The sequence below is a fragment of the Methanothermobacter tenebrarum genome (genome assembly GCF_023167465.1).
Classification (GTDB): Archaea; Methanobacteriota; Methanobacteria; order Methanobacteriales; family DSM-23052; genus Methanothermobacter_A; species Methanothermobacter_A tenebrarum.
Map to the genome: position 1 here is coordinate 857,712 of NZ_AP025698.1, position 57,671 is coordinate 915,382.

The 57,671-nt window shown below is 41.7% G+C and carries 59 protein-coding genes, 2 tRNA genes and 1 pseudogene (1 of these 62 only partly in view); 26 read left to right on the forward strand and 36 right to left on the reverse strand.

What is annotated here, in order from left to right; translation table 11 throughout:
• Nucleotides 1–2: 2 nt before the first annotated feature.
• The 5 genes from MTTB_RS04775 (at nt 3) to MTTB_RS04795 (ending at nt 5,861) form a co-directional block, all read left to right on the forward strand.
• A complete protein-coding gene (locus MTTB_RS04775) occupies nt 3–2,489 on the forward strand; it encodes a DEAD/DEAH box helicase (RefSeq protein WP_248563899.1) in 2,487 nt (828 codons plus the stop codon).
• A gap of 188 nt (nt 2,490–2,677) precedes the next feature.
• Nucleotides 2,678–3,547 carry an ABC transporter substrate-binding protein gene (locus MTTB_RS04780; RefSeq protein ID WP_248563900.1) on the forward strand — a complete coding sequence of 290 codons (870 nt, stop codon included), beginning with the start codon at nt 2,678–2,680 and terminating at the stop codon, nt 3,545–3,547.
• Between the two features lie 49 nt (nt 3,548–3,596).
• Nucleotides 3,597–4,283, forward strand: coding sequence for an ABC transporter permease (locus MTTB_RS04785; protein WP_248563901.1), 687 nt, complete (start codon nt 3,597–3,599; stop codon nt 4,281–4,283).
• Between the two features lie 6 nt (nt 4,284–4,289).
• Complete coding sequence (locus tag MTTB_RS04790; protein ID WP_248563902.1) at nt 4,290–5,333, forward strand: ABC transporter ATP-binding protein; 1,044 nt, start codon at nt 4,290–4,292, stop codon at nt 5,331–5,333.
• Nucleotides 5,334–5,396: 63 nt separating this feature from the next.
• A complete protein-coding gene (locus MTTB_RS04795; RefSeq protein WP_248565335.1) occupies nt 5,397–5,861 on the forward strand; it encodes a hypothetical protein in 465 nt (154 codons plus the stop codon).
• A gap of 415 nt (nt 5,862–6,276) precedes the next feature.
• Here MTTB_RS04795 and MTTB_RS04800 read toward each other — a convergent pair whose 3' ends face one another.
• Genes MTTB_RS04800 through dps form a run of 3 tightly spaced genes read right to left on the reverse strand, consistent with a single transcriptional unit; the run spans nt 6,277 to nt 8,865 of the window.
• Complete coding sequence (locus MTTB_RS04800; protein ID WP_248563903.1) at nt 6,277–8,040, reverse strand: thiamine pyrophosphate-binding protein; 1,764 nt, start codon at nt 8,038–8,040, stop codon at nt 6,277–6,279.
• A gap of 15 nt (nt 8,041–8,055) precedes the next feature.
• Complete coding sequence (locus tag MTTB_RS04805) at nt 8,056–8,286, reverse strand: cytochrome b5 domain-containing protein (RefSeq protein WP_248563904.1); 231 nt, start codon at nt 8,284–8,286, stop codon at nt 8,056–8,058.
• Nucleotides 8,287–8,313: 27 nt separating this feature from the next.
• Nucleotides 8,314–8,865, reverse strand: coding sequence for a DNA protection during starvation protein (gene dps / locus MTTB_RS04810; protein WP_248563905.1), 552 nt, complete (start codon nt 8,863–8,865; stop codon nt 8,314–8,316).
• Nucleotides 8,866–9,291: 426 nt separating this feature from the next.
• Between dps and MTTB_RS04815 the strand changes: the two genes are divergently transcribed.
• The 3 genes from MTTB_RS04815 to MTTB_RS04825 all read left to right on the forward strand — a co-directional run bounded on the left by MTTB_RS04815 (nt 9,292) and on the right by MTTB_RS04825 (nt 11,140).
• Nucleotides 9,292–10,044 carry a hypothetical protein gene (locus MTTB_RS04815; RefSeq protein WP_248563906.1) on the forward strand — a complete coding sequence of 251 codons (753 nt, stop codon included), beginning with the start codon at nt 9,292–9,294 and terminating at the stop codon, nt 10,042–10,044.
• A 122-nt stretch (nt 10,045–10,166) separates the two neighbouring features.
• Nucleotides 10,167–10,709 carry a flavodoxin domain-containing protein gene (locus MTTB_RS04820; protein WP_248563907.1) on the forward strand — a complete coding sequence of 181 codons (543 nt, stop codon included), beginning with the start codon at nt 10,167–10,169 and terminating at the stop codon, nt 10,707–10,709.
• A gap of 290 nt (nt 10,710–10,999) precedes the next feature.
• Complete coding sequence (locus MTTB_RS04825) at nt 11,000–11,140, forward strand: hypothetical protein (protein ID WP_248563908.1); 141 nt, start codon at nt 11,000–11,002, stop codon at nt 11,138–11,140.
• A gap of 276 nt (nt 11,141–11,416) precedes the next feature.
• Here MTTB_RS04825 and MTTB_RS04830 read toward each other — a convergent pair whose 3' ends face one another.
• Nucleotides 11,417–12,304, reverse strand: coding sequence for a sensor histidine kinase (locus MTTB_RS04830; RefSeq protein WP_248563909.1), 888 nt, complete (start codon nt 12,302–12,304; stop codon nt 11,417–11,419).
• On the reverse strand, nt 12,280–12,687 hold the full coding sequence (locus MTTB_RS04835; protein ID WP_248563910.1) for a hypothetical protein: 408 nt from the start codon (nt 12,685–12,687) through the stop codon (nt 12,280–12,282). Before MTTB_RS04835 ends, MTTB_RS04830 begins: the two co-directional genes overlap by 25 nt.
• A gap of 184 nt (nt 12,688–12,871) precedes the next feature.
• Here MTTB_RS04835 and MTTB_RS04840 point away from each other — a divergent pair, with 184 nt between their 5' ends.
• The 3 genes from MTTB_RS04840 to MTTB_RS04850 all read left to right on the forward strand — a co-directional run bounded on the left by MTTB_RS04840 (nt 12,872) and on the right by MTTB_RS04850 (nt 14,667).
• Nucleotides 12,872–13,042, forward strand: a complete 171-nt coding sequence (locus MTTB_RS04840; RefSeq protein WP_248563911.1) for a hypothetical protein — start codon at nt 12,872–12,874, stop codon at nt 13,040–13,042.
• 146 nt (nt 13,043–13,188) lie between these two features.
• Nucleotides 13,189–13,749 (forward strand): hypothetical protein, encoded by a 561-nt coding sequence (locus MTTB_RS04845; protein WP_248563912.1) that lies wholly within the window; start codon nt 13,189–13,191, stop codon nt 13,747–13,749.
• A gap of 105 nt (nt 13,750–13,854) precedes the next feature.
• Nucleotides 13,855–14,667 carry a hypothetical protein gene (locus tag MTTB_RS04850; RefSeq protein WP_248563913.1) on the forward strand — a complete coding sequence of 271 codons (813 nt, stop codon included), beginning with the start codon at nt 13,855–13,857 and terminating at the stop codon, nt 14,665–14,667.
• A 484-nt stretch (nt 14,668–15,151) separates the two neighbouring features.
• On the opposite strand, the gene MTTB_RS04855 is transcribed toward MTTB_RS04850, so the two are convergent.
• A complete protein-coding gene (locus tag MTTB_RS04855; protein WP_248563914.1) occupies nt 15,152–15,325 on the reverse strand; it encodes a hypothetical protein in 174 nt (57 codons plus the stop codon).
• Between the two features lie 167 nt (nt 15,326–15,492).
• Between MTTB_RS04855 and MTTB_RS04860 the strand changes: the two genes are divergently transcribed.
• Nucleotides 15,493–16,167 carry a glycerophosphodiester phosphodiesterase gene (locus MTTB_RS04860; protein WP_248563915.1) on the forward strand — a complete coding sequence of 225 codons (675 nt, stop codon included), beginning with the start codon at nt 15,493–15,495 and terminating at the stop codon, nt 16,165–16,167.
• A 5-nt stretch (nt 16,168–16,172) separates the two neighbouring features.
• On the opposite strand, the gene MTTB_RS04865 is transcribed toward MTTB_RS04860, so the two are convergent.
• On the reverse strand, nt 16,173–16,904 hold the full coding sequence (locus MTTB_RS04865; RefSeq protein WP_248563916.1) for a ZIP family metal transporter: 732 nt from the start codon (nt 16,902–16,904) through the stop codon (nt 16,173–16,175).
• Between the two features lie 84 nt (nt 16,905–16,988).
• Nucleotides 16,989–17,762 carry an exodeoxyribonuclease III gene (gene xth / locus MTTB_RS04870; protein WP_248563917.1) on the reverse strand — a complete coding sequence of 258 codons (774 nt, stop codon included), beginning with the start codon at nt 17,760–17,762 and terminating at the stop codon, nt 16,989–16,991.
• Nucleotides 17,763–18,049: 287 nt separating this feature from the next.
• Between xth and MTTB_RS04875 the strand changes: the two genes are divergently transcribed.
• On the forward strand, nt 18,050–18,490 hold the full coding sequence (locus MTTB_RS04875) for a VIT1/CCC1 transporter family protein (protein WP_248563918.1): 441 nt from the start codon (nt 18,050–18,052) through the stop codon (nt 18,488–18,490).
• 722 nt (nt 18,491–19,212) lie between these two features.
• Nucleotides 19,213–20,031: an FkbM family methyltransferase gene (locus MTTB_RS04880; RefSeq protein WP_248563919.1), complete on the forward strand. Its 819-nt coding sequence runs from the start codon at nt 19,213–19,215 to the stop codon at nt 20,029–20,031.
• A 512-nt stretch (nt 20,032–20,543) separates the two neighbouring features.
• On the opposite strand, the gene MTTB_RS04885 is transcribed toward MTTB_RS04880, so the two are convergent.
• Both MTTB_RS04885 and MTTB_RS04890 read right to left on the reverse strand, forming a co-directional pair.
• On the reverse strand, nt 20,544–20,696 hold the full coding sequence (locus MTTB_RS04885) for a hypothetical protein (RefSeq protein ID WP_248563920.1): 153 nt from the start codon (nt 20,694–20,696) through the stop codon (nt 20,544–20,546).
• A gap of 40 nt (nt 20,697–20,736) precedes the next feature.
• Complete coding sequence (locus MTTB_RS04890) at nt 20,737–21,540, reverse strand: type II CAAX endopeptidase family protein (protein ID WP_248563921.1); 804 nt, start codon at nt 21,538–21,540, stop codon at nt 20,737–20,739.
• A gap of 204 nt (nt 21,541–21,744) precedes the next feature.
• On the opposite strand from MTTB_RS04890, the gene MTTB_RS04895 reads away from it, so the two are divergent.
• Nucleotides 21,745–22,266 carry a CARDB domain-containing protein gene (locus MTTB_RS04895; protein WP_248563922.1) on the forward strand — a complete coding sequence of 174 codons (522 nt, stop codon included), beginning with the start codon at nt 21,745–21,747 and terminating at the stop codon, nt 22,264–22,266.
• A 294-nt stretch (nt 22,267–22,560) separates the two neighbouring features.
• Here MTTB_RS04895 and MTTB_RS04900 read toward each other — a convergent pair whose 3' ends face one another.
• From MTTB_RS04900 to MTTB_RS04910, 3 genes are all read right to left on the reverse strand, one after another.
• Nucleotides 22,561–23,748 (reverse strand): M24 family metallopeptidase, encoded by a 1,188-nt coding sequence (locus tag MTTB_RS04900; RefSeq protein WP_248563923.1) that lies wholly within the window; start codon nt 23,746–23,748, stop codon nt 22,561–22,563.
• Between the two features lie 96 nt (nt 23,749–23,844).
• Nucleotides 23,845–24,351: a hypothetical protein gene (locus MTTB_RS04905; protein ID WP_248563924.1), complete on the reverse strand. Its 507-nt coding sequence runs from the start codon at nt 24,349–24,351 to the stop codon at nt 23,845–23,847.
• Nucleotides 24,352–24,753: 402 nt separating this feature from the next.
• Nucleotides 24,754–25,143 (reverse strand): cupin domain-containing protein, encoded by a 390-nt coding sequence (locus MTTB_RS04910; RefSeq protein WP_248563925.1) that lies wholly within the window; start codon nt 25,141–25,143, stop codon nt 24,754–24,756.
• Nucleotides 25,144–25,203: 60 nt separating this feature from the next.
• On the opposite strand from MTTB_RS04910, the gene MTTB_RS04915 reads away from it, so the two are divergent.
• Nucleotides 25,204–25,539 carry a hypothetical protein gene (locus tag MTTB_RS04915; RefSeq protein WP_248563926.1) on the forward strand — a complete coding sequence of 112 codons (336 nt, stop codon included), beginning with the start codon at nt 25,204–25,206 and terminating at the stop codon, nt 25,537–25,539.
• A gap of 228 nt (nt 25,540–25,767) precedes the next feature.
• Nucleotides 25,768–26,922 carry a glycosyltransferase family 4 protein gene (locus tag MTTB_RS04920; RefSeq protein ID WP_248563927.1) on the forward strand — a complete coding sequence of 385 codons (1,155 nt, stop codon included), beginning with the start codon at nt 25,768–25,770 and terminating at the stop codon, nt 26,920–26,922.
• Between the two features lie 524 nt (nt 26,923–27,446).
• Here the strand turns inward: MTTB_RS04920 and MTTB_RS04925 are convergent.
• From MTTB_RS04925 to MTTB_RS04940, 4 genes are all read right to left on the reverse strand, one after another.
• The gene (locus tag MTTB_RS04925; protein WP_248563928.1) at nt 27,447–29,234 is read right to left on the reverse strand and encodes a DUF2207 domain-containing protein; all 1,788 of its coding nucleotides are present in this window, start codon (nt 29,232–29,234) and stop codon (nt 27,447–27,449) included.
• Nucleotides 29,235–29,244: 10 nt separating this feature from the next.
• A complete protein-coding gene (locus MTTB_RS04930) occupies nt 29,245–29,784 on the reverse strand; it encodes a LemA family protein (protein WP_428343357.1) in 540 nt (179 codons plus the stop codon).
• 254 nt (nt 29,785–30,038) lie between these two features.
• On the reverse strand, nt 30,039–30,281 hold the full coding sequence (locus MTTB_RS04935; RefSeq protein WP_248563930.1) for a transposase: 243 nt from the start codon (nt 30,279–30,281) through the stop codon (nt 30,039–30,041).
• Nucleotides 30,262–30,588 carry an RNA-guided endonuclease InsQ/TnpB family protein gene (locus MTTB_RS04940; protein WP_248563931.1) on the reverse strand — a complete coding sequence of 109 codons (327 nt, stop codon included), beginning with the start codon at nt 30,586–30,588 and terminating at the stop codon, nt 30,262–30,264. The genes MTTB_RS04935 and MTTB_RS04940 overlap by 20 nt, the downstream gene beginning before the upstream one ends.
• A 394-nt stretch (nt 30,589–30,982) precedes the next feature.
• On the opposite strand from MTTB_RS04940, the gene MTTB_RS04945 reads away from it, so the two are divergent.
• The gene (locus tag MTTB_RS04945) at nt 30,983–32,473 is read left to right on the forward strand and encodes a Rho termination factor N-terminal domain-containing protein (protein WP_248563932.1); all 1,491 of its coding nucleotides are present in this window, start codon (nt 30,983–30,985) and stop codon (nt 32,471–32,473) included.
• A gap of 51 nt (nt 32,474–32,524) precedes the next feature.
• Here MTTB_RS04945 and trxB read toward each other — a convergent pair whose 3' ends face one another.
• On the reverse strand, nt 32,525–33,424 hold the full coding sequence (gene trxB / locus MTTB_RS04950) for a thioredoxin-disulfide reductase (protein WP_248563933.1): 900 nt from the start codon (nt 33,422–33,424) through the stop codon (nt 32,525–32,527).
• A 52-nt stretch (nt 33,425–33,476) separates the two neighbouring features.
• Here trxB and MTTB_RS04955 point away from each other — a divergent pair.
• Both MTTB_RS04955 and MTTB_RS04960 read left to right on the forward strand, forming a co-directional pair.
• Nucleotides 33,477–33,551, forward strand: a tRNA-Glu gene (locus tag MTTB_RS04955).
• Between the two features lie 8 nt (nt 33,552–33,559).
• Nucleotides 33,560–33,633 (forward strand) — tRNA-Gly (locus MTTB_RS04960).
• Between the two features lie 2 nt (nt 33,634–33,635).
• On the opposite strand, the gene csa3 is transcribed toward MTTB_RS04960, so the two are convergent.
• Entirely contained in the window at nt 33,636–34,229 is a 594-nt protein-coding gene (gene csa3 / locus MTTB_RS04965; protein WP_248563934.1) for a CRISPR-associated CARF protein Csa3, read from the reverse strand.
• Between the two features lie 191 nt (nt 34,230–34,420).
• Here csa3 and MTTB_RS04970 point away from each other — a divergent pair, with 191 nt between their 5' ends.
• The gene (locus tag MTTB_RS04970; RefSeq protein WP_248563935.1) at nt 34,421–35,953 is read left to right on the forward strand and encodes an ACT domain-containing protein; all 1,533 of its coding nucleotides are present in this window, start codon (nt 34,421–34,423) and stop codon (nt 35,951–35,953) included.
• Nucleotides 35,954–36,009: 56 nt separating this feature from the next.
• Here the strand turns inward: MTTB_RS04970 and MTTB_RS04975 are convergent, their stop codons facing one another.
• Nucleotides 36,010–36,339, reverse strand: coding sequence for a DUF6506 family protein (locus tag MTTB_RS04975; protein WP_248563936.1), 330 nt, complete (start codon nt 36,337–36,339; stop codon nt 36,010–36,012).
• A 48-nt stretch (nt 36,340–36,387) separates the two neighbouring features.
• On the opposite strand from MTTB_RS04975, the gene MTTB_RS04980 reads away from it, so the two are divergent.
• Genes MTTB_RS04980 through MTTB_RS04990 form a run of 3 tightly spaced genes read left to right on the forward strand, consistent with a single transcriptional unit; the run spans nt 36,388 to nt 37,521 of the window.
• Nucleotides 36,388–36,570, forward strand: coding sequence for a hypothetical protein (locus tag MTTB_RS04980; RefSeq protein ID WP_248563937.1), 183 nt, complete (start codon nt 36,388–36,390; stop codon nt 36,568–36,570).
• A 60-nt stretch (nt 36,571–36,630) separates the two neighbouring features.
• The gene (locus MTTB_RS04985; protein ID WP_248563938.1) at nt 36,631–37,302 is read left to right on the forward strand and encodes a DUF169 domain-containing protein; all 672 of its coding nucleotides are present in this window, start codon (nt 36,631–36,633) and stop codon (nt 37,300–37,302) included.
• A 15-nt stretch (nt 37,303–37,317) separates the two neighbouring features.
• Nucleotides 37,318–37,521, forward strand: coding sequence for a hypothetical protein (locus tag MTTB_RS04990; protein WP_248563939.1), 204 nt, complete (start codon nt 37,318–37,320; stop codon nt 37,519–37,521).
• On the opposite strand, the gene MTTB_RS04995 is transcribed toward MTTB_RS04990, so the two are convergent.
• From MTTB_RS04995 to MTTB_RS08450, 11 genes and pseudogenes are all read right to left on the reverse strand, one after another.
• A complete protein-coding gene (locus MTTB_RS04995; RefSeq protein ID WP_248563940.1) occupies nt 37,518–38,150 on the reverse strand; it encodes an Mfer334 family nucleotidyltransferase in 633 nt (210 codons plus the stop codon). The genes MTTB_RS04990 and MTTB_RS04995 overlap by 4 nt on opposite strands.
• A 7-nt stretch (nt 38,151–38,157) precedes the next feature.
• Entirely contained in the window at nt 38,158–39,333 is a 1,176-nt protein-coding gene (locus tag MTTB_RS05000; RefSeq protein WP_248563941.1) for an Mfer335 family protein, read from the reverse strand.
• On the reverse strand, nt 39,305–40,771 hold the full coding sequence (locus MTTB_RS05005) for a Mur ligase family protein (protein ID WP_248563942.1): 1,467 nt from the start codon (nt 40,769–40,771) through the stop codon (nt 39,305–39,307). The genes MTTB_RS05000 and MTTB_RS05005 overlap by 29 nt, the downstream gene beginning before the upstream one ends.
• Complete coding sequence (locus MTTB_RS05010) at nt 40,771–42,318, reverse strand: Mur ligase family protein (protein WP_248563943.1); 1,548 nt, start codon at nt 42,316–42,318, stop codon at nt 40,771–40,773. Before MTTB_RS05010 ends, MTTB_RS05005 begins: the two co-directional genes overlap by 1 nt.
• Nucleotides 42,315–43,517, reverse strand: a complete 1,203-nt coding sequence (murD2, locus tag MTTB_RS05015; RefSeq protein ID WP_248563944.1) for a pseudomurein biosynthesis peptide ligase pMurD2 — start codon at nt 43,515–43,517, stop codon at nt 42,315–42,317. The genes MTTB_RS05010 and murD2 overlap by 4 nt, the downstream gene beginning before the upstream one ends.
• 24 nt (nt 43,518–43,541) lie before the next feature.
• A complete protein-coding gene (locus MTTB_RS05020; RefSeq protein ID WP_248563945.1) occupies nt 43,542–46,055 on the reverse strand; it encodes an AAA family ATPase in 2,514 nt (837 codons plus the stop codon).
• Nucleotides 46,052–47,302 carry a DNA repair exonuclease gene (locus MTTB_RS05025; RefSeq protein WP_248563946.1) on the reverse strand — a complete coding sequence of 417 codons (1,251 nt, stop codon included), beginning with the start codon at nt 47,300–47,302 and terminating at the stop codon, nt 46,052–46,054. The genes MTTB_RS05020 and MTTB_RS05025 overlap by 4 nt, the downstream gene beginning before the upstream one ends.
• A 5-nt stretch (nt 47,303–47,307) precedes the next feature.
• Complete coding sequence (locus MTTB_RS05030; RefSeq protein WP_248563947.1) at nt 47,308–48,711, reverse strand: ATP-binding protein; 1,404 nt, start codon at nt 48,709–48,711, stop codon at nt 47,308–47,310.
• A 184-nt stretch (nt 48,712–48,895) separates the two neighbouring features.
• Nucleotides 48,896–49,957, reverse strand: a complete 1,062-nt coding sequence (locus tag MTTB_RS05035) for a DNA double-strand break repair nuclease NurA (protein WP_248563948.1) — start codon at nt 49,955–49,957, stop codon at nt 48,896–48,898.
• A 40-nt stretch (nt 49,958–49,997) separates the two neighbouring features.
• Nucleotides 49,998–50,318 carry a heavy metal-binding domain-containing protein gene (locus MTTB_RS05040; RefSeq protein ID WP_428343377.1) on the reverse strand — a complete coding sequence of 107 codons (321 nt, stop codon included), beginning with the start codon at nt 50,316–50,318 and terminating at the stop codon, nt 49,998–50,000.
• A gap of 60 nt (nt 50,319–50,378) precedes the next feature.
• Nucleotides 50,379–50,546 (reverse strand): annotated as a pseudogene (locus tag MTTB_RS08450) (zinc-ribbon domain-containing protein); the annotation flags it as partial.
• A gap of 115 nt (nt 50,547–50,661) precedes the next feature.
• Here MTTB_RS08450 and MTTB_RS05045 point away from each other — a divergent pair.
• Together MTTB_RS05045 and MTTB_RS05050 are read left to right on the forward strand one after the other, a co-directional pair.
• Nucleotides 50,662–52,032, forward strand: a complete 1,371-nt coding sequence (locus tag MTTB_RS05045) for an APC family permease (RefSeq protein ID WP_248563949.1) — start codon at nt 50,662–50,664, stop codon at nt 52,030–52,032.
• Nucleotides 52,033–52,124: 92 nt separating this feature from the next.
• Nucleotides 52,125–52,601, forward strand: coding sequence for a chitobiase/beta-hexosaminidase C-terminal domain-containing protein (locus MTTB_RS05050; protein ID WP_248563950.1), 477 nt, complete (start codon nt 52,125–52,127; stop codon nt 52,599–52,601).
• 15 nt (nt 52,602–52,616) lie between these two features.
• On the opposite strand, the gene polX is transcribed toward MTTB_RS05050, so the two are convergent.
• The 5 genes in view from polX to MTTB_RS05075 are tightly spaced (at most 29 nt apart) and all read right to left on the reverse strand, a layout consistent with a single transcriptional unit that may run on beyond the window.
• A complete protein-coding gene (gene polX / locus MTTB_RS05055; RefSeq protein ID WP_248563951.1) occupies nt 52,617–54,329 on the reverse strand; it encodes a DNA polymerase/3'-5' exonuclease PolX in 1,713 nt (570 codons plus the stop codon).
• 29 nt (nt 54,330–54,358) lie between these two features.
• Entirely contained in the window at nt 54,359–55,096 is a 738-nt protein-coding gene (locus tag MTTB_RS05060; protein ID WP_248563952.1) for a phosphoglycerol geranylgeranyltransferase, read from the reverse strand.
• A 25-nt stretch (nt 55,097–55,121) separates the two neighbouring features.
• Nucleotides 55,122–55,268: a 50S ribosomal protein L40e gene (locus tag MTTB_RS05065; protein ID WP_248563953.1), complete on the reverse strand. Its 147-nt coding sequence runs from the start codon at nt 55,266–55,268 to the stop codon at nt 55,122–55,124.
• A 5-nt stretch (nt 55,269–55,273) separates the two neighbouring features.
• Nucleotides 55,274–55,783, reverse strand: coding sequence for a DUF367 family protein (locus MTTB_RS05070; protein ID WP_248563954.1), 510 nt, complete (start codon nt 55,781–55,783; stop codon nt 55,274–55,276).
• 2 nt (nt 55,784–55,785) lie between these two features.
• On the reverse strand, nt 55,786–57,671 hold the 3' portion of the coding sequence (locus MTTB_RS05075) for a VWA domain-containing protein (RefSeq protein WP_248563955.1). The gene runs 85 nt beyond the window's last position; only the last 1,886 of its 1,971 coding nucleotides appear in the window; its start codon lies off the right edge, out of view; it ends in the stop codon at nt 55,786–55,788.

Below are 57,671 nucleotides of genomic sequence, written 5' to 3' on the forward strand. Positions count from 1 at the left end.
TTATGATCCAGAGGATACTGGGAAGATTCAAGGAGGATAGAAGATTCAAAGATGCCATTGAACATATTGAGATTATCCCAGCAAAGAAAGCAGAATATGCGAAAGTCGACGGTCTGCCAGAGAATATAACAAGGTACTTTCTAGAAAATGGGATAAAACTCTACCGTCACCAGGCTAGAGCACTAGAAGAGATCCGCCAGGGAATGAATATCATAATAACAACACCCACAGCATCTGGTAAAACATTAGCATTCAATCTCCCAATAATGGAAAAACTAACCCAGGACGAAGATGCCACAGCCCTCTACATTTACCCTGCCAAGGCCCTGTCCAATGACCAATTAAAGGTATTAAAGGAACTAGAATCCGAACTTGGACTCACATTAAACCCCAACGTCTATGATGGGGACACCCCAAGGGATAAGAGGCCATGGATAAGGGCGAATTCCAGGATCATCATAACTAACCCCTACCAGCTTCATCGGATACTACCATGGCACAGACAATGGCGCAGATTCTACAAGAACCTCAAATTTATAGTAGTAGATGAAGCCCACCAGTACAGGGGCGTTTTCGGGTCAAATGTCGCATTCCTCATAAGGAGGCTTAAAAGAATCTGCAAATATTATGGCTCCAACCCACAGTTCATACTTTCAAGCGCAACCCTCGCAAACCCTGAAGAATTCGCCGAGAAACTCGTAGGCGAAAAATTCAAACTAATATCCGAAGATGCATCACCCTCCGGGAGAAAATACTTCATACTCTATAACCCAGCTAGGAAAAAGGATAAACCATCAACACACCAGGAGACAAAGAACATATTAGCATACTTTGTATTCAACAAGTTGCAGAGCCTCTGTTTCACAGTCTCAAGGAGGATGGCCGAATTAATCGCCCGATGGACCAGAGAGGAGCTCGACAAGAAAAAGAAAGAACTCGTGTATCGAGTGACAGCATACCGGGCGGGTTACAGGCCAGAGGACAGAAGAAAAATAGAAGAAGGTCTAAGGAACGGTGAACTGTTAGGTGTTAGCACAACCAACGCACTCGAACTTGGCATAGACATAGGCACCCTAGATACCGTTATAATATCAGGTTACCCTGGGACTATGATATCCACCTGGCAACAGGCGGGCCGCGCAGGTAGAAAAGAGAACGACTCCATAATAATACTTGTAGCATTTGAAAATCCACTGGACCAATACCTTATGAAAAACCCATCATTCATCTTCGAAAAATCCCACGAGAACGCGATAATAGATCTTAAAAACAAGTTCATAGTCTGGAATCAGACGGCCTGCGCCGCCAGTGAACTCCCACTGAACCTTGAAGACTTTTTTGAACATGATTTCAACCTGAAGATAGTTCAGAGAATGCTAAGGGAGGGCGAACTCACAATAACAGACAAGGGCCTTGTATACAATGGTAGGGATCCGCAGTTTAGCTATGGACTCGATCAAATATCAGATGATACCTTCACCGTCATAGAGAATGGTAGGGTCCTTGAGAAAATGGATAGGGGACAGGCTTATCGGGAAGCTCATGAGGGTGCTGTGCTCATAAATCGTGGAGAAACATATACAGTGGATGAATTTAACTTGAATGAGCGCAGGATCCATGTCACGAAAAAGAGCGTGGATTATCATACCCAAGCCCTTAAAAGGATTGACCTTAAAATTATTAAGGTCTTAAGGAAGAGAAAATTTTCAGATTTAAATTTATACCTGGGAGAGGTTGAAGTTACAGAAGACTACTACCTTTATCGTGTCATGGCCTATAGCAAGGTTCTCGGAGCCTTTCCCTTGAATTTACCCCCTTTGAAGTTTAGATCCAAGGCTATATGGTTCACCATACCCAATAAACTAGGAGATCATATAAGGGATAAGTTTGATGAGGAAGCCTTTGGGGGTGGTTTGCATGGGTGTGAACATGCTATCATCTCACTGTTCCCATTACATGTGCTCTGTGATCGCATGGATATTGGGGGCCTGTCAACCGCTCATCATCCAGATACTGGTAAGGCCACCATTTTCGTCTATGACGCTTTTGAGGGTGGTATAGGACTTGCAGAGAAGGCCTTTGCATTATTTGAGGATCTCATCGCTTCAACCTTTGAACTTGTGGATTCTTGTGGTTGTTTTGATGGCTGCCCATCCTGCATATATTCTCCAAGGTGTGGGAATGATAACAAGCCATTGCATAAAGGGGCGACCAGGAGTATACTCGCATACTTGAAGAAGGTGACAAGTAAACCTGCTGTAGATATCCCAGGGAGAGATGATCTTAACTTAGAGGTTGAAAGTGTATACTTTGAGGTTTATTCTCTTTATAGGGATGGTAAGTTCGCCGAGGCTAAGTTGAAACTTCATGATATCCTCGAGGAGAATCCTGGGGATGCTAGGGCTTGGTATCTTATGGGGGCCATCCTTTCAAGGCAGGGTGAAGAGCAGATGGCAGCATACTTTCATGGTAAGACAAGAAAAGAGTAAACTTTCTGATTAACCTATCTACGGGCTGGCTCGGGGGGCTTCCCCGTGGATAAAGTTAAATGTTGTTGCTATTTATAGAATAGCCTCAGATGATTGTTCTTTTAAATGGGGGTTTTTATACTAATCGATATGTATATATATGCATCTCGAGAGAGTTGGAGATAAAGCATAAAAAGGGAGGGACAACAATGAAAAAAACCTTCGCAATTGCCCTAATAATCATAACCCTAATAGCCACATTGGGAATATATCATCTAAGCAATCCTGGAAGAGAAATCCTCAGAATATCCACAACAACAAGCCTTGAAGACACAGGATTGCTTGAAGAACTTGAAGCCCAATTCGAAAAAAAATATCCTAACATCGACGTCCAAATAGTATCAGGTGGAACCGGGATAGCACTAGAACGTGGTAAAAAAGGGGATGCGGACCTTATAATAGTCCATGACAAAAAAAGAGAAGAAGAATTCATAAAAGAAGGATACGGGACGAAAAGATACCCCTTCGCCTACAACTACTTCTACATCCTCGGACCCGCTGATGACCCAGCAGGTATAAACGGAACCCAAAGCGCCACCGAAGCCTTCAACAAGATACTCACAGTAGCAGAAAAGGACCCCCAGCATGTTAAATTCGTATCAAGAGGTGATAATTCAGGGACAAATCTAAAGGAGATAAAAATCTGGGAGAACATAACAGACTACAACTCAACAGTCAGAGGTTCACAATGGTACATTGAAAGTGGAAGCGGCATGGGAGACACCCTCAGACTCGCAGACCAGAAAGGAGCATACACACTCTCAGATTCAGGAACATACCTCGCCTACAAAAACAAGATAACACTAGTCCCCTACATCACCAACGGTTCAGAACTCCTGAACATCTACACAGCAATCCCCATAAACCCAAAAAAGATAAAAAGTGCAAACTATGATGCTGCCATGAAATTCATAGAATTCCTCCTAAGTAAAGAAGGACAAAATATCATAGGAAAATATGGTGAAAACAAATATGGAAAGCCACTATTCACACCACTCTACGGAAAAACAGAACCCTAAAATCCCCCCAAGCGTGCTTATCCCCAAAAAAATATTCTGGTGATATGGCTTGGATGAAATACTACAAGGTATACTAAAAGCATTGGAACTTATCATAACATTAGACCCTGAGGTAGTTGATACAACATCACGTACACTAATGATTTCAATTTCATCAACCTTATTAGCATCACTTATAGCAGTACCCATTGGGGCCATCATACACTTTAAACATTTTAAGGGTAAAAGGGCCATTATAAACATAATCCAGACACTATATAGCATACCAACAGTTTTAATCGGATTACTAGTATTCCTACTAATCTCAAGGTCCGGGCCCTTAGGATCCTTGAACCTTTTATTCACCCCATGGGGTATGATACTCGCCCAGGCTATCTTGATTTTACCCCTAATAATGGGTTTTAGTATAACAGCGCTCAAAGGCGTTGGAGAAGAAATCATAGACCTTGCACGATCCCTTGGAGCCACCGAATATCAAACACTTTTCACCCTAGTTTCTGAGGCGAGATATGGTATAATGGCTGCCATAATCCTAGGTTTTGGCAGGGCAATATCAGAAGTTGGTATAGCTATAATGATTGGTGGGAACATAAGGGGCTACACTAGGGTTATAACAAGTGCAATGGCACTTGAAACATCCAAGGGAAACCTAGAACTTTCAATAGCACTCGGGATAATACTACTTGCCATTTCACTTATAATAAACACCCTTTTAAATTATTTCCAGGAAAAGTGATGGATCATGCTCGAACTACAAGGAATATCAAAGGTATACGAGGAAAAAAAGGTCTTGGAGGATATAAACCTCAAAGTGAGGGCCGGGGAGACGTTAGGTGTCATAGGCCCCACCGGTTCGGGTAAAACAACACTCCTCAAGATTATAGACCTCCTTGAAGAGCCCACCACTGGTAGGATGATATTTGACGGTATAGACGCTTTAAACGTCCCAGCATTCAAAATAAGGCGGAGAATGGGTATGGTATTCCAGGAAACGCCAATACTCAAGGGGACAGTCCATGATAATATCATCTATGGGCCGCGGCTCAGAGGCAGAGAACCCGAAGAAAAGGAGATAAAAAGGGTCATGGAGCTTGTGGAACTTAGAGGATATGAGAATAAGGACGCTCGGGGACTCTCAGGGGGTGAGAAACAGAGACTTGCACTTGCACGTGCACTCATAAACCAACCCGAACTATTACTATTAGATGAGCCCACATCAAACTTGGATCCCATTTCAAAAAAACGGATCGAAGAGGCTATAAAAGAGCTGAAGGGTGAGATTACAATCATATTCACCACCCATGATCTCATCCAAGGACAACATTTAGCTGAAAGGATCGCTATACTAGACAATAGAATAATGCAGATAGGAAAACCATCCGAAGTATTCAAGAGGCCATCTAATAGGTTTGTGGCAGAATTTGTCGGGGCTAAAAACATAATAGGTGGTGAAGCAAGGATAACAAGAGACAAACTTACCATTATAGAATCCGATGACTTGAAGATTTATTCATCTAAGCCAGCTGAGGGTGAGGTGACCGCAATTATAAGACCAGAGGATATAACTGTTTCATGGGAGCCTAGAGATTCAAGTGCACTTAATCAGCTTAGAGGCGAAGTTGTAAGATTTGAAGAGAGGGGTCCGCTTTTCCAAGTTCAAGTGGAATGTGGTGATGAAATATTCACCATCTATATGACCCGGAAATCCTTTCATGACATGAAAATAAGTATAGGTTCCATTGTCTGGATAGAATTTAAGGCTTTAGCTGTCCATATAATCCGATGAAATCAAACTTTTGGGGGTCATTTTCTTGCATCCTGGCTCTACAAAGATGAAACACCAAATTACATGCAATCACCGATGATACTACAAATAGGAAGTGAAAAATGGATAACCGGTGAAGAATTAGATTACATCATATCAGGAGCGGCTGGAACACCAATATCATACCTAAGATCAATACCAGATCGTCAACTTTCAGATTTGGTGCCCGCTGTCCCTGGCACTCCTGGTGTTCCAGGCACTCCGGGTTCTCCTGGTGTTCCGGGCGCTCCAGGCACTCCGGGCGTTCCAGGGTTGCCTGGTGTTTCTCCTGGTTTCGTGGGTTCTTTTGTAGGTGCTGTTTCAGGTTCTGGTGGGGTGGCTGCTGCTTCTCCTGGTCGAGGAAGTGGGCATGGTAGGGCTTATGAGGTTACGAGGGCTTCTAGTGGTGGTTCAGCTGGTAGTGGATGGTATGTTTATGGTGTCATAGGGGGTCTGTTGTTGATCGGCCTTGCAGCCTTCGGATTCCTCAGAGGCGGCTTCAAAACCTAAACCCACCCCCCCATTTTATTATTTTCCCCCTTTTTTGGTTATCTCATTTAACGCTACTTTTATAGGGCTTCTGCCAGGCTTTTGGATGTTATTTGATGTTCCTATTGAGGGTACCTAAATATAAACTTGATAGTGTGGCATGTGGGGAAAGGTTAAATTCTTATGATTGCAGCGCCGACTAAGCCTTTTTCAAACGGACCCTATAATATCTTGGATATTATCCAGGGGGAGACCCCAAAAAAGATTATAGGAGAAGGAAATTTCCACATTGGGGGGGTGGCTGGGGGGCGCCGTCCTTATGGGAGTAGAAGAGCCCCTGATTAATATGGGTTTTAATTCTCTCATGGATGGGAATTTGGATTTTTATAAAGAATGGATGGAAAATTGATCCTCCTATTGAAAGTTAGGTGTTAGTTTAATCGGTGGCTAGGAATCGTCTTGGGTCTGTGTCAATATCAACTAGGACTGGTTCATCATAATTAAGGGCCTCGTCAACCACTTTTTCAAGTTCCAGTGGATCATCTGCTTTGATTCCTATGCCTCCACAGTCTTCTGCGAAGCCTGCGAACTCGCAGTCTTGGAGTTCTGTTTGCCATATGGGATAATTTTCAACTTTCTGTTCTTGCATTATCATGGCCAGGTTTTTATTGTTGAATAAGAACACTTTTATGGGTAGATCATATTTTATGGCTGTCAGGAAGTCGCCCATTACCATCGAGAAACCCCCGTCACCGGTTATGCATGCAACTTGCCTTTCTGGGTGTTCGAGTTGGGCTACGAGGGCTGCTGGCAGGCCGAATCCCATGGATCCGAGGTAACCTGAGAATAATACGCGTTGTGTGCTTTTCATTTGGAAGTTGCGTCCGAACCACCACCCATTCTCGCCAACATCTAAGGTTATTATGGCATCCTCGTCCAGTTTTCTGTTCAAGACGCTTATGATGTATTGGGGTCTTATAGGGGTGCTTTTAGGGTCTGCTTCTGCTTTGAGCGGTCTTAGCCAGCGCCTTTTAAGTTTGCCCATCCTTTCCCTGTAATCCACCCTTTCATGCTTTTTTACAAGTTTGAGGATCCTTGGGATCACGATCGCTGATCTGCCGATTATACCCGCCTCTACTGGGTATCTTCTCGCTATCATCATGGGGTCGATATCCACTTGTATCATCCTTTTCTCGGGTATCTGTGTAAGGTCAGAGAAGGATGAACCTATGACTATTAAAAGGTCGGAGTCTCTGACGAGTTCCGCAGCGGCTGTGGATCCTATGGTCCCATGACTACCCATATATAAGGGGTGGTCCTCATCAACTACGCCCTTTCCCCTGAATGTTGTTACAATTGGTGCATCTATTTTCTCAGCCAATTTTACAATATATTCCCTTGCTTCTAGGCCCCCGAAACCTACAATTATAACAGGCCTTTTTGAAGTGTTGATAATCTCAACTGCCCCTTTGAGGTATTTCTCGTCTGTTGTTATGCTCCTGTTTGGGATATTGTCCCTGAATGGTTTTATTTTCTCGTCACATTCTAGGCTTTGTATGTCCCTTGGAATGTCTATATGGGCGACTCCCCCAAGTAGTAGGGCATGTTTTATCGCGGCCGTGACAAGGTTGGTGATCTGGTCGGGGGATATAAGTGTCATATTAAATACTGAGAATGGTTCGAAGAATGCATGCTGGTCTATTTCCTGGCTTGCACCTGTACCTATCCTGTTTCTTTCAACTTGTCCCGTGATTGCGAGTACAGGGGCCCTGTCAAGTTTGGCATCATATAAGCCTGTTGCAAGGTTTGTTGCGCCGGGTCCTGCGACTGTAAGGCATGCTGCGATATGTCCTGTGAGTTTGGCGTAGGCTGATGCCATGAAAGCGGCTGTCTGTTCATGTCTTACTTGTATGTAGCGTATATTCTCGTTTTTTCTTATGGAATCTACTAGACCGAGTGCTGATGTCCCGGGGATCCCGAAGACGTATTTCACACCCCATTCTATCATCTGGGCGATGAAAACATCAGCAACCGTATTCGAAACTGGTTTAACACCCTTCCTTGGGGTGAGTTTCACAAAGAGACTCTTTGGGGCGTTACAGACAGGACATCTCCACCCTTCTGGGAGTTCTGAAAACTTTCTCTTTTCCTCTTTTTCACTATAAACATAATTACATACTGTACATCTATATTCAGCCATCAAAAACGCCAAATATCATCTTTTGAGGACTCCTATGATTGGGAATTTCTCCAGGAGTTCTATACCATGTGGTGCTTTTCTTATTTCATCTGACAAATCCCTACCAGCCCTGTGGGTCACCTGGTGTTCACCATCCTTCCAGAGGAAACTCCCAGACACATCATAGACTTTACCATTACATCCAACATATGCTGGGGCACCATCTTTACCATTGAACTTTTTAAGATCTTCCAATGTGAATTCCATCAAATAGACCCCAAAACTAAAGAATGGCTATTCTAAGAATTTTCTCACAAAGGGTGATGTTTCGCCCTTGCGCATGAAATGTCCAGATGGTCCTTCACCAAGGAATTCTGAAAACCATGCTTCATGTTGTATCTCCTCATGTAAAATCGAAAGTGAAAGATCATAGGTTCTATGATCCTTGCCAGCTGTTATGTTACAGATGTGCGTGTATTGGCGCACAGCACACCTTTCCGCCTCTACAAGGACTTTTAGTATCTCCATCGCATCATTGGTCTTTTTGGGCAAATATGCTGGTGGACAACCTGAAATGTCATGAAAGTCCTTCATATTCTGGGGTAATTCCCCTCCAAGCTCGTATATCCTTGGCACAAGCGCCTCGAAATGATTCCTGTCCTCTATCCTAGCAGCTTCCGCTATCTCTTTTATACCCTCACCTTCAAGGCCTATGAGGTTCGCCCTGAGTATTGTATAATAATAGAATGTTGTAAGTTCCGCCGCGGCATTTTTAACCAAAAGTTCTACGAGTTCATCAACATTTATACCAGATTTTTCAACCATTTCACGTGTTACCTTAACCATTATCTACACCACTTATTATCTTGTCGATGATCACTAATAAAACCTCTGTAAATAGATACCCCCCCTCTCCTATGCTCACAATCCAATATCATATGAAACCTAATAGTGGAACCTATTAGTGCAATGTCCACATTACATTCACTATTACATTCTGGAATTAAAAGTTTCTATAACCCGCGAATATCATCACACAGCAGACAATGGAAACACCAAAAAAACTTAATCTCGAAGACCATGAATACTGTTGCGGCACCAAGGACCCTCATAATGTGGAAAAATAGTCCCCCCAAAAACACATTCATATACGTAAATGTGCCCATATTAACCTCACAGCGTAGACCTTCTAAACTGACTAAAAAAAAAACTACTGATAAATTTTATCACAATGGATAAAATATTCAAGTTAATAAAAGCTGGGGGTATATCATGAAACAGTTCATTATAACACCTAGTGCCGGGAAACGGCTCATTGCTCGTGGCATGCTCAAACATCCTACTATAAAAAGAATATTAAATAATGGCATTCTTGTGATAATCGCCGGTACAACCAATGGCTACATAGCAGAGGAAATACTCCAATCCCTCGGAGAAGACTTTAAAAATGAGGGGTTTTTCCGTGGCATAATCGTCCCACCCTCTAAACGTGAGAGAATCCAAAGGTTGCGTGAGAATTTCCCCGGAGACATTATCATAAGGGATGGTAACTGGGAGCCTGGCAAAACCATATTTGATGTTTTAGACGATCTTGGGAGAGGGGATGTAATCCTTAAAGGTGCTAACGCCCTCAACTTCGAAAGTAGAAAAGCAGCTATCTATATAGGACACCCAAAGGGTGGTACTATAGTCGCAGCCCTCCAAGCCGTGGTAGGGCGTCGCGCCAAACTCATAATACCAGTAGGCCTTGAAAAAAGGATCCCAGGGGACCTTGATAGGATCGCGGCCAAACTCAACTCATCAAAGACCAGGGGAGCCCGCATGCTACCCGTGGTCGGTGAGATCTTCACTGAGATAGAAGCCATAAAACTTCTCAGCGGAGCCACCGCAGAACTGATCGGGGCCGGTGGAGTATCAGGCGCTGAAGGCAGCATACATTTACTCATAAGCGGCTCAGAAAAAGAAATACAAAAAGCAGAAGAAGTAATAGGTTCAATATCCACAGAACCACCCTATATGATATAATCTCTCCGGGAATGCTCAACTAAAGTCCAAGATTCACATGCCATAAAAATAAGAGAATCTTCCCATGAGCTTATATAGAAGAGGAGACAGAACATCAAAGTAATAGTTTAGAGTGGATGAAATTGAAGGTCTTAATCGTTTATGGGACAAGGTATGGTACGGCGGCTGAAATTGCAGAAGAAATCGGCAAAACCATAAAAAACAGGGGGATCCAAGTAGAGGTCATGGATGCCAAAAAGGCAATCAAGGATAAGGATTTGTCACCATTTGACATGATCATAGTGGGAAGCGGGATCAAAATGGGTAAATGGACCAAAGAAGCACTCAAGTTCCTAGAGATAAACAGAAAGACGCTTCCAACCAAAAAAGTGGCCCTCTTCGTCACTTGTGGTGATGCAAATTTTGAAGAAACAAAGAAGAGAGCATGGAAAAATTATCTCAAAAAGGTGGCGGAAGAAAAACTCGAAAAAGAGCCAGTTAGTATGGGCCTTTTCGGCAGCGTATATGACCCTAATGCCAAGCACGGCCTAGTCTATAAATTAGCCATGCTATTTTATAAATCACAACTCGATAAAATGGGGATAGATACAAGTGAAAGAGTTGATTTCAGAGACTGGGATGAGATAAGAGAATGGGCAAATAGATTAGCCGATAAGCTAGTTTAAGTTTTGAGTTTTTTTGTGGGAATGCCATTGCCCCTTGCAATAACCAAAATTTATCCTCCTACTTCTTCTGGGTCCCATAATATTAGGTAATTTGAAGGTGGGAAGATCATACCACAATTATTTCCAAAAAAAAGAATAGGATTTATGTAAATTATCGAGCATCTGATCCAAGACTCCTAAATTCCAAAAAAAAGAGAGATTAATTATGTTAGAGGAAATAAGAGTAGAATAACCTAGGCAATTTCTTGTAAAATACCCGGGAGTTTGAGAAAAAAACTATGGAATAAAGGATGAGCTCATATAAAGAGAAGCAATCAGAGGAAGGTGAAGGATGGTTTGAAAAAGCAAAAAGGAGGCCAAATGGACAAAAAGGTTTAGCCAAGAAGGGAATCTACCATATATCCCGCTTCCTAGCCCAACAAGTAGGATAAAAAGCATTAAAAGCGTTCTTATACGCCCAGGGCGGGGAGATGGTGGTCAACCATCCCATGAAAAGATTTTGCAATCTAGCGTCAGAATCTTACCATGAATTCTCAGATAAAGTTAAAAAATAGGCCATATTAGACGGTCAACATATACCTGCAGGATATCCTAGCAGGCTACTTGATAGCATCCCAGGAGGTATACAAGGACTACCATGGAAGAAACCGCGAACCTGGCCGAATAATCGTCGAAATCGTCAAAAATGAAACTTTGAATTTCCCTGGTCATATCCTTTCTTTGTATTCCAATTCCTTGAATGTTATGATTATCTTAACTTCATCTTCGCTCGTCTTTTCTCGGAGTGTAGCATTAAGTTGGTGCGTTAATGCTTTTACAAGGAAAGAATCCATCCCCCTAGCTACTTTTATACTTGGTCTCTTGTCGGATATAATAAGCTGATGACCTTCTTCTGTTTCTTTGGTTTTTATTTTTATTTCTCCCCCACTTGTGTGTGTAAGTAGATCGCTGAGTAGTTCATTTATGAGGAGGGCGAGTGGCATGCTGGTTTCCATGTTGAATTTAGCCCTGCAATCTATGCCGAATTTTATATTTTGGACCCCGAATTGGCCTTTGAGGTTGTCTACAAGCCTTTTTATGTATTTACCCATATCTATTCTGGCGTATGTACCGGTTTCATAGAGGGCTTCATGTACTATTGCCATTGTCATTATACGATTTTGAATGTCAAAGAAGGCTTTCCTCGTATTTTTATCAGCTTCCTGGGCTTGCAAGTTTATTAAACTTATTATAAGTTGTAGTGTGTTTTTCACACGATGATGTAATTCCCTCAAAAGCGCATCCCTTTCTCTGATATTTTCCATTAGTTGTTTTTGTACCCTTATGAGGTCTGTGACTTCTGTCAGGGATAATATAGCCCCAGCGAATTCATTCTCGTGGTAGCGTGGGATGATCCACCCAGTGAAGTGCCTATTATCTGTTGTGAGGGTTTTGATGGGGACTGGCCTTTTCTCTTTTTTGAGCTTCACCCAGTAGTCTCGGATTTCAAGGCTTATCTCCTTTATTTTCTTGTTTTCGTATATTATCTCCCCCTTCTTGTCCAGGACCGCGATAGCATCCTCTATATTCTCTATAACCCCTTGAAGAAATGCCATGCATCCACAGCCCTTTTATGGGATTTTTCCCTCTCCCGGTCTGTGATGTTAAGATTATGAACCATTACAGTTATTATCAAAATTGAGATAGCAACTGCAACAGCAAGGAGAAGCACATCCGCTGAATATGGGAAATATCCTCTTAACGATAATATGATAGGTCCTGTGACGAGGAGCGCCATTACAAGCAGGGGTAATAATTTCCTTGCTATATAACCTCCAGCATATTTTGAATGGAGGGGCGCTACAATACCTTCACTTGGATAGAGTGATAAGAGGCTCATAGCAGCCATAACATGTAACAGACCATACAATAAGGGTATTCGCAGACTCGGATGGGGTAATAAACCTGTTAAATGAGAAACCAAAACACTATAACCCATTATCCCCACCATGTACCCAAATATTTGCCCCAACCCATACACCTTAAAATAAAAAAATGAAAAAATGAGAAAGTATGTTAAAAAGAAGGTTTTTGAAAGCATAGACGGATCCGTGAAAGCTTCGAAGAGAAAATAGGCCAAACTGAATATTATAGGGATTCTCTGGCCTAAATATAGGGAAATTATGGAAAATCCGAGGACAAGAAAGCCTATAGTAACTATTTCTCCACCATGCAAAATGTACCTGAAAAGGGAAAGTAAAATTATAATCAATGCAAAGAAGATTGAAAGGCACCTTGCAAAGACTATAGAAGAATCCCATTCCACCATTCCCATATCACCCTTCATATTATAGGATGTTACCCCATAAAAAAGTTTTTTTCCTGCTAAGACTATGCCCTTTCCTTGGAAGTGTAGGTTCACAAAAAAACTTTAAAAGTGAAAATAATCACATAAATCTTTTTTTTTATGTGACACAAGAAACTAGATATGGTGATGGTAATGAAGGGTCTTTTGCCATTGATTTTATTAGGCGGATTAATGATGCTAGTTGTGGGAGCGCTCTATTATCAGCCAGTAACGGCCCAAGCATCACCATCAGCCACACAACCCTTACAAGCAGAGGTTGAGCCTACCGTTGCAATCGCAGCTACATGGGCCGGTGGAGGAAACAATAGTACGATAGACTTGGGTAGTTTACCAGCAGATAACATGGAAAGATCATGGCCTGGAGGATCCAGTGGCGAGGAAGTGCATACTTACTCCAACGTATACATAGATTTATATGTAAGAGCTTCAGGCGACTTACAAAATGGTTCAAATAGCATACCATTAGATAACCTCAAATATGCGGATTACGATGCTAGTGTCAGTAAAACTGCTTTTGACACGGTATACGCTCTTGTAAAGAAGGATTGGGGTATACCATCACAGTCAGGGAGTCTCACAGTCCCTGTTGACCTTTATTTGACTGTCCCATTTGCAACACTACCGGGCCTCTATACGACCACGATATATCATGCGGCTGTCCAGGCAAACGCAACAGCACCTACAACACCATAAAGTTTAAATAAATTTCTTTTTTATTTTTTTATGGGGTGGATTGGAATGAGGAGAGGGTTAATCATATTGATTATTTTATTATTTTTGATGTCTTTGGTTTCTAGTGTGAATCTTGTGGTCTCTCCCACACGTTTCGAGATAAAGAATACTACACATTTCCAAGGGAAAGTTACAGTAGGAAATTTTGGCAATGAAACGATAAATGTAGAAGTCGATAAAAAGAGGATTTTAAAGGATAGATTGCATCTTCTACTTGTTGATGGTGGCGCGGCTGATTGGATAAAGGTAAAGGAGGCTAAGTTCACTTTAAATCCTGGAGAGCGTAAAGATGTTCATTTTGAGGTGGTAGTACCATCAAATTATAATTATAGGGATGCTGTTGGGGCGTTAGTGGTGAGAGCAACGCCAAAGGCAACCCCAAGGGCTGCTGGTGGGACCCAAGTTGTACTCAAACAAGGAACAGAGATCATAGTACCTGTTGTTATAGGATTGCCTGGGCCTATCAGAGAATCTCTCAAGTTAGAGAATTTCAAGGCCCCATTCATCATTATAAGCCCCTTATCCGGGGAATTTAAATACACTCTTCATAATGTTGGTAATTGTTACCAGAATTTCACAGGGGTAATAACATTAAAGGGCTGGTTCACCACCACCAGAATCAACTCCACAGGCGGCGTATACCCGGGAGATAAGTATACTGATGTTATCGCATGGAAACCGGGCCCATGGGACGTGGGATTGTACAGTGCAAATGTGAATATAGAATATGGGAAATACGGTCCGCATGAGCCTTTAAAGGCTACCAGCCAGGTCATAGTTATACCAGGATGGCTCCTAATATTAATAATCATCATATTGGTCAGCAGATTACTCAAAGGGAAGAAGATGCCCATTAAAATCAAAATAGAAAAGGAATAGTGGGGGTTTCACATTTTAGTTGATTGTAATGGAGCATTAGTAACATTCTGATACCTTCCTCCCATTCAAACTTGTCACTGTAGAATAACACCCAGATGTATACGTTGGTATAAATATCATCCAAATGGATCAAGGCTCTTAAACATTCCATTAGATGTCCACCCTATAGAAAGTATCTTTATCCAGCACGGTGAACTAAAAAAGGAGAATTATAAGCTTATAAAACTGTAAACTTTCTATACTAAAAAACGTGAGAGTATTCCACTTGGCCAATGGGATGATTTTTTCCTACACTCCTGTAACCCTCCCTTTTTTCGGTGGTGGAAATTTAAGCATAAACATTATGGTGAGAGTCTCAATAGACTGAATAGTCGTGGAGAGCTCCCTAAGGTCGTCAATTTATGATAACACGATAAAATTAGCTGGTATGATTCTAAAAAACTGACAAGCCCAATAATCACCAATCAAGGAGAGGCGCTTGGCATTATTGGAGTATGTCCATTTGGACGCAATAAAGCTCTTCCTCCACCCTTCTCTTTTTTGTCCTTTTCTTGGAAGACTTTTTTATTTTGATTGGTTTTACTTCAGGGAGACTACCATCTAATGGTATGAACTTCACAACTTCTACTATCTCCCTTTTTCTCTTTTCTCTAGGCAAACAAACCACCTACACTACCTATTTAGTCCCCCCATCAATATACATGTTATTATTTATGGGGCTTCCAGCTACAAGTAAATATTACCAAAATTATAAGAAAGTCGTTGTGAAGTCACAAGCAAACAGAGGGGCGAAGACAACTTATCTTCTAATTATGGGTGAATACTATGGAGTTTATAGCTCATAGGGGAGCATCCTACTTCGAACCCGAGAACACTTTAAAGGCTGTTAAAAGAGCCTTGGAAATGGGTGCTGATAGGGTTGAAGTGGATGTTCGCCTAAGCAAAGACAAAGAACTCGTTGTAATACATGATCCAACCGTGGACAGAACAACAGACGGCACAGGCCAAGTAGAGGATATGACATTACAAGAGCTTAAAAAGTTAAATGCCGGGAAGGGAGAAAGGATACCAACACTCCAAGAGATCATAGAGGCCATCAAGGATGCTAAACTCGTCATAGAAATGAAAATCCCCGGCATCGAAAAGAAAGTCCTGGAGACGATCCATGAAAACAGGCTAGAAAATGTAATGATAACATCATTTTATCATGGAAGCCTCCGGAAAGTCAAAATGTTAGATGATAACATAAGAACTGGGGTTATATTCTCATGCCAACCCCTAAAACCTGAAAGACTAGCACTGGATGCCAGCGCAGATGCAATATTCCCAAAACACAAATTCGTAGACCAGAACATGATAAAAAGAGTCCACAAGCATGACATACTTGTATACCCATGGACAATAGACAAACCAAAAACAGCGAAAAAACTAATAAGACTAGGAGTAGATGGTATCGTGACAAACAAACTCCTAGGAGCCCGAAAAGCCCATCTATTATAAGCCTCCTATAAATTTGATAAAACGAATGACACCATAAATCCTAAAACTGTTATAAGCCCTGCAAGGTCATGAGTTTCCGAAAAAGCTTCTGGTATCATTGTATCAACAACCATGGCTAAGATCGCGCCGGCTGCAAAGGCCATGCTAGTTGCAATAACCCCCCGGGGAAGATTATTGAAGAGAGTGTACCCTGCAAATGATGCTATAGCCGTGCAGAATGCCACTGAAATCCACAATCCAAAGATTGAAACAGCCCTCCAACCTGCCTTTTTCATGCCAACAGAACTGGAAAGCCCCTCAGGTACATTAGACAAGAAGATGGCTATCAAAGTTGCCATGCTCACAACTCCGCCTTCTATCATAGTAAGGCCTAACGCAACAGATTCTGGTATACCATCTATGATAGAACCTACTGCGATGGCCAGACCATCACATTCTAGCATGTGCTTGCCAGAACGCTTACGATGTTTACCTCCTTTACGCGCCAGATAAACATTCACTCCTGTAAAGATTACGGCTCCGATTATAAAACCTATGGTAACATGTGGAAAGCCTCCGAGATTGTAGGCTTCATCCACGAGTTCGAAGGCTATAGCTGATATGAGCACACCGGCGCCAAATGCCATGATAGAAGCGATAAGACGCCCGGGCATCCTAAGATAGTATCCGCAGAGAGCGCCGATCAAGAGTGCTGAACCAGTGACAAATCCCCACAATCCCGCTAACAACCACAACATAATACTCCCCCTCCTAAACTTATAAAAGGTGTGACCTGATAATCAAATTAGGGGGGAATTTTGAGGGTATTATCTGTGGCGTGTTTATATTTTGATTTCGAGTCCTATGGGGCAGTGGTCTGAGCCCATGACATCCGATAGTATCCAAGATTTCCTAACATTGCCTAAGAATTCTCTGTTCACGAAGAAGTAATCCAATCTCCATCCCACATTCCTTTCACGCGCCCTCGTCCTGTAACTCCACCAAGTGTATTGTCCAGGTTCCTTGTTAAAAACTCTGAACGTGTCAACATACCCGTTTTCGATGAAAGTGTCGATCCAAGCCCTTTCAACTGGTAGGAACCCTGAGACATTACTGTTCTCCCTCGGCCTTGCAAGGTCTATCTCCTTGTGGGCGGTGTTAAAATCTCCACAGACTATTATGTTATGTCCAAGGCCTCTTTCATGGTTCACGTCTTCTAAGAACGCATCATAGAAGTCTAGTTTATATTTGAGTCTTTCCTCTGACATTTTACCATTAGGGAAATAAATATTGTAGAGTAGGAAATCCTCAAAGTCTGCTATTTGGATTCTCCCTTCAATGTCGAATTTTTTTATCCCGAAACCTTCCCTCAAACCCTTTGGTTTGATCTTGGTGTATAGGGCGACTCCACTGTAACCTTTTCTCTGGGCTGGTGTGAAGAACACCCTGTAACCTTCAACATGCCTCAATTTTCCTGGAAGTTGCCTACGATCTGCTTTTATCTCCTGAAGACATAATATGTCCGGTTTTTCATCTAGGAACCAGTCAAGGAAACCCTTACGGTATACCGCCCTCAGACCATTAACATTCCACGAGACTATCCTGATAATAGACATGGCCACCACACACCACTACTAAGTTATAATCTTCTTGAATAAAAAAATAGCACACAATTAGAAGATGCTGCAAACCCCCCTTAGCATTTTTCCATTGGAAAAACATTATCAAGGACTTGAAAGTTCTTCTGAAAAAAAATGAGAATGCGCACGCCCCTAGGATTTGAAAAAGATTATCCCCTGGTGATCATAAGAACTCTCCCTCGAAGGGGATTACTATATAAGATTGAACATGACTTATATTTTGTATGATGAGACATTCATTAAGGACTGGGTTTAGTTTTGGCTTGACCTCTGCAGTAATCACAACCCTTGGTTTGATGGTTGGCTTGAATTCCGGGACGCATTCAAGGTTTGTGGTTATAGGGGGTATATTAACGATAGCAGTTGCTGACGCTCTCTCGGATGCGCTTGGTATTCATGTTTCCGAGGAGGCAGAGGATAGACACACTACAAGGGAGATATGGGAGTCGACAATCGCCACTTTCATGTCCAAGTTTATTTTCGCGTTAACCTTTATCATCCCACTTTTATTCTTTACATTGCCAACCGCTATTTTAGTGAATATTATCTGGGGTTTGCTATTGTTAGGGATTTTTAGTTTTCAGATCGCCAAGGAGCAGAGAAGAAACCCTTGGAAGATAATAGCAGAACATGTGATTATAGCCCTGGCAGTTGTAATTATAGCACATTATGTGGGTGTTTGGATCGAAAAAACATTCTGTTAAAAACCCGTTGGCATGTTCAAGGATCCTAGAACCTACTATTACTGTTAAAGTTCAAAAGAGTTCAAACCCAAGTCTATCCAAAAAACTTTTACTTACATGGGGCATGAAAGGTTAAAAATACTGTACAGAAAAGAAGATCTCAAAACAAAGGACAGATCATAAAACTTTTGAAAAATGACCATCCATTCAAGGCCACCACCAAAAAAAAGACCCCATTTTCTGTCAATTACTCTACATTTTAATATCCCCATTCCGGCTTCATTGACGAAAAGAAGGCCCTTAGGAATTAATGAAATCTTCTCTCAGGAAAATTTAACCTTATCGGCGGATAAGCCCCCCAGAGGGGATGAAAACCGAAAAAAACTTAAATATCTTCAGATTAAAATATCCTTTTAAGATCCCCCCAGGATTCAAAAACTCAGACTCTAGAAATTAGCCCCCCTTAATGAGAATCATAGGATGGCAAAAGAGCATTGAACCAGCCAAATAAGACCAAAGAATATGAAACGCCTAAACACTAACCCCCCACACTATACATGATAGTTCAACTTGAGAAAATCGTTAATTAGAACGATAATCCACCCCAAGTCCATTATAGGAGGCCCCCCATAGAATGTTAAATGTAACATTCCCTGAATATTTAAAGGCCATTATATTCCCACGTATTTACAAGCAAGAGTTTTTTCCAAGCTAAAAAAGTTTTCAAGAATTGGCTAGAGGCCATGTTATTCAGATCCGGTATACTAAATGAGTTCGTGGGAAACCTTAAAAGTGGGGAAAAGGTAGAAATAAAGGATCGCTGGGATTATTACCGTATCTTATATGCCCATCTATTAGATGATGTGAAGATATGGGGTGGGTTGATAAAATTCAAATTCAAAGGCGCTGATCTCAGATTTTATTCAAGCACTGATAAGAGGGGTCTATTAGATGCTCTCAAGGTATTAAGTGAAACCTTTGGCATGGAAACATACAAGGAATTAAATGTTAAAGGGAAAATCATACTCGATATAGGCTCATATATCGGAGATTCACCAATCTATTTTATTTTGAAGGGGGCGAGGCAAGTATACGCCCTCGAACCATATCCCAGCTCCTATATCCTACTCTTGAAAAATATCAAGGTTAATGGTTTGGATGAGAAGATAATAGCATTTAATGAAGGTCTCAGTGAAAAACTAGGGAAGATAAAAATAGAAGAAGATTATAGGGCCTTGGCCACTTCACGATTAAAAGACTTCCACAAGGGAAAAACCGTGAAATTAACAAACCTAACAAAGATAGTGGAAAAATTCAATCTAAAAGGTGCCTCTTTGAAAATGGACTGTGAAGGTTGCGAATACAATATACTTGAAACACCAGAAAATATCCTAGGAACGTTCCAAGAGATAATAATAGAATACCACTATGGTTATACGAACCTCAAAGAAAAACTGGAAAAGGCTGGTTTCCGGGTCAAAAACACGAAACCAACCCTCTACAAGATGGGAGCTCGCAAACTCCTAATGGGCTATTTACATGCAAAGGATATAAAAAGATGATGCTTTTCCCCATTCTTAGAACACTTAACCCAAGACATTCTCCCCAAAGAGGGATGCGCATTCAAATTCAAGAAAACACAAACAAGATCCAAAGGAAATGCATAGGGCTTCTAACAATCACAATCTACAGAATAGTCCACCATTAAACTTGAAAAAAAGATAATGGCCATAACACCCAGTGACGATACAACAGACCAAGTAGAAACAGAAAAACCCTCAACATAAATGCTAGGAGGTTCATGCACATGACACTCTGCTGGAGGCAACAAGCTAGAAGAATGACAAAAAAAAGCTTTATAAAAAAACATGGAACAGGCACTATATTTCAAGTTCAGACCCTTATCAAAACCCCTATCTGTCCCATCAACAAGCCTATACCCTACTATTCTTATATCCATTGATACATTGGTCCCCCAGCTTGGGAAATTCTGTCCTGGAAGGTGGCACCCCCCCAAAATAGATTTGAGGGGAAACTCAGAATACTATAGTCACAAGGTGACCTTGCAATTTTCTTATCCTGTTTTAGCATTGACTATTGCCATCAAAATAATTCCGAGTCCAACCCCAATAATCGCACCTATATCCGGCCTATTAAAGGCTAAACCAATGCCAATACATATTAGTAAGCAACCTACAAAAACTAAACCTCCAGGTTTTTTATCCATACACACACTCTCCCTATTCTATTAAAATTTTCCCAATAGCCTAATTATGCCTACTTTGGAGGTGGTATCCTTTTTTGCGCATCATCCTCCTAGGCCCCCATATTATTATGATGATTATCACCACGATCATGTTTAGGATGATAGAGTATAAGCCGCCTAGTTTTGTGGCCATTGTTGGGAAGATGAAGTGTGAAAGGTTGCCCATTGTATGGAATAATATGACTGCTAGTATGCTTCTTCCAGTGTTATTGTATATCCATGTGATTAGTATTGATAGTAGTATTGTGCCGAGTATAAAACCCAGGATTGGCACGTTCTGGTATATTTCTTGTCCTTTCATAGAGAACAATGGGAGGTGCCATAGTCCCCATATGATCCCAAGTATTATACTGGAGATTAGGGCATTGTACCGTTTTTGTAGTCTGTCAAGGGCGTATCCTCTCCAACCGAATTCTTCAGCAACTGGCCCGCCAAGGAATAGGATGTAGAAGAATGCTGGGATTATAATCCATGGTTGATACAAAACATGGATTGAAGGTGCTGTTTCGCCGCTCAAGATGGCTAGTAGGAGTGATAATCCTATAATGGTTGGCATTAGTAAGAATATTGGTATGAGCCAGATCTTCTCGAAGCTGAAATCTATGCCCCTTTTAAATAGTCTCCCCACCCCATCTAACCCTTCATTTATGTATGTGAGGATGAAAGCGGCTATTGTCGGGCCAAATGGGGCGAGATACAATCTTATACCCCATAGAACTTCTGGTAGCCAGAGTAGCCAGGACCAAGCAAATGCTATTATAAAGAATAGGTACAAGTCCTTTTCAGATTTATTTGCAATTTTCAAAGGTGACAGTCCCCCGGTTATCTTCTAACCTCCCCAAGTTTGAAGGGAAATAGTAAATTGTGTGAAAATATACAATCCACCCATATATAAACTGGGCGATTTTAGAAGTTCCCTTTGCAAAAAGAATATAAAGGGGGAAATTCCTAAAAATAAATTTGTGGCAATTTATTTCCCAGAAAAAAGAAGATAGTGGAAATATCCCAAATGAGCGCCAGATTGGAGGAAATCTTATTGAAAACCAGCACATTAATAATAATATTAATAATAGCGGCTCTTATAGGGGTCGTAGGGGCAGTATACCTATTACAGGGTGAAGAGACCACACCTAGCATGGTGGTTAACATTACTGAGAAGAAACCTTCTAATTTAACATCCACCAGGGGAGGCGCGGAACTTGTGGCGGTACAAGAAGGTCCTAAAACCGCGCACCCAGGGACAAACGTGACAATAACCTGCAAGATAAAAAATATAGGATCAGAGGCGGCTGAGAACATCACGATAACCTCTCAGATAGTTGAAAGGCACATAGACCGGATAGGCCCCGGCGAGGAAGTGGAATTCACGGTCAAGGCTTACATTCCAACCCCCGAGGAGGTTGAAGAAGCCTTCGGCCCAAATGCAACACTATCAAACCCATTCTTCATTGGAGGATACACTGTAATATACCATGACATGAAAGGCAAGCATGAAATCAGTTCAAATCCACTCAGAATAAACCTAATCTAAACACCTTAACTCCATCGGCGGGAACCCCCCCTATGGGGGGGTGAAAGCCGAAAAACATTTATACACTTTTAAAATTGTGCTAACCTCCAGGTAGGAGGATGTGATCTCATCACCTTGTATCCTGTAAAAACTGTAGGGTGGATGGGTAAGGTTTGGGACAGTCCAGAATTCCCACCTGTTAGGGTGATGCTACAGGTCGTCTGTGAAGCAAGCCTGCAATAGCTGGTGGCAGTTCACTTAACCCATTTTTATAAGAAGGGTAAAGGCAAGGGGGAAATCGACACCTAAATAGTATCAGAAGAGTGGGATGAGACCTGGATTATCCCCGGTAATACACTCACCCCCACCAGGGGTTACTATGAAGGTGTTCTCGATTCCAACCATCCCCACACCCCTGATACCCCTTTTGGGTTCGATGGCCAATGTCATGTTCTCCTCAAGGGGCTCATTAAATTTTTCAGCAATCACTGGCACCTCATCTATGACTAGGCCTATACCATGACCCAGGAACTTAACCTGATGACCCTCAAAGCCCATGAAATTCTTTTTAAAATCTTTGTCAAGCCCCCCTATTATAGTCCTGTAGATTTCCGCAGGGCTTATACCAGGTTTTAGCATATCTGCGATCTCATCTTGGATCTCAACACATCGCCTATGGGCTTCTCTCACTTCCCTTGGGATTTGCTGGTCAAAGATGTATATCATGGTCTTATCTGTATGATAACCTTCCATGCCAAAGCCTATGTCCACGTAAACTAAGTCTCCCTTTTTTAGTTTGCGCTTGCGGCTTCCAAGTAATGGTGCTGCCGGTGACAATCCACGGTTTCCACTGGCCCCGTTAAAGTATGATGGGTAGATTGAAGTTTCACCAAATCCTATGTGTCCAAGTAGCATTTCGGTGTCGAACATTCCAAAGCGTGTGACACCATGGTATCCTTCGTCTATCATTATCTTGAAAAGTTCTGCTCCGAGTCTGGCTTCGCTCATACCCTCATATAACAATTCAGGTACGATGTCTTCGAGTATGTGTTGATGTTTTTCCCCGGATTTCCTCATTAGCCCAAGCTCGTATCTGCTCTTTATGGCTCTTACCATCCCTATAATAGGATCCGCGCTCTTGCAGTCTTTGATGGGGAAGTACTTTCTGAATCTTTCATATAATGCTAACGGTATCGATTTTGTTTCAAGGTATATTGTATCCGGGATTTTATCGAGGCTTTGGCTAGCATCACGGAAACTGTTCATGTGTCTTATGTCTTTGAAGTTGGATTCTTCTAGTGCCCGTTGGTAGCTGCGCCGCACCCAGAAGATTGGGTCGTCATCCGATGGTATGAGGAGCATGCCATCCTGCATGGTCCCGGTAAAATAATATTGGTTTATCTTGGTGAAGATTACTGCCATCTCCCATTGGGGGTCTTTCTCATCCATCCTAGCCCTGAAACGTTTCATACGATCTTCAAGTTCACTATATGGTACCCTCAAAATGTAACACCCCCCACACATAGGGGATAATAAATCTAAAATTCATTTGTAGAAAAAAAACTTTAAAATTTTATGGGGGCTGCCCCCCATAAGATACTAGGATATCTTGAAGCTTTGTATTATTTTCTGGAGTGTGGTCAGATCACTTTGTGGACTGCTGTAATATAAGTGGTATCCTGTACTTTCATCCATTTTTATATGTACTGCTGTGATAAACTGGTTCCCTTCTTTCCATTGGATGAGAGCAGCGTTTTTACCCCCCACACTTAGACTTTCGTCTTTTGACACAATCTGTGAAGCTTCAAGTGATGATTCCATTCGCTCTAACCATTCACTTGGTGATCTTACATAACCTTCACTTGTTGCTCTTAACTCTACCACCGCGAATTCCTCCGTATCATTCCCAAGGTATGTTATAACATTAGCTGATCCATACGCTAAAGTAGGAATAGAAGCCTCCAATTCACCAGCGGACAAGTTCTCCCAAGTTCCAGGGTATTGGAACGTTATACCATCCCCAGAAAATGTCTTATCAGGTGTTTCCGTGCAGCCAAATGCAAAAGCCACAAACAACACCATTATGATTGGTAAAAACCTCTTCATAAAAAACCTCCCTACAAACTATACTATTATTTTGTATCCTAATAGTATAAAAAAAGTGGGGGCCCCCACAAAGAGAACATAAAATAATCCTGGTACATACCACCTCCATGGGGGGGACTGTTTCAGATGGTAACAAACAAGAACATCTTTCCAGAGTAGTCATAATCATCCCCACACTCAATATCCGGAGGAGACGAGCCCCCCGATGGACGCAAGACCCCCCACACTGAAGTGCCCAGATCATCTCCTGAGACAGGACCTAAAGGATTCGGGGAGGTGGGAGCCCCCACACAAAAGCCAACCAATAAAAGGGTGGAAGTCCAAGTATAGTAGAACTCTTCTAAATTGTGAGCACTTTCAAGCCTCTATGATAGGGACATTTTTGCAATAATAGACGACACATTATATTTCCTCTTTTTTTGGGCGTTTCGGTGTCAGTTCTTCATCTTCTCTCCGCCAGGGGGGTGAGACTATACATAAAAAGGAGAGTATGGAGTCACCAATATTCTCAATATGCTGCACACACCCCGCTGGGATCAAAATAGCATCACCCGCCCCCACACTCTTCTTCTCATCATCAACGTGCATCATGGCACGACCCTTTATGATGTAGTAGACTTCTACAGATTTTTTTAGACGGTGTGGTAGGGAAGATTCTCCAGGTTCGAGGATGGCGTGAGCCAAGCTAAAATTCATCTTTAAACCTTCACGTTTAGGATGTAGGAGTTCACAGAGGAGCGTACCATCTAACACCCTACTATAAGAACAATCCCTTGGATTTTTAACAATCAAAAAAGAACACCTCCAATATATTATATTAGAAATGAACTTATAATATGGAGGTGGAAGCATATGGATGATAGCCTGCTTGCTTTCCATTATGCTGACCGGGCGAAGGCATTCATCCTAGAAACATTCCACTTATTCGAATACTACCAACAGTTAAACAATTGTAGAGAACTCATGCTAGAAATACTCAAAGGATGCGAAAAGGAGATAACACTCGGAAAAAACATATGCTCCAAGATAACCTGGGCAAAAGATTACTTCGAAGAGGCATCCAAACTGGCCAGGGAACTTATAAGGGACTTCAACAGGGGAGACAATGAACAAGTAAAAGAGGATCTTAGGAACATGTTAAATAAGATGACAACCTGCGCCGCCACAGCAGAAAAAAATATAAACTAAAGACCTAACAGGTCATCTAAAACTCATCAACTACCCCACCCTCCTAGTTGTGTGGGGGGTTTCCTACTCCAATAACAGAACCTGGATTAGTTGCAGTTTTGCTTCCACAAGCTCATAGCTACTCAACCCCATGAGAAAGAATCCTACTAGTGGACTTGCAATAATAGGAGCCTAACATGTCCTAAATATGGTCGAAAATATTGAAATGGGCAAAACCTGCTGGGGGAGATGATAGAAAGGAGAAGAGGAGAAATGAGGATAGGCATAGTGACAGAATACTTCCCCAAAAGTCAAAAATTAGACATCAGAGGGGGTGCTGAAGCCTGCGCATTCAACGAAGCCTGGACACTGAAAAGAAGACATAATATAACAATTTTAACATCAAGAGAAACCGGCACGCCAAGGGAATATACCATAGATGATCTCCATGTTATAGGATGCGGCCCCCCACGCCCATATGTACAGAAAGGCTCATTCTTTGAACGTTTAAAGTTCATGACAGACGCCTACCATATAGGCTCAAAACTCGACCTCGATGTTATAATAGGCTACAACTTCATAACACACCCCGTAGCATGGAAGATAGGGAGAAAAATTGGCATACCAGCGGTTGCACGCTACCACGACGTCTGGATAGGTCAATGGATAAAAAATATAGGCTGGGGTGGCATACTCGGCGAGATACTTGAAAGATACAACCTTTCAAGAAACTTTGACCAAATAATCGCAGTATCAGAATATACCAGAGAAAAACTCAAAAAATATTTCCCAGCCGAAAAAATAAGCGTAGTCCACAACATCATAGACCCTAAAGTCCCAGAACATGAAAAAAATGAAAGACCAACCATCACATGCGTTTCAAGACTCGTCAAATACAAGAGAGTAGAAGATCTCATAAAAGCCGTTAAAATCCTCATAGATGACTTTCCAGGCCTCAAGTGCAACATAGTGGGTACAGGCCCCCTTGAAGGATATCTCAAGAAACTCACAGGCGACCTAGGCCTCGATAAACATGTTAAATTTCATGGATTCATCAAGAAACATGAGGACGTGCTCAGGATGATAGCATCATCACACGTTTTTTGCCTGCCAAGTGTGGTCGAGGGCTTCGGGATCGTCATAGTAGAATCCATGAGCTGTGGAACGCCATTCGTCGCCACAAGGATACCCCCAATACTTGAGGCAAGTAAAGGTAAAGGCGGATTATTCTTTAAACCAAAAAATCATGAAGACCTTGCAGATAAGGTAAAAATGCTCCTAGAAGATAACGAACTCTATGAAAGATTAAAAGTGGAAGGCCTCAGAGAATTCAAAGAATACAGAAGCGAAAATATCGGGAAAAAATTAGAAAAGATACTAAAAAGCCTCCAAACTGGAACGTGAACCTACATTATAAAAGGTTTTCTTGTAAATAAAGGTTATTAGTAGTCCCCTTTAATTTGAAGAATATTCCAGAAGCTGGGCGGATAAAAATATTTTTGTGTCGTTGCATCCCTCAAGCCATTTTTTTATTCCATAAGAAAATCCTTGGAAGTTTATATTTTCTTACTTAGGGATCCTAGTCCTCTGGGGGGCTGTGAAGACGCGCAGTGATGATGTTATGCGAACTTTCGTCAATGGCCGGACAATGTATAGCAATTGCAGATCATGGAACTGACTATAGCATCCTTTAAAGAAGGTGGAGGATGGCATTCCCCAGAGAAGATAATCTCACTTATAAAATGGTCTCCAATAGTTGAATATTGTGATTTTTCAATATTTTTTTACAAATAAAACTTTGAAGCGTAAGTGACCGCCCTTCTTTTGTGGGGGGATTATAGCAACGTAAATAAGAACAAGTGCCCCCTCCCAAAACTGTGAAGTCGATTCTATGGAATGTAAGATTTGATGGGGGAGGTGATCTTCTTTCAGAAGGCGTCACCGCCCCCGCCCATGTCACCGCCTCCAATATCTCCAATATCTCCAGTATCTCCTACAGTCTCATCAAATTCGATTTCAGTCGCTGTGCTCATACCTGTGGCTAAAGCACTGCTCAACAGTGCATATCCCCCATAATCGTGGAATACGTACATGTCATTTTCTTCTAGTTCTTGTTGTGGTAATTGGAATTTCATGGCTTTTATAACATTATCCGCTATCCCCAGGGCTGTTGCATAGACTAGATACTTGTTCCAGATTTCAACGGACTCTGGGGGGTACTCTTTTATCAAACTGAAATCTTTAAGGTATTTTTTGAAATTTTTCCATTTTTCAATGTGTTCTCTGCCCTCGCGTGTCCAATGTCCTGGTATATCCTCTGGTAGCAATATTGCTATTATTGAAGTTATCGCTAGTAATATTGACGCGAAAAATGGTAATCTTGCAAGTGGATCCTGTATTGTTAAAAAGGCTACTATAATGGCTAATGCCACCCCTATGAAACCAAAGACTTTCATATATTTTGCACCTTTGTTTATGAATATCCTCCCTATTTTTTCTTTGTTTAAAAATTTAGTTTTGATGCTATTCTTCCACTTGTCATAGACATCTTTAAAGTATCGGGCGTGACGTTTTTTTGATAGTTTCTTTGGGATTTCATCTAATTCTATTAGGTCACCTTTTTTGAATCTTCTTAGAAACCTCATCACATACATTTCAAAGTCTTCTAGACCCTTTTCCTTGTTGATTTTTAAAAATACTCTTTTAGTTTTCCCTTTTGTCCTGGTTTCTACTTTAAGATAGTTTCTATTTATTAAATCCATTATTGTGGCTTTGAATCCATTCATGTCAGGTTCGCCCACGCCTTTAAACACCTTAGAAGTGTATATGGCGTTTACTACCGCTGGCGGGTCATCGTATGGTATCTCATGTTCATAATCTGCCCTGTAGTCTATTTTCGGTTCTCTACCATACTTTAGGTATATCAGTAAAGGAGTGAAGCTAGCTATGAGTAATAAGATCCCGGTAAGGGAATACAAAATGTTTTTGAATGCTAGTTCTTCCTGGTATTTCTCTTGTTTGCCCTCTATTATAGCTAATGCATCCTGGTTTATGATTGTCCCATTGGCTGGATTAGCCGCGAAATATTCTTTCGGTATGACCATTTCAACTTCAAAGAACTGACCAGCCGGTATGGTGTCGGCAGTGACCTCTAGTGTATTTCCTCGCCATTTAGAATCTTTCACATAATATGGTGGATTTAACCAATACTTTACTCCATCTTTTCTTGGAAGGTGTATCCTAGTGTTGACCTGGCCTATGGGGACTTTCCATCCTTCACCGATTATCTTGTAATGGAGTTCTGTTATGTCATTGTAAAATCTTAGTACGTTTATCGCATTATATTCAAAAGTAACATTCACTCTTTGATCTGTGATCGGCTTTGTTAACCTTGGATCTGAATATAAATAGACTTTGATGTTTTGGATGTTATTTTCCTTTTCCACCTCACAGGATCCTACGTATGCACCATCAGCGGATACATTCAAGTTTTGGATGGCTTGACTGCCTCGAAGTGGTATTTCACGGGTTATTCCATTCCAAGTCCCATTGAATGAGTAATGTATTGTTTCTTTAACATGTATTGTCCCATCTTCTTTTAGGAAAAGTTCTGTGTCTATTGCTTGTATGGAATAACTCCTCTCTTGTATGAATGTAAAGGCCACTATAATTGCGCATAAAGCAGCCGTTATTATTATCAGGTTCCTTATTTTCATTATATATCCCCTAAAATTTGACTTCTGGCACTTCTCGGGTACTTTCTTCTACTTGGAAGAATTCAGCCTCCTTAAAATTAAAAATAGAAGCGATTAAATTGCTTGGGATCATCTGACATTTATTATTGTACATTAGTACCGTATCATTATAGAATTGGCGTGAATAGGCTATCTTATCCTCTAGTCCTTCTAGTTGTCCTTGTAATTCCAGGAAGTTTTCATTGGCCTTAAGATCAGGATAATCCTCTGCGACAGCGAACAAACTCTTCAAGGCACTGGTCAACATGTTATCGGCCTTTTCAACCTCCCTAACACTCTCAGCATCCATCAGAGCACTCCTAACCTTGGTAACATTTTCTAGTACACTTTTTTCATGCTTTGCATAACCTTTAACAGCCTCCACAAGATTGGGTACTAAATCCGCTCTCCGTTTAAGCTGGACATCTATCTGCGACCAAGCATTTTCAACCCTATTTCTAAACTGCACAAGGCTATTATATAAATATACAAAGTACACTAACAACAAAAATATAATAAGAACAATTATCATTGCAAATAACATTCCAAAGCCCATCTAATTTCCCCCCCAAAAATATAATATACTCTTTGAAAGCACCTATAAAAATATAACGGTAAGATAAAGGACACACTTTATGGCCCTTGTTAACAAAAAATTTTGCCAAAAGCGCATCTTCTAAAGTACACATAATCTCCAACGATAACATATGATTGAAAAACCATCCAATCCCTTGCATCCTAGAGAACTCTGAGGGAAAGGGCACCATAAGCCCCAGAAAAGGTGAACTACCCCTCCTTGATGGGAGGTGCTTCCTGTTTCAATGATGAGACTTGCCCAGCTACCACGGCAGGGGATGCTGAGTAGGGAGTTTCTCGTGGGCTTGGGGGCTGTCCCAGCCCCGAGTCGAGTATCCTATTAGCAGATATATAATCCCGATATGGATCTTTGTATGTTAATCCTTTGCTTGTGCCTCTTGGGTTCACCTTCAATACTCGTTTACCAGCATTTTCAGCTTTGTAAGCGAGCATGTCGGAGGAATTTTCCCCATGAGGCGTCTTGGATCTTCTTGCTAAGTCGGCGGTTCCTGACCATGTTCTTTATGTTCAGGTTTTCAACACAGATAAATATCATTTGATGTAGAATTTTGAGAGTTTGAAGGTCGTCTCTTTGATTTTTAAGTTTTTCATGGGCCCTTGCAAGTTTTATTCTTGCTTTCTCATAGTTTTTTGAACCTTTCTTTTTCCTTGAAAGATTCTTTTGCAGGATCTTTATTTTCTTAAGGGTTTTTTCATAGAGTTTTGGATTTTCTATTTGTCTTCCTTCACTATCAGTCAAGAAGTATTTTATCCCTACATCTATACCAATGATATTTCAGGAATTTCGGCGCGAAACATGCTCGAAAAACTACTGGGGACAGTTGACACTACAATGATGTTCTCAACACCTTATAGGACTACTGAAACGGGAGCATGTCTCTATAGTCTGATGTCAAATATTTATGTTGCCTTAGCTTCCTAAACAAATAAAAATAAGAGATCAGCTTTCATCCCAGCTTTCCATCAATAAGGATCAAATTTAAATATTTTCTATAACAAACCTACTTATCAGACTCACTATCCAAAAGCGTACTCTGAAAAATAGATAGGATCATATAAACCTCCCCTACCATCACCACAGACTTTAACATCCCAATTCAATTTTTTTTTGACCTGAAACGGGGGGTTACAATTTGTCTAAGAAGTATAAATTACTAAAGACTTTGACGATTAGAGAACTTAAAGAAATTTGTAGACGTTATGGTTTAAGGGGCTATTCTAAACTCAGACAAAAAGAACTAGCTCATTTTGTGGCTAAAAGTCTAGATTTATCTACAGAAGAAATAGAAAAGTTAGTTAGCAGTTTTTGGGATGATAGACTCATATCCAAGGTGAAAGATGCTGAAGACTACTTTTTAATGGACAATGTTGAAATAGAATATTTTGATGAAGATTTTATAAAAGCTCAACTTGGAAGGCACGAAGTTAAAATCATCAATCTTGGAAAAAAAGATTTTAGGTACTATTGTGACTGCGATGATTATAAATACCAGGTCAAAAGGGGGAAATATCCATTTTGTAAACACTATTCTGCAGTAATCGCTAAATTAATATATGAAGGTAAATTAGATGTTAAAAAGACACAACCTAATTTCATTTCCGGTAAAGTCTTAGATTCCTTGGAGGAGATAGTTGAAAATAGAAGAAGAGAAGATGGTATAATAATGCCACTGGGCAGAGATATTGAAAACAGCCTAAAAAATATTAAAAAAGATTTAGTCGAAATTTCTAAACAAAACGAGGAACTTGCCAGAAAAAAATATCATGAGCCCCCAGAAAAGGTCTTTGAATATTTGGTTGACCAAGCATTCCAGCTCCTAGAATATGAAACCATAACACAAAGGAGAGAGCAAGGATGGGACCTCCTAGTTATCGGCACCTACGCCCCAAAACCCTACATTGCAGTAGTGGAATGTAAAACAGCTAAATCAGGAATATACGACCATCTACTTCATAACCCCAATTATTTGATTCGCTTGAAAAATTATTGCATAGAGATGTGCAAAGAAAAACTAATAGGCGGATTCAAAGATTATGTAAAGTATATGGTGATCGTAGCACCTGATTTCCCCGAGGAAATAGTTAAATTCCAGTCCCAGTTTAAACAAATGACAGGAGGCATCGAACTTTCATTTTTACCCGCCCCAACATTACTTTACATGGTGGAAAAATATCGGGAAAATCCAATATTAACCCATTATATATCAGAATCCATCTTTAAACGTGGCGGGATAATTAAAAATGATGACGTTGACAAACTATTCTCAAAATCAGAGGAACACATACAAAGTATAATCGAAGATGTGAGAGACTCCCTAAGATACCATATGAATGAAGTGTGCCAACGCCACACAGACGCTTGTTATATCAAAATAGATGATACATTCCTAAAAAGGATCATAGACAAAATAATATCCACTCTAGACCCCTATCTACTCAAACAGGGAAAAGACGGGGTCACAGGCATGAAAACTATCAACATAAAACACGATTACTACAAATTATGGGAAAAAGTTTTAAATGCAGTAATCGAAGACTTTACAGAGAGGCTCAAAGAACAATCAACACTCCAAATCAAAAAATCAGACCTAAAAGAAAACATAATCAAACAACTAGGAATCTAAAACTTTATAGGGAAACTTATCTTCCCACCCATATAGAATTAAAATTTCTGTTTACTGTGTATCTCTTTGTGCGCTGGTTGCGGCTATCGCACCCTCAGCACATGCTGTAATCCACTGATTCAAGCCACCTGTTATATCACCTGCTGCATAAACACCCTCTACACTCGTTCTCTGTTGTTTGTCAGTTATTATGTAACCGGCCTTGTCTAATTTGACTCCGAGGTCTTGTGCGAGTTTGTTTATTGGTTCTTCCCCTATCGCTATGAATATCCCATCAACCTTTATTGTTTCTGTTTGGCCGGTTTTTCTATTTTCTAGTACGGCCTTTTGGACTTTCCCTTTTCCCTTGATTTCTTTTAGGGTGGTGTTCCATATTATGGGGATTTTCAGTTTCTTTGCCCGGTCTTGTAGGTATTTTTGGGCTCTTAACTCGTCTCTCCTGTGCACTATCGAAGGCTTGCATCCGATCTGTTTTAGGAATATTGCCTCCTGGACTGCGCTGTTTCCCCCGCCGATTACTAGGATTTCCTTGCCTTTGTAGAGTGGTCCGTCGCATGTTGCACAGTATGATACTCCCCGGCCTAGGAATTCCTTTTCTCCCGGGATTTTTAGTCTTCTGTGTCGTGTGCCAGTGGCTAATATTATTGTCCGGGTTGTGTAGGTGTCTTTTTTTGTCTCTACTGTAAATTTCATGTTCTCTTTTTTGATTTTGATGACCTCTTCTAATTCTTTGAGTTCGACGAGTTTTGTTGCCTGTTTTTTTATTTTTTGTATGAGTTCTTGTCCTTGTATTTTTTCATAGCCGGGGTAGTTTTCCATTAATGGTACTTCTAGTCCTTTGCCACCTGCTATATTCTTTTCGAGTATGAGTGTTTTGCTCCCTTGTCTTCCAGCATATATACCGGCCGTTAACCCGGCTGGTCCGGCTCCTATTATTATTATGTCATACATCGGGTGTGGCTCCCGAAAATTTTATAAATATTTTTATAGATAGTATTGTATTGCTCCGATAGTGTAGTCCGGCCAATCATCTCGGCCTCTCGAGCCGAGGACCCGGGTTCAAATCCCGGTCGGAGCACTCATTTTGCGGCGTTGGTCCAGCCTGGTTAAGACACTGGCCCCCCAAGCCAGTGACCCGGGTTCAAATCCCGGACGCCGCATTTTATAATATTGCGAGTTCTCCGGCTGATGTTATTTCGAGTTTGTCCTGGGCTATGAATCCCATGTTCCTTAATTCTCGGATGTGGTTGTAGGTCATGCCACGGCTTATCCCAAGCTTCAGGGCTAAATTCTTTACTGAGGTTTCTCCCTTTTTGAGTTCTTCTAGTACTTTCTTTTTTGTTTTTGATATTCCAAAGCTTAGTATGGGCAAGTCTATTATTTCTCCTTCTTCTTCTGTTACGTAGGCTATTCTTTGGACGTCATTGTTCCTGGCGTAGCATCCAAATAATACTCCCAGTGCTTGTGTTTTTCTTCCGCCGCTTATGTTTACTACGACTTTTCTCCCGTTTGCTCTTTCTTCGTCTATGGTGTCTACCGTGTCCTTAGCTATCTGGACCACATCATAGAGGCTTGTTTCTTTTATCTTGACCTCTAGGAAGTTTCCTAGCGTGTCCTCTATGATCTTTTGTACTTGTTCTTTTTCTTTAGGTGGTTCTTCTTCCATTATTAATACGACTTTTTTGGGTGAGAATTGTGTTATGCAAATCATTACAGGTTCTATAGAATATACCGTGGATATTAGGGTTGTTTCCATCAATTACCAACTCCCTACTATTCGGCTACCCCCCTGGGGTGAAGATTCTTATTCTGTGTGGGGGGTTTCCTCCTTTTATTATTATAGGCGGATGGTTATTATATTACTTGCCTTTGTTCAATATTTAAATTTATTCCATAATAGAAAGGATTATTTAGATAATTATCAGATCCCAGTGTGGTGGTTTTTTGGTGGGTGAGTTTGAGGCTTGGACAAGTGATGATGGTCTCTTCCTTTATAGGCTACGGGTTTATGTACCTGATAGGCCCGGTTCCCTGGCTAGGATTGCTGGTTATTTCGCAGATCATGGTGTTAACATATCATATTTTTATTATAATCGGTCTGAGCATCCTAATCGTGTCATTGTCGAGGGGAAGTCTAGGGTGGATGTTCTCCACTATGATGATCTTGTCCAGGAAGGGTTCTTTAGGGAGTTATTTGAGGAAAACCTTGAGATCATGAAACTTGATAATATCCTTAAGGTTTCTGTTTATCTTGAGAATAAACCCGGGACCCTGGCAGATTTTGCAAGGGTACTAGGAGAGTATGGTGTCAACGTCACCTACATGGCCTATAATGAGCTGATATCAGAAAACAAGGCAGAGATGGCATTCTATGTCAAGGACTCCAAACAGATCCAGGAACTTGCCAGGAAATTAAACGAACTTGGTTATCACTACAATTTAGAGTACACAGGAGCCGATGAGGAGAAAACCAATATGATGATCGGCTTGAACCTTATTGAAAGGTTCTTTCTCAAACTTAGGGAACTCCTAGATGATGAGGAGGTTAATAAGGTGAAAGAGCTTGTTAACACTTCAAAGAGGCTATCCGATACTCTTATTGGTTTTAACCGGGAGGCTGGACGCAACCTGGAAGCCGGCCAAGTCCTCGGGAACATATTAGCCTTCGCAATATCATCCAGAAATCGCGTCGGTGAAAGATTCCATTATAGGAGGCTGCCCAGCCTGCCACTGGGTAAGGTATTATTACACGTTTTTAAACCCCCCACAGGTGGCAACATATACCTCCTAGAAGCTGATGAGCTTGTGATGATCGACGGCACCTATGGCATATACTACAACGACGTGAAAAAGATGCTAAAAGAAAATAACATTGACCCCTCACAGATAACTAGGATTTATCTCTCGCATGCTGATGCCGATCATGCCGGTCTTAGCGGATACTTCTATGAAGAGTATGGGACAAGGGTTTTCATGCACCCAGAAGCCAAGGATATCATAAGATTGGAGAATCGTGCAGCAGGCTCGAAAACACCCCTAATGGAACTTAACCATTATTTCACCATCCTCGTAAATCATTTTACAGAGTGCAAATTCCCCAAGGATTGGCAACCATACAAAACAAAAAAGAAGGCGAAGATAGGGGCATTCCCTACAATAGACCAGTTTAGTGTTGGTGATTTGGAGTTTAAGGTTTTGGAGAGTCTCGGGGGTCACGTGCCAGGGCAGGTATTCTTCCTATCAGAAGAAGCGGGGGTACTATTCAGTGGTGATTATCTACTCTATGTGCCAAGCTTGGGAGATGAGGAGAAAAAATTCCTAAACATTCCAAGGTTTCTTATGACAAGTACCAACGCAAATTCAATGCTATTCAAAGAAGAAATGGAGGCATTAAAAGAGGTTGGTGAGGGGATTGATAGGAATGGTTTGATTGTGTTACCGGGGCATGGTGATTACTATCCCATAAGACTGATCCTATAGACAACACCCATATCCTGAAGGGGGTTACTATCCTCCATAAGCCTATAGTGGAGGGTCTATTCTTTTTTGGACCAGCCTGCTTCTTCCATGGCCTTTAATGCTATTCTAGTGCTTGGGTCGTCGCCCCTTGCAACGCTTATCCCAACCTTTTCCCCTGTAGCTTCTATTATCTTGCCTATTGTTTTGTGTGTGAATCCTGGGCATAAGATTATGGAGTGGATTCCATCCCGGGCAAGTTCCTCACAAACTTCTAGTGCCTGGTTGTCATCTTTTACTAGGATACTTGTAAGTTCATATAGGCTTGTTTCAATTTTGCACCTGTCCTTTTTTGGGTTTGCATCTGGTACGTGTGCTATGAATGCTGTCCTAAATTTTTTGGTAGTCATAAATATAAGATAGGATAGAATAGTAATATATAATTTCTGGGGGTTTTGTTGTTGATACATTATAGGTTGGATGCGCCTGATAGGGTTAAGTGTTCAGTTTGTGGTGGCGTGGCTGTTGAGGTTGAGGAGGAGTATGCTGAGGGCGATTTTGTTGTGATAACCTATAAGTGTGGGGATTGTGGACATATAGAAAAGAGGCAGTATGGTAAGCCTACCAGCATAATCGATTAACTTCGTTATAGATAGATAAAACGAACAAAATTAGACATATACTATAGGGAGGGGATAATCATGAAAACAGAATATAAGACCATCTCCAAGAAAATAAAAGACAAACTAGGACTTGAAAGGTCCCCAGTAGCTGTTGAACTGGTACTCCGCGAGGAAAACCTGCCCAATGGCATTGAGAGGATAAGCGAACCGGCAAGACACTGTGAAATGGTAATGAGAGCAAGCAGAGGTGAAACCTTCTACGCACTCGCAGAAGACCAGGAATGCAAAGGAGGAGCAGGTGCCATCGGAGCCACAGAAATGCCAGAAAAAGTAAAAACCGGAGAATTTTATTATGAGTTGGGCAGATTTTCAAGCTTCCCAGCCGCCAAAAGAACATTAGACCTGATCCCAAAGATAGACCTCAAATTCCATGCCGTAGTCTACGCGCCACTAGAAAAGGTAGAATTCGACCCCGATGTTATATTAGTAGTCTGTAACCCAGCCCAAGCCCTCAAACTAGTCCAAGCCCTAGTCTACACCAAAGGTGGTAGAGTCAAGGGAGACTTTGCAGGTATACAATCAATCTGCGCAGATGCTGTCGCAGGACCATACATGCGAGGCGAAGCCAACATAACCCTAGCTTGCAGCGGATCAAGACAATACTCAGATATAAGAGAAGATGAACTTATAGTCGGTTTAACAGCTGAAAACATAGACTGTATAATAGAAGCACTCGAAGAAATAGCATAAAGGAGGGGGATGTTCTTGGTTAAAGTAACAGAAATACTGGATGAGGCACACGACTTGGCCGAAAAGATAAAAAAGTACCGGAGCGAAGCCGAAAGCGAGATCATAGCATGTTGGGTCTATGATGTCATACTCACAATGGAAAAATTGGCCAAGATCGTTGAAGAACTACAAGATAGAGTAGATTTACTCGAAGAGGAACTAGAAGGTAAAAAATTCTAGTTCCCAAATTTTATCTTTAGATAATCATCAAAGGTATTCAAGTTAATAAGTTCTATCTCATCTACAGGTCTTATAGCATACAAGCCTATACCATCTTCTACTAACCGCCAGAGTAATGGGTTGATATTACCCTTATATGATGGCAGATACTCTAACAGGAGTTTCCTGGGGGCTGCGAATGGCATCCCAAGACCCCTCGGATTGTCTAAGCGGCCAAAGGACCCCCTCCCAAGGATCGACACAGTATTATCTTCCAAGGCCTTGATTATCCTCTTGTAAGTTCTGGATGTGATTGTTGGCTGGTCTCCGGCAACGCAAAGACAAAAACGGCCCCTAGCATTCTCCACACCATTTAATAATGAACCTGTCAATGGTAGATCATCTTGATTCTCCACAATTTTAACATCTAAGCTACTGATTACAGGGATTATATTATCCTTCTGGTGTCCAACAACGACAATACACTCATCCACACCAGCCTCTAGAACATTACTTATGGTCTTTTCTATCACTGTCCTATCGTCTAATTTGAGCAGTAATTTATGTTTTGGTTTTAGGCCTCTTTTTTTCATGTCGGCCTTCATCCTTTCCCCTTTACCGGCTGCTGTTATAATCCCTGATACTCTCATGGTCTTTTCACATTGGTACTAGTCTGAGGATCTTGGCATGTATCACCATGCTTGGACCCGAACCTCTGGTCCACATGATTATCATTATAGGATATTTACCGTCATTGTATACTTTAACGTCTGTGGCTGGGTCGAAGCCATATATGAGTGCGAAGTATCCCCAGCTCATACCTGTGGGTGTGGGCAATCCTGCTTGTGCAACAGCATCCCTGAGGGCTCTTGCCGGTGGACACGTACCATGTGAAGCATAACCTCCAGGAGCCTTCGGGTCCCTGGATGAGGTGAACTGGACTGTATCTTTTCCGGGCGAACTCGTCCCGGGGGGTACTATAGTACCATTCCAGGCTTTTACGAATTCTTTTGCATTGTATTCCCTGGCTATATCATCATATTCGGGGTATGATTCAAGTTGGCTTGTGGCTTCTGCAACCTCCTCCACCCTATAATGGTGCATGTAGGCCATGATAGGGGCGCCCTCAGGGTATTCTTCCATGTACTTTTTTGTCCTTTCACCGAAGAACCTGGTTATGTCCTCTGGTGGTACTTCCAATCTCCCATCACTGAAATTAGACAGTGAAAAGTCTATAGCTATCCTATCACCCACCTTCGCTTCCTTATACCATTTTTCAAGTTCTGTTGCGTTTATATAATCAGAGGCCACATTACCTATCTCTTTAGGTGATAATCTCTTTATTGTCTTATTCTTCTCTACTATGACTATACCATCCTCTGTCTTAACCGCGTAAGTGTAGGGTGTCTTGTAAGCCCATATGAAGTTTGCTGGTGGTTGTACGACTAGTTTATCTCCTTTTATTGTTAGCATCCCTGGACCCTCAAATTCTGAGGCTCTCCCACCTGGCCCAACACCCTCTGTAATGTCCTTGATTGGTGTCATCATAGTCCCAGTAAGTAGGCCGTAGATGACCGCACCTATATCCCCGTCTTGTATGTTCTTTATCAGATAGTCTGGGTGTATGATCAGTGGTTCCTTCCTTATCCTTGCAGGGTCTGCTACTTGCATCTCAGCCACTACAGTACTCCCTATGGGTATCTTGCTTATCTCCTCAGGATCCTGTGGCGATGTCCTAGTGTGTAGATAATAGTCTAGTGGGGACATCACAACAACTATTAATATCAATAGGATTATCATGGTCCTAGGATCCCTTGAGGATGTCCTTAGCATATTTATAGCCTCCTTCTCCTATTATTAGGATGGTATCATCTTCTTCTGCATATTCTAGGGCTTTTTGGATGGCCTCCTCTACTTGTCTCCTGCTGGCTCCTAATGTTCCCTGTTTTATTTTTTCCCTACTAGACCTTATATGTATGATTTTTGCCCTTGTATGTTCTGATGCCTTCCTTGCATTATATGATGCTGGTATTATGATGTCTGCATTTGAGAGTATCCTTGCTATCTCCCTGTCACCTTCTATTCCACTCTCAGAGGCTATTGTATTAACTACTATGATTCTCCCGGGGGTTTCTTCCTTTACAAGTTGCATTATAGCCCTGACACCAGCCGGGTTATGGGCATAATCTAGGATTATCCGCGGCTCTTCCTTTATTATCTCATGTCTCCCAGCAGCCCCCTTGAAGGAGTTTATACCCCTGATAATATCATCAGGGTCGATGCCAAGGGTTAGGCTCGCGGCAGCGGCCGCAAGACTGTTATAGACATTGAAAAGGCCGCCTGTCTTGAGTTTTATTGTCTCCTCTGCTATGTTTAATTTGAACTTGTCCTTTTCCACTTGGGTGGCTTTAACTTCCAACTCTGGCCTCCTATAACCGCATGTACAATAATAGTCTCCAAGGTGGCCTAGGAACCTCCTCTTATATTTTAGGGTTTTGTTACAGTATGGACATTCCCGGTTTTCTGGGAATACTTCAAAGTGGGATTTGAGGGATTCTATACCATAGAATGTTATTCTGTCCCCGGGGAGGTTTTTGGCGAAACTTGCTACTATGGGGTCATCAGCGTTTAATATGATGTGCTGGGCGACGTCTATGATCTCTTTTTTACATTCTATGTATTTTGGGAAATCTTCTGGTGGCAGATGATCCCTTGAAATGTTTGTTATAATAGCTATTTTGACTTTGCTGTCTGTGGCTGCCCCTTTTATTTCACCTGGTTTTCCGAATGTTCCTATCTCGACTACTGCTATGTCACCTTCTAGTCTTGCCTGTAGAGCTGGTATGAATTCTGTGTTTCCTTGGATGTTAAGATGATGTTCAGGGACCCTATACCCTGCAACTCTTAGTATGTTTTTTAGGATTTGTGTTGTGGTGGTTTTGCCGTTGGTTCCTGTGACGCCCACGACCGGTTTTTTAACCTTGCAGGAGGCTATGATGTCCTGGACTGTTATGATCTTTTTGCCTTTTATGAGTTGGAGTATCCTCTCATTTTCTAGTAGACTTGGTGCTACCGCTATCTTATCAGCTTCTTTTATTATCTTGGGATTGTGGCCTCCAAGGTCTAATTTGATACCCTCTGCTTGGAAGATTCCGCGTAGGGGTGTTTGCTTGCGGATGTCTGATACTGTCACGGCATACTCTTTTGCTAGTATTCTGGCCATTAGGCTTCCTACCGTCCCACACCCCCCGAGTACTACTATCTTCTCCATTATCGGTTCTCCTTGTAATCTTCTATAGCCCTTTTTATGTCCATTTTAACGTTCTTGTAGGCGTTAACAACCCCCGGGCCCATGTGGATTATCGTATCCCCTTCCTCGGATTCTTCCAGGGCTTTTTTGATGGATTTGTAGACGTTTTCTACTATTATAGTCTTTGTGGGGTTCGCCCCCTCTGCTACTTCCCCGGCCGCCTTCCAGTCTATTTCTTCTGTTGTTTCATTCTTGGCGCTTACAATGAGCAGATCAGCCGCCCTTGCAAGTGTTTTACCTATCTTGAATTTATCCCTCACCGTTAATGTGTCGGGGTTGTCAAGGCTTATTATAAGCCTGCCATCAAATCCCAAGCCCTCGAATAACTTCTCCATACTCTCAGGGTTGTGGGCGGCGTCCATATAAACTTTAACACCATCAACTTCGTCTATGACCTCGAAACGTCCCCTTATACCCTTGAACTCGCCTATCCGCTCCTTTAGATAATCCATGTCAAAGCCTAGTATGAGTCCTGTTGTAATGGCCGCTAGTGCATTCTCCACATTGAATATCCCAGGAACCTGTAAGCTGACCCTTTCCTTGTATGGTCCAACATATACACGTTTAAAATCTCCACATTCACATTCTATGCTTTTACATTTTTCACATATGAGTGTGGGTATTCTCCCGGTTGTGAAGGTGAACTCTGACCCCATCAGACCCTTTAATTTGATTTTCTCGGCTTTAACATCAGCTGGTATGGGTTTTGTCACATAGCTTCTACCATGGAATTCAACCCGCCTTTCTCTGCCAATGCTATAGATTATATGAGGTGATCCTATCTCATCTGTGAATGTGTTTATTATAGGATCGTCCCCATTGAGTATGAGCAAGCCCCTCTCCTTGATAAGATCCTTGATAAGGAGGTTTCGCCTTATATAATCATCATAGTCCCTGAACTCATCAAGGTGATCTGGAGTGAGCGTGGTTATGATACCAGCACATAATTCTAGGCCCTGCGTCATCCTTATGGTACCATGAGGCAGTTCAAAAACTGCAAATTCGCCCTCACCCAATCTACCCTCCACCAGCAAATCAACTAAACCTTCAATGACAAGTGAATCCTCCAATGATGAAAAAGAGATTGTAGGGTGTTTCCCTTCTATGATATGTTTTATCATGTTTGTGGTTGTGGTTTTACCATCTGTGCCAGCCACCCCAACCATTGGGATGTTAATAAAAGAGTTGAGCATACTCCCAATCATAGAAGGCGTTATATATTCAATCTCCCTATTTTTTACTAATCTATAGATTATTGAATTTTTTGGGATGTTAGGTGAGATGAAGATGGCCTCAGCCCATTCTATCTCCCGGGGATGATGCCCCCCAAAATGGAACCTTATACCATCCTCGCGCATCCTTTCTATCCTCTTTCTGGCCTTTGAGGGTAATTCCTCGAATTCTTTGATTTCTGTGACTAGCACTTCATTGCCAAGGTGATGTAATAGTTTTGCAGCGGGCCTGCCAGCATTCCCCGCACCAACCACTAGTATTCTCTTATTCTTCATTGTCCCACCATTTTTTCTATATTTTCTTGGATCTTTATGATCTTTTCTTGTCCATTACCCCCTATGAGTATCCTATTGTATTCTCTGCTAAAGTCTTCCAATAATTTGATGAGTTCATCAGTGTCTTTTACAATTAAAACCTTTGAGGGCAGTTCCTTTGCACATTTTAGGGCGATATCTGTCGTATCTTCGAGGCCTGGGAATAATACCAGTATCCTGGGGGGTTTTTTGCCTATTTCTTGTAGTGTTTCGAATCTCCAGTTTTCGTTTCTTCTTGGGGTTCCGAGGAATATTATATCAAAAAGAGTTTCTTGTAGTATGGTTTTCATGGCTGAAGGATTGTCAATCTTTCCTATGATTATATTTGCCTTATTAAATTTATAAGTTTGTATACGCCCCCTTGGGGCTTCAAATTCTCCCAAGACGGAGTCTATTATACTCTTGGGCGTGCCAAGTAGTTGAGTTGCTTTCGCGGCCGCGCCGGCATTTAATTTGTTGAATTCTCCAAATAATCTGATTTGACCATCATATGGACCGTATAGTATTGACTTTGGGGTTTTTAATTGTAATGATAATGGGTCTTCTCTGTTGAGCAGGGCCCTTTTATCTTTTAGGAATCTTCTGAGGCTCTCTTTGTAGTTTTTGATGGTTTTATGGTGGTTCATGTGGTCTCTGCCTATGTTAGTTAAGATTACAAGGTCTAGGTTGAAGCATTGATCTGCGAAATCTAATGTCATGTCGCATATTTCCACGACTATAATGTCATACTTTTTCTCTGTGGCTTGTAATATGAGTTCTGTGTAACCTTGGAATCCTCCCCCAGCATTACCCCCTACTAGGACCTTCTTACCCCACTTTTCCAATATTTTTGTTATCATGAGGGCTGTTGTTGTTTTGCCATTGGTTCCTGTGACCCCTATTGTATATGTGTCCTTATAGTCCCCTATGATGTTACAGATTAGTTTGTCTTCTATTTCCTCTTTGAGTGGTGTGTTGTAGAGGCTTGGACTTAATGTTACAATGTCACATGCTTTTATTTTTTCCATGTCATGGAAGCCCAGGTCTACTTCAACATCCTCTAGACCCTCTAAATTCAGATTAGTGTTGATGTCGGTGGCGTATACTTTGTATCCACGTTTTCTAAGTGATTTCACGGCTTTTCTGCCTTCGACGCCTAATCCTATCACTGCGGCTTTCATTGTGACACCAATGAGAATATTTTTTTATCCGGTTTGAATTGTGGAGATCCCGGCATTTTTTTCTACTGTGAATGTATGGTCTGCTAGGTTTTCTAGTTCTTCTTCATGGGATACTATTATTATCTGTGAACATTCCAATTCTTCTAGTATTTCTCTGAATTTTAGGAGCTGTTCTTTGCTGAATCCGTCCGTTGGCTCGTCTAATATGAGCATGTCTGATTTTATTGTGGAGTATCTTTGAATAATGGTGTTTAGTGCTAGTCTATAGGCTAGTGCTACGCTTGTTTTTTCTCCTCCGCTGAGGTGTTCCAGTTCTTGTTCATAGCCTCCTTGTTCTATTATGGGTGTGAAGTTTTCATCTATCCTTACAGTTTTTTCGTTATCTTCTACGAGTTTTTGGAACCAGCGCTGGAAGTGGCTGTTGAATTCCTGGTTTATTTGTGTCATTACATGGGTTTCGATGTCGCTTAATGTTGGTATGAAGTATTCTTTGAGCCATTTAACATACTCTTTTAATTTTTTTATGGACCTTTTTATTCTTTCCCTTTCTTTTATTTGTTCTTCCAAGTCTTTGATTTCCTCTTTTATCCTTTTGAGCGATCCAATGTTCCTTTCACGTTCTCTTTCACATTCTCTTATCTTTTCCATGGCATGGTCGAGGCTGTTCTTTGTTTGGTCTCTTTTCTCTTCTATTTCATCCTTTTTCTCCAGTATTTTGTCTAATTTTTTGATTTCTTCCCTGATGGTTTCTATTTGGCCTGTTTTTTCCTTTATGATTTTTTTGTTTTCTTGGTATTCCATGTTCTTGGTTGGTTTTAGTTTTGTGATCATTTCCTGGTGATGCTTTATGGATGCTTTTATGTTGGCTATTTTTTCTTTCAGCGCGTCCCTTTCACCCTCTAAACTTTCTTTTTCTGTTTTGAGTCGTCTCATCTCATCTGGGATGGTTGATTTTGTGCTTATCCTCTCTTCCAGGCTCTTTTTCATCCTTTTTATCTCTTTTGTTTTTTCTTGGATCTTCTTTATTGTTTTATCGTTTTTTTGACGGTTTTGCTCCATATCTTCTAGTTTTTCTTTGAGGATTTCTAGTTCTCTTTTAGCGTTTTCGTATTCTCTTATTTTTTCTTTGAGGTTCTTGTTTTCTCTTATTCTTTTAGTGTATTCTTTTTTCATTTTTTCAAGTTCTCTTTTCTGCTTTTGTTTTTCTTTGAGTTTCTTTTTGATCTTGGATGGGTTGACTGGGGCTCCGCATGTTGGACAGGTTTTTTCTTCTTTTATTGAGGAGTAATCCTTTATCTTAGCGTTAACTTCCCCTATTTTTTCCTCTGCTATCCCCTTTTTTCTTTCATATTCCTCTATGATTTCTTCGATTTCTCTTAGACTCTTATTGGATGGTTTTTTAATCTCCTCTAGGCTTTTGATTCTTTTGATGGTCTTGGATTGCTCCTCTTTGATTTTTTTGTTGTCTTCTTGGATTTCCTGGAGTCTTTCTAGATGTTCATGCTCTTGTTTTTTCAAGTTTTCTAGTTGGTTTTTATCTAGTAGTATGCTCTCATAGTCTTCTCGTATACCCTCTATTCTATTTTCCACCCCTTCGAGGGCCTCCTCTATCGCTTTTAGTCTTTTTTCCTCTTCGAATTTCTCCTTTTTCTCTTCGTCCATTTCTAGGATGTGTCTTCTATATTCTTCCTCTATTTTCTCGTTTTTCTTCTCTGCTTCTTCTATCTGCTCACTTATAATGTTGATTTTCTCCATTAGACTCTTTTTCCTGTTCTCAGCGTCTTTGATGTTATCGTATCTTCTTTCAAGTTCTGCAAGATCATTCTCTATGATTTTCCTCTTCTCTTCCAGTTTTTTCTTCTCATCTTCTATTTTTTCAATTAAAAGCTTGTACTTGTCTATTTCACGTTTTCTATCATCCATCTTATCCTTTAACATTGGAAGGTCATGTACTCTCCCTTCAAGCCTATCAGCCTTTCTATCAATCCGAGCCGCCACCATATCAGCGTTAGTGGCGGCTATATTATAATCCTCCAATCCTAGAGCCCTTCTAATGGTTTCAAGCCTCTCTTTAGAATTCATACTTATTATCTTCTTCATCTCCTCCTGTGGCGTGAAAACAGCATACCTGTAAATGCGACTCTTTGCACGCGGATTCAAAGGCTCATTATACTTCAATATCCTGAGTATCGTATCCTTCATCTCCGTCGGGGGCAGGTTCATCCTACCATTCTCTGTCTCAATATAACACCTATCCTGGCTTATACTCCCATCACTCCTCCTAAGACTCCTATAACTAGTATAGGTTTTACCATCCACCTGGAATGTGAGGGAAACATAACCACTATTTGAACCCAGACGGAGCAAACCAGCCCCCCGCTGACCCCCCAGGCCGAAAAGGGCGAATTCAACCGCTAAGAGTAATGTTGTCTTACCAGAGCCTATATCCCCCTTAAAAAGTGTGACACCATCAGAAAAGCTGATCCTCGCCTCCCGGTAACTTCGAATATTCTTAAGTTCCAAGGATTTAAGGATCATAAAAGATCACCCAAAAATTTCTCAATTGACAATACCCTCAAAGCATCCTTGAACATCCCATCCTCGTAATCAACCTTCCGCTCATTTGGTTTCCTAGCCCGCCTCAAAACAGCTAAAAGTTCCATGGCAACATCAACATCACATTCCCTGAGAACATCCAAATTCTCCCTGTTCTCCCTGAAAAGGCTCTTTTCAACCTGTGGAACATCCTCCATCCTAACCCTTATCCGCCTCCTCTCACGGCGCCTGAGACCATGACGGTTTATATTAACATGTAAAGCACCCCTATCCACGAGCAAATCCCTTATCCTTATGGGGTCTATATCGGCCGTTTTACCCGATGAAAGCTCCCCCCTGATCTTCACCATAACAATCTTATCATCCACATCAGAAAATTGAAGATCGGAGATTATATCATCCATAGCCTCCTGGGAGCTTTTACCCGTAACATTATATTCAAAATAGGCATATTCAACAAGATCCAATGGCAGGAAACTCACATCCTGGACAGTATCATCAAATTCCACAATATAGAACCCCCGCTTTTTACCCTTAGCATTCGCTTCAAGATCAGTTGCATATGATCCAAACAATGGCCCAGGATAGACTATCCAACCATGATCTTCCACATGCTTTTCTATCTTTTCATGTAGATGGCCTCCTCCATAATAGTCAAAACCCCGGGGGAAGAGGCTCAATGGGATAGATTCCATCTCCGATAGATATGCCGGTTTAAATTCTGTTATGGCACTATGAAAAAGGAATATCTTAAACCCTTCCTCGGATTCTATGGAGGCCCTGTCAAGATATTTGAACTGTTCTATTTCCATGTTCATTTTACGGGCTGATATACCCGTAAGCTTAGCCCCAGTCACCGGATCCGAAGTAAAATCAAGGACATACCTATTTTCTTCCGGGCGGATTCTGTCAACCCTTTTTAATAAGCCTGCACTTTCAAGCACGTCGATCATTGATGTCCTAGTTGGACTGTAATCATGACTCCCATAACATGTATATACCGGTATTTCCTCCTCCTTCAAGCCCTTAAGTATTTTAGCAACTTCCTTGACAACTTCCATATTGGGTATGTTAGAATGGAACAGATCCCCTGATATTATGATAAAATCAACACCCCTCTTGCAAGATCTCTTGATGGCCCCCTTGAAACTTTCAACTTCTAGTCTTTTAAGTTCTGTGTATCTGTGGGCTCCAAGGTGGCAGTCTGCTAAATGGGCGAACTTGTACACGTATTTCACCTTACCAGTTCTTCGTAGGATAAGAGTGGGGGTTTATCCTCCCCTTTATTTACTTTTTCCTGGGCATGTTCTTCGAAGAGTGGTATTTTAATGGGTACTGCGAATTTCGTGAATATACTCGTCACTATAGCCTCCCCCCGGTCAAGGCTTGCTATTGTCCGATTATCATCTGAAAGATCCTGTGAAGCGCTTGCTATTATCTCAGCCCGCTCTTGTGACATTTCATTTCCTAGGATTATCTTCGTGTTCATATTCGCGAGTATAGTCCTGGGGATCAGGCTTACAAGTTGTGTTATGGCAACGAGTCCTATGTTGAATTTCCGACCTTCCCTTGCAACTGTACTGTAAATGTTGTGGCCTTGTTTTTCTATAACCTCTTTTCCAAGGACCCTTGGGGCTTCCTCTATAACTATACCGATTATGGGCTTCTCTTCTAGGGTGCCGTCTGCTTTGTATTTTTGGTATTTGTTGAATATTGCCCCGACGATTATGCTACCTACTAGTAGTTCTGCTTCGCCCATAAGCCTTGAAGTGTCTATTATAACGATTTCACCAGCTTCTAGGGATTGTATAACCTCTTTGATGGTTGAATCCCCAGCATCTGTCGTGAAAACACCCCCACGAGACTTTAATCGGCCATTCTCCTCGTAGATGCCTAGTATATTATCGAATTTCCTCTGCAGGACGCTGAGTGTGCTGGGACGCACCTTTTCCTTATCTCCTTCCTGGTCATCAACTCTTTCCCCTGTTATAATCTTCTGTATCCAATCTTCTCCGAATTTGTTATGGTAAAGTTTTATCGCATCCTCTTGGGCGCTTGTAAACTCGACTATGCCATCGAAATGTTCTGGTCTTATGGATTTAAGGTTTATGTTAAGGGAGTATGCCATGCCTTCAACTTTTGAAGCGTCGGGGGTGTAATATTTAAGTTTTTCTTGGTTGGGATGGTCCTTCAGTCCTAGTTCGTTTCTCCCATAGTATTCGTCGTGTGGGTCGAGGACTAGCATGCCTATGTTTTCTATGTCCATGAGTTCCCAGAGCATCACCTTTACTAGGTTGCTCTTGCCCCTACCTGTGGTGGCTGGTATAAGGATATGGTGTGGTATAGCTTCTCTGGCATTAACGTGTATCCTTGTTTTAAGTTCCTTTGAGCCGCTTCTCACATTACCCAAGTAGAGGGGGTCTTCTGTTTCCTTTTTTAAAAATTTGAGATCATCATCTCTTATACGTCTTACCTGATTGAAGAATCTTGGTAGTGTCTTGGGTAGTTGTGGTCTACCATCTTGTATTTGGAGTATGGTTTTGGCTTCTGCGATTATATAATTTCTAAGTTCCTCGTCTAGGAATTCTAGCTGGGAGCCGCTTTTTTCGAGTTGGATCCCCGAGGCGAGTTCTCTCATGATCTGTGGGACTTGTGAATTGTAGATCAGATCCTTTACTTGTAGGATGCTATAGTTATTATCGTCCTCTTCTGCAACTAGCAGGTCTCCAAGTTCTATCCTTGAACCGCTCCTTTCCCTTATAAAAACCTTTGAAGTTTCTCCTCCTATGATCTGTCCTATAATGTCGATCTTGGATTCCCCCCTATCTAGGCTTTTTATCCTTGATCATGGCTATCATGTTCAGTCTTTCATGGGCGTCAAGCGCCCTTATATGATATTTCAACTCTTCCAGTGTGTCCCCTGATAACCCTGATAATATACTTGTCTTGTATATGTTCACCTCATCCATACGTACCCTCGCGTTAAGGTCGGCGTCTATGAGACCATACGGGTAGCCTGGGAATGTAGCATCAACTGTATTCTCCCCAATGGCGGATATTATCTCGAGTTCGTCATCTTGATTGAGAAGGTCTAATCTGAAAATGTAATCTGAGAGTTCATGTAATTTAACAATCATTATCTTTATATTATATTCCTTCACCTTTTTAGTGGGCTTTGTAGGATAATACCATCTTTTATAATTGATATCCTTCGCCAATCTCCCAATGGAGGCTATTAGGGAATCCCCGGCTGGTGTGGGTAATGTGCACGTTTTTGAAAGGCCTGCGAGGTTAACCCCCATCCTATCAGCAGTTTCTAATATTCTGTGGAGGTATTTACGCTCTCCTTCGAATGATGTATCCAGTGAACCATCCTTCACGAGTATGTCACCCTCATCGAGTTCTTCTTCTATTATATGGGTGCTGAAGCTCCACTCCGCGAACCTTCGAGCCACTGAGAACATTCTACTTCGCTGGTAGAAATCTGGGGGTCCTGGGAGCGTTACTGTAAGATCCTCCTCCACTGGCAGATACTTTCTATGCTCTTCTAGGAGTGGGAATATCTTCACTTTACCTACTTGTCCATCCTCTGAATCATGGACACTAAGATAAGAGAAAAACTCTATCTTTTCAGGTACCCTGGAGGGTCTTTGACGTTTCTTACCCCTGAAAAGATTGAAATACACTCTATTTACTTGTAGGGAGAATCTTGGAGCCTCCAATATAGTGTTATTCCCGCCGTCGACGAACGCCATTAAACGGGGTTCAACATCATCCTTAAGGGGTTTGAAATAATCTCCATGAGAATTATAGACTTCATAATCCCCCAACTCCCCTATATTCTCTCTAACCTCTCTTTCAAGGGTTTTAATTACCTTTTCCAAGGCCCCCAATATTATAACCCCCCAGCTAATACGTGGGGTCTTATTCCTTTTCTATTATAACAGCCGTACCATAGGCTAAGATTTCTTGCATGACATTGGAGATGGAATCAGAATCAAAGCGTGCGCTTATAATAGCATTGGCTCCAAGTTCCCTCGCATGTTCTATCATACGATCAATAGCCTCTTGACGTGCATGTTCCATCATGGTAACATACTCTTTGATCTCCCCCCCAGCAATAGATCTTAAACCGGCCCCAACCTGGCCTCCCAGTCCTCTGCTCCTAACTGTAAGACCGTAAACGAGGCCTATGGTTTCAACGGCACGATATCCCGGGACATGATTTGAACTTACAACAATAATATCCTCGTATTTGCCGGGAGCCACTGGCTTCTCCTCTTCTAGGGGTTTTTCCTCGAGTTTGGTGCCGCATTCTTCGCAGAAATTGGCTTCAGGCCCATATTCTTTATTACAGTTTGGGCAATATTTGGCTGGTGCTCCTACCCCTTCCTCTGTGGGGGTTGAGGGTTCAACCGCGCCCTTTCTCCTTTTTTCTTCTAATCTTCTTCTCATTTCCTCGGTGGATACCATAATATTCACCCAGTTTATTTTTCTAATTTTCACTGTATATATGGGTAACTTGAATTTTCGGTTATCAGTGGAGTGTGCAATTTCTTAAATATTAGCTTGCTAGAAATGTTATCCTATGAGGCTTCGAAGGGCTCTTACATTATTTGATGTTGTGAACCTTGTAATCGGGACTATTGTCGGCGCTGATATTTATATAGTGGCTGCTGTTGGCGCGGGGACCCTTGGACCCGCATCTATATTATCCTGGTTTATAGCTGGGATTATGGCGATTATAATTGCACTTGTATTCGCCGAGTCTTCATCAGTGTTAGCCCGTGTAGGCGGACCCTATGCATATGCCCGGCATGTTTTCGGGGACTTTGTAGGGTTTCTTGTGGGCTGGTCCCTTTGGGTGTCATCCTGGGTGGCTATAGCGGTTTTTCCAGTTGCATTTGTTTCATATTTGCTTCATTTCATCGCCTTGGATCCTATTCTCCAGGCTCTTGTTAAGGTTGTTTTCATAGTCTCCTTAACCCTGGTAAATTATAGGAGTGTGAAGGTGGCTGGTAAGGTTAATGATGCTTTAACTGTTTTGAAGCTGGCTCCGCTTTTTATCTTTGCCCTTGCAGGTCTGGTTTATTTTCTAATGAAACCTGATATACTCATAGCCAATTATACGCCCTTCGCACCCTATGGCTTAAAGGGGCTGGGTAGTGTTGTTGTATTAGTCTTCTGGGCGTATGTGGGTTTTGAACTTGTAACAGTACCATCTGATGAGGTTGTAGACCCTGAGAGGACGATACCAAAGGCTATAATCCTTGGGATGATATTTATAATGTTCTTTTATCTTATAACAAATTTTGTCATATTAGGTGTTGTCCCCTGGAATCTCCTTGCAAGTAGCCAGGCGCCACTGGCACTCGCAGGTTACATGCTACTAGGATCCTCAGGGGCCCTGCTCATGACCCTAGGCGCCCTATTCTCAATATCAGGCTCGGAAGAAGCTGGTATACTCTCTACTGCGAGGATATTATATGCTATGGCCTCTGATGGTCTTCTTCCAGGGGTCTTTGCCAAAGTACATCAAAGGTATAGGACGCCCCATGTAAGTTTGGTTTTCCAAAACCTAACAGCCCTAGTGGCGGCGCTTTTAGGAACAGCCACACAACTTATTAGCGTATCTGTGTTCACCCTACTCTTCTGTTACATTCTAACCTGCATCTCATTACCCCTACTCAAAAAAGAAAGAACACCTATTAAGGCCATCCTAGGATTTCTTGCATGCCTTTATCTTATGGTCAACTGTCCATTTGACTCCATCCTCTGGGGCCTGCTTCTAACTTTTATTGGAATCCCATTATATTTGAAGTATGCAACCCATCAACCCGACATTTATGTGAGGAGAATAGCAAGACAACTACAAGAGAGTATACTGGCAAGAAGAGAGAAAAGATTCCTCGCAAGATTCCTAAGATCATTGTTCAATCTTATGAAAAAATTGAAATAATCCCGGAGCTTCCTCGATGCCACCATGAGAATCTCTTGGAACAAGATTTATATAGTATATAAAAGTATGGGTGATGATGGAGATGGTTAACCTTGAAGAAGCTGAGCATTCTATTAGCACTCGTTATGGTATTTGCTGGGATGGGTATTGGGGCAGCGGCTTCAGTATTTTATACCGTGAATGCTCCCATGCCCACAGAAAAGAGCACACCATATACAGCGCCTATAACCCTTAATAAGACCATGCAGATAAAGTACATGATAAAGGATAATACGACCAAGTATGGGATAATCAACCATGAGATAACCAAAAAGAAGAATCAGACAGTATTCCCACTGATATCATTCAATGGTACAGTAGCTTCGTTAATTTTCCCTGAAAATCTAACTGTGTATTATACTGTGAATGGTAAACAACCAACAAATAAAAGCGCAATCTATACTTCCCCTATAATCTTGGACAAGAACATGATCATTAAATACTTGATAGTCAGTAACAACACAACATACACGGGGATAGTCAAGCACACACCATGTAAATTCGGCAAGGGGTGCAATTTAAGAATGTAAAGCTGAATATTAAAATTAAGACGCTCTAACCCCACTAGAATTATTTTTTAAAATTTTTTTTATTTGCTTCAGGTTCATGGTATTTATTATATCCTCTGATGTTGCCCATCCTCTCCTGGCTGTTTTAACACCCCATTTTATGTTGTGGAGGTCCGGGAGCCGGTGGGCGTCACTATTTATTGCGAGTTTGCACCCGTATTCTATGGCCTTTTTTATGTAGATGTCCTTGAGGTCTAAGCGGATTGGATTAGCATTCATTTCAAAGATTTTACCATTATCAGCCGCCTCTTCGAATATACGATCAAGGTTGAGGGGATATTCTTCTCTTCTGAATAGTTTTCTCCCGGTAGGGTGTCCTATTATATGGACGTGTTTGTTTTGTATTGCTGATAGTATACGTTCTGTCATATCCTCTCTTCCAGGTGAATGTATGCTCGCTATTACAATGTCTAACCTGGATAGTATGTCATCTGGGATGTCTAGTTGGCCGTCTAATCTTATGTTGACCTCTATACCCTTGAAGACATGTACTTTAGAGTTTAGCTTGTCTATTTCCTCTATTTGTCTCTGGAGTTTTTCCTCGTCCAGGCCACCGACGATTTTGAGTGAGCTGCTGTGATCTGTGATGGCTATATACTCGTATCCTAGGCTTTCAGCGGCCTTGGCCAGGGTCTCTATGGTTTCTGTGCCGTCGCTCCATATGCTGTGGATGTGGAGGTCTCCCTTGATCTGGTCTTCTCTCACCAGTGTTGGGAGTTTTCCTTGGAGGGCGGCTTCTATTTCTCCATTGTTTTCCCGGAGTTCTGGTTGGATATATTCTAACCCGAGGGCTTTGAAGATTTCCTTTTCCGTTTTTGAGGCTATCCTCTTGCTGTTCTTGTATAATCCGTATTCGTTTAGTTTCATCGATTTTGAGCGTGCCAGTCTCCTCAGTTCAACATTAAATTCCATCGACCCTGTGAAATATAGGAGGGCTGCTCCGAATTCATCTTCTTTGAAGATGCGTAGTTCGCATTCTAGCCCATCTTCTAGGCGTATGATGGCCTTTTTAGGACCCTTTGCTATTATCTCATCGGCTATTTCCAGGGATGTGAAATAGTCTATGATCTCCTTTGGGTTTTTGGTTGTTGTGAGTATGTCGATGTCCCCGATTGTCTCTTTACCCCTTCTTATGGACCCTGCTATTTTTACTTTTTCTGTTTTTGGATGCTCCTCGATCCTGGATTTTATATATTCTGCTATGGGCGCCGCATAGGCTAGGAGTCTCCTTCCCAGGGTTGAGCGGACGAATTTGATGCTCTGGAGTATCCTTTTTTCCTTTTTTTCTCCGATTCCTTTTATTTTCTGGAGGTTACCCTTCTGGGCGTGGTATTCTAGGTCTTGGAGGTTTTTGATTTTGAGTTTTTCATAGAGTATTTTTATCGTCCTGGGGCCTATCCCTTCTATTGCAAGTAGGCTGTCCATGTCTATGGGGTATTCCTTTTCTAGTTCTTCTAGGTAGGACAGTTGCCCCGTTTCTAATATTTCCTCTATTTTCTCGGCTATGTTTTTACCTATCCCTGGCAGTTCTGTTAGTTTTCTTTTTTTGGCGTATTCTTCTATGTCTGTTGGTAGGAGTTGGATGGTGTGGGCTGCTCTTCTGTAGGCTTTGGCTCTGAATGTTTCTTCTTTTAACTCGAGGAAGTCAGCCACCCTATTTAGGATCCTGGCGACTAGTGCATTTTTCATCCATACACCAAAGAGGATAATAATAGTTTTTAGGGTTTTCTTATGGCTTTTACTATCTCTGATATTTTCTCTTGGATGTTTGTAGTGTTTTCTACTATTGTACCTGTTACTATTATGTCTGCGCCGGCTTTCGCTGCTTTCTCGGCGTCTTCTCCTGTTCTTATACCCCCGCCTACTATGAGTGTTAGGTTTGTGGATTTTTTAACGCGTTTTATCATCTCTGCTGGTACTGGTTTGCCCGCTCCTGATCCTGCTTCTAGGTAGAATATCCGCATTCCTAGTAGTTCTGCTGCCATTGCATAGGCTGCTGCTATGTCCGGTTTGTCCCTTGGGATCAGTTTAGCGTCCCCAACCCATCCCACGGTGCCTCCTGGTTCTATTACAAGGTATCCCATGGGTAATGGTTCTATTTTCATCTTCTTTATGGTTGGGGCGGCTAGTGCCTGGGCCCCTATTATCCAATAGGGGTTTGTAGAATTCAGTAAAGTCATGAAGAATATGGCATCAGCATAGCTTGTGATACCTGAAATGTTACCGGGGAATAATATTATGGGAACGTCTAGGTTCTCCTTGAGGGTCTTTGCCGTTGTTTCTAATTCTATGCTATTGGTTGTTGACCCTCCGAGCATTATCCCATCTGATCCCCCTTGGATTGCTGCGGTTGCTATTTTAAGGGCTTCTTGTGATGTTTGTTCTTCAGGGTCTATGAGGGTGAGGTGTATTTTCCTCTCCTTGAGAATGTTATTGAAGTAATCTTCAACCTTCATCTTAGACACAAAGAAGTGGGGGGTTTTAGCCTCTTGGATCTTTTGCCTTGAATCTTAAACCTTTATAGCCGCATTTCCTGCACCTTTTCGCATTTGGCGGGTTTCTCGCATTACATTTGAAGCATATTTTAACGTTGAATAGTCTCTCCTCTGCTATTTCGAATTTTGCCATGAGTATCATCTCCCTATGAATTCTTCTTGGATTTTAACAACTTCTCGACTATTTTTAGCCTTTGAGTATGCCTCTAATAGTTCCCTGTTGAGGTCTAGGAAGTGCGGACCCCATTTAAACGAGGACATTATATTGACTGCTATATCTTTTAATCCGATTATATAAAAAGTTGCTGCTAGTGCCTCTGCAGTTGATAATATAAAAGGTTTGCCATAATTTGTTGGATTGGCAGCTACTAGGTATGGTAGCGCCCTATGATACCTTTTCACTGCGAAGATTGGTGAAGACTTCTTAACCTCTTTCCATGAACAGTCTAGGGCTGTGACACCCCATTTAAGGATCCTTTCCTTGTCTGCTGGGGATAACGCTCTCTCGGCGAATGGGTTGAGTACTATACTACCCCTTGGTATGCGCTTGGGGCTTGTTACTATCCTGAGTTTTCCCATCCTAGCCAGTTTTAAGCTTGTGCATTTCTTCCTGTCACATTCTTCTGCATGATATACGACGATCCTCATAATCAGAATTGTTCCCTTTCGTAGTCCATTATCTTGGGTATTGCAAGTGACGGATCTTCCAGTTGGTCCAGATCGTAGTATCTTCCACCTGATAGCATTGCAAGTTCCATGTTTATGTTGCGGCCTTGCTGGAACTTTCTTTCGAAGTTTATCACTACTGTGTGTATCTCATTCTTGTTCAGTTCTTTCCCGAGTTCCATGACATCCTGGATTGGCCTGCCCCCCATGCCAACGTTGGGCATGCCATCACTTAAAATTAGCATCACTGGCACGTATTCTTCCCTTTTCTTCTCTTCTTTAAGTATTTCGAGTCCCTTTTTTATGCCATGGGCCATTGGTGTTGTGCCACCTACTCTAATGTTGTCCACCTTTTGTTGGAATGATTGGGCTCTCTTGGTTGTGGGTATTATTACCTCTGCTTTCCTTCCTTTGAATCCTATGACGCTTAGTTTGTCCTTGTGGCGTTGCGCGTCCTTTATAATCTTGTTTAGTATGTTCTTTATCTTGGCTGCTTTCTGGTCCGTGAACATGGACCCGCTTATATCTACTACGAGTGCTATGCTGGCCCTTGCACCATGTTTTCTGATCTTTTCGCGGAGATCTTCTGGTTCTACCCTTATATGATCTTCTGATTTGAGGGCTGCTGCTCTTAGTGTCGCGTCTATGGCTATGTCCTTTGATTTTCCTTTTAGCATTTTGCTTTTCACGTATTTTCCCTTTTCTGTCTTTGATTCCACTCTGCTACCGTAGAGTCTCCTTTTCTTTTTGCCCTTAAATTTCAGGATCTTTTTAAAGTCTATGTCAACCTCTTCTTCTTGTATTGTCCTTTCACTGGGGTTGGGTGTCATCTTCAGGTCTGCGGAGCCTAGGCTGGGTTGTCTGCTTTCACCACCATATTGCTCATCCGGCGGGGGGTTCTCACCCCCCACAGTCTCCCCTTCAGACTCTCCAAGTTCCTCTTGTCCCATTTCACTCTTTGCCCGTTGTATTTGCCTTTTCACATCCTGGCGGGCGTATGATCTTTCAGGTATTCTTTCCCCTAGGACTAGTTCGACAGCCTCTTCAAGATCCTCTGGGAGGACCCTTGTCCTGCCATTGTATGCTGCTATTGTCTTTGACGTTTTAAGGATGGCTATGTCTGCCCTGTGACCGTCCACTCCCACGTTGACGCATATCCTAGCGATAAGTTCCAATAGTTTATCATCTATTTTAACCTTGGGTAGTAGTTTCCTTGCGTTGAGTATCCTCTTTAATAGTTTTTCTTGCTCTTTTTGGAATTCTCTTCTGAAGGTTTCTGGGTCTTCCTCGAATCTTTCTCTGCGGGCCATGATTTTCACTCTCTCCTTGATGTCCTGGATAGTCTCCACGTTAATGTGCAAGCCTATACGGTCTGCTAGTTGTGGCCTTAGCTCCCCCTCTGCCGGGTTCATAGTACCTACCAGGATGAACCGGGATGGGTGTGATATTGAAATACCCTCTCTTTCAACATAATTGACACCATAGGCTGCAGCGTCCAATAGAACATCTACGAGGTGGTCGTCTAGGAGGTTTATCTCATCAACATAGAGTATGTTACGGTTAGCCTCCGCAAGTATCCCGGGTTCCAAGGCTTTTATACCCTCCTTGAGGGCCTTTTTTATGTCTAATGATCCGACGACCCTGTCCTCTGTTGAACCTAATGGTAGTTCAACGACCCTCATCTTTTTCTCTTCAACTTCTATGTTATCCTTTGATTTGCAGAGTTGGCAGAGGGAGTCCTTGTCTTCAGGGTTGCAGTTGAATGGGCATCCTTTAACCGTCTTTATTGATGGTAGCAAGTCTGCCAGTGCCCTGACTGCTGTTGTCTTACCAGTACCCTTATCGCCCCTTATCAGAACCCCACCAATTG

What these genes read in the sequence shown, in the direction of transcription:
- MTTB_RS04775 (WP_248563899.1), top strand. Translation starts at nt 3, where the DNA reads ATGATCCAGAGGATACTGGGAAGATTCAAGGAGGATAGAAGATTCAAA.
- MTTB_RS04780 (WP_248563900.1), top strand. Translation starts at nt 2,678, where the DNA reads ATGAAAAAAACCTTCGCAATTGCCCTAATAATCATAACCCTAATAGCC.
- MTTB_RS04790 (WP_248563902.1), top strand. Translation starts at nt 4,290, where the DNA reads ATGCTCGAACTACAAGGAATATCAAAGGTATACGAGGAAAAAAAGGTC.
- MTTB_RS04795 (WP_248565335.1), top strand. Translation starts at nt 5,397, where the DNA reads ATGCAATCACCGATGATACTACAAATAGGAAGTGAAAAATGGATAACC.
- MTTB_RS04800 (WP_248563903.1), bottom strand. Translation starts at nt 8,040, where the DNA reads ATGGCTGAATATAGATGTACAGTATGTAATTATGTTTATAGTGAAAAA.
- MTTB_RS04805 (WP_248563904.1), bottom strand. Translation starts at nt 8,286, where the DNA reads ATGGAATTCACATTGGAAGATCTTAAAAAGTTCAATGGTAAAGATGGT.
- dps (WP_248563905.1), bottom strand. Translation starts at nt 8,865, where the DNA reads ATGGTTAAGGTAACACGTGAAATGGTTGAAAAATCTGGTATAAATGTT.
- MTTB_RS04815 (WP_248563906.1), top strand. Translation starts at nt 9,292, where the DNA reads ATGAAACAGTTCATTATAACACCTAGTGCCGGGAAACGGCTCATTGCT.
- MTTB_RS04825 (WP_248563908.1), top strand. Translation starts at nt 11,000, where the DNA reads ATGAGCTCATATAAAGAGAAGCAATCAGAGGAAGGTGAAGGATGGTTT.
- MTTB_RS04830 (WP_248563909.1), bottom strand. Translation starts at nt 12,304, where the DNA reads ATGGCATTTCTTCAAGGGGTTATAGAGAATATAGAGGATGCTATCGCG.
- MTTB_RS04835 (WP_248563910.1), bottom strand. Translation starts at nt 12,687, where the DNA reads ATGGGTTATAGTGTTTTGGTTTCTCATTTAACAGGTTTATTACCCCAT.
- MTTB_RS04840 (WP_248563911.1), top strand. Translation starts at nt 12,872, where the DNA reads ATGGAAAATCCGAGGACAAGAAAGCCTATAGTAACTATTTCTCCACCA.
- MTTB_RS04845 (WP_248563912.1), top strand. Translation starts at nt 13,189, where the DNA reads ATGAAGGGTCTTTTGCCATTGATTTTATTAGGCGGATTAATGATGCTA.
- MTTB_RS04860 (WP_248563915.1), top strand. Translation starts at nt 15,493, where the DNA reads ATGGAGTTTATAGCTCATAGGGGAGCATCCTACTTCGAACCCGAGAAC.
- MTTB_RS04865 (WP_248563916.1), bottom strand. Translation starts at nt 16,904, where the DNA reads ATGTTGTGGTTGTTAGCGGGATTGTGGGGATTTGTCACTGGTTCAGCA.
- xth (WP_248563917.1), bottom strand. Translation starts at nt 17,762, where the DNA reads ATGTCTATTATCAGGATAGTCTCGTGGAATGTTAATGGTCTGAGGGCG.
- MTTB_RS04880 (WP_248563919.1), top strand. Translation starts at nt 19,213, where the DNA reads ATGTTATTCAGATCCGGTATACTAAATGAGTTCGTGGGAAACCTTAAA.
- MTTB_RS04885 (WP_248563920.1), bottom strand. Translation starts at nt 20,696, where the DNA reads ATGGATAAAAAACCTGGAGGTTTAGTTTTTGTAGGTTGCTTACTAATA.
- MTTB_RS04895 (WP_248563922.1), top strand. Translation starts at nt 21,745, where the DNA reads ATGAGCGCCAGATTGGAGGAAATCTTATTGAAAACCAGCACATTAATA.
- MTTB_RS04905 (WP_248563924.1), bottom strand. Translation starts at nt 24,351, where the DNA reads ATGAAGAGGTTTTTACCAATCATAATGGTGTTGTTTGTGGCTTTTGCA.
- MTTB_RS04915 (WP_248563926.1), top strand. Translation starts at nt 25,204, where the DNA reads ATGGATGATAGCCTGCTTGCTTTCCATTATGCTGACCGGGCGAAGGCA.
- MTTB_RS04920 (WP_248563927.1), top strand. Translation starts at nt 25,768, where the DNA reads ATGATAGAAAGGAGAAGAGGAGAAATGAGGATAGGCATAGTGACAGAA.
- MTTB_RS04925 (WP_248563928.1), bottom strand. Translation starts at nt 29,234, where the DNA reads ATGAAAATAAGGAACCTGATAATAATAACGGCTGCTTTATGCGCAATT.
- MTTB_RS04930 (WP_428343357.1), bottom strand. Translation starts at nt 29,784, where the DNA reads ATGATAATTGTTCTTATTATATTTTTGTTGTTAGTGTACTTTGTATAT.
- MTTB_RS04935 (WP_248563930.1), bottom strand. Translation starts at nt 30,281, where the DNA reads ATGCTCGCTTACAAAGCTGAAAATGCTGGTAAACGAGTATTGAAGGTG.
- trxB (WP_248563933.1), bottom strand. Translation starts at nt 33,424, where the DNA reads ATGTATGACATAATAATAATAGGAGCCGGACCAGCCGGGTTAACGGCC.
- csa3 (WP_248563934.1), bottom strand. Translation starts at nt 34,229, where the DNA reads ATGGAAACAACCCTAATATCCACGGTATATTCTATAGAACCTGTAATG.
- MTTB_RS04975 (WP_248563936.1), bottom strand. Translation starts at nt 36,339, where the DNA reads ATGACTACCAAAAAATTTAGGACAGCATTCATAGCACACGTACCAGAT.
- MTTB_RS04985 (WP_248563938.1), top strand. Translation starts at nt 36,631, where the DNA reads ATGAAAACAGAATATAAGACCATCTCCAAGAAAATAAAAGACAAACTA.
- MTTB_RS04995 (WP_248563940.1), bottom strand. Translation starts at nt 38,150, where the DNA reads ATGAGAGTATCAGGGATTATAACAGCAGCCGGTAAAGGGGAAAGGATG.
- MTTB_RS05000 (WP_248563941.1), bottom strand. Translation starts at nt 39,333, where the DNA reads ATGCTAAGGACATCCTCAAGGGATCCTAGGACCATGATAATCCTATTG.
- MTTB_RS05005 (WP_248563942.1), bottom strand. Translation starts at nt 40,771, where the DNA reads ATGGAGAAGATAGTAGTACTCGGGGGGTGTGGGACGGTAGGAAGCCTA.
- MTTB_RS05010 (WP_248563943.1), bottom strand. Translation starts at nt 42,318, where the DNA reads ATGAAGAATAAGAGAATACTAGTGGTTGGTGCGGGGAATGCTGGCAGG.
- murD2 (WP_248563944.1), bottom strand. Translation starts at nt 43,517, where the DNA reads ATGAAAGCCGCAGTGATAGGATTAGGCGTCGAAGGCAGAAAAGCCGTG.
- MTTB_RS05020 (WP_248563945.1), bottom strand. Translation starts at nt 46,055, where the DNA reads ATGATCCTTAAATCCTTGGAACTTAAGAATATTCGAAGTTACCGGGAG.
- MTTB_RS05030 (WP_248563947.1), bottom strand. Translation starts at nt 48,711, where the DNA reads ATGAGAGAACTCGCCTCGGGGATCCAACTCGAAAAAAGCGGCTCCCAG.
- MTTB_RS05045 (WP_248563949.1), top strand. Translation starts at nt 50,662, where the DNA reads ATGAGGCTTCGAAGGGCTCTTACATTATTTGATGTTGTGAACCTTGTA.
- polX (WP_248563951.1), bottom strand. Translation starts at nt 54,329, where the DNA reads ATGAAAAATGCACTAGTCGCCAGGATCCTAAATAGGGTGGCTGACTTC.
- MTTB_RS05060 (WP_248563952.1), bottom strand. Translation starts at nt 55,096, where the DNA reads ATGAAGGTTGAAGATTACTTCAATAACATTCTCAAGGAGAGGAAAATA.
- MTTB_RS05065 (WP_248563953.1), bottom strand. Translation starts at nt 55,268, where the DNA reads ATGGCAAAATTCGAAATAGCAGAGGAGAGACTATTCAACGTTAAAATA.
- MTTB_RS05070 (WP_248563954.1), bottom strand. Translation starts at nt 55,783, where the DNA reads ATGAGGATCGTCGTATATCATGCAGAAGAATGTGACAGGAAGAAATGC.